General features: G+C 38.3%; 54 protein-coding genes and 4 riboswitches (1 of these 58 running past the window's edge). Of the genes, 50 read left to right on the top strand and 4 right to left on the bottom strand.

The window, feature by feature from the left end; genetic code table 11:
- The 4 genes from AC4D4B_RS15495 to AC4D4B_RS15480 all read left to right on the top strand — a co-directional run.
- Nucleotides 1-18 carry the end of an AraC family transcriptional regulator gene (locus tag AC4D4B_RS15495; RefSeq protein WP_490996829.1) on the top strand. Its footprint begins 933 nt before the window's first position, so the window shows 18 of its 951 coding nt (coding positions 934-951); the start codon falls outside the window, past its left edge; its stop codon occupies nt 16-18.
- Between the two features lie 187 nt (nt 19-205).
- Nucleotides 206-1,615, top strand: coding sequence for an MFS transporter (locus AC4D4B_RS15490; RefSeq protein ID WP_490996828.1), 1,410 nt, complete (start codon nt 206-208; stop codon nt 1,613-1,615).
- Between the two features lie 84 nt (nt 1,616-1,699).
- The gene (locus AC4D4B_RS15485; RefSeq protein ID WP_491000464.1) at nt 1,700-3,496 is read left to right on the top strand and encodes a glycoside hydrolase family 3 protein; all 1,797 of its coding nucleotides are present in this window, start codon (nt 1,700-1,702) and stop codon (nt 3,494-3,496) included.
- Nucleotides 3,497-3,671: 175 nt separating this feature from the next.
- On the top strand, nt 3,672-4,355 hold the full coding sequence (locus AC4D4B_RS15480; RefSeq protein ID WP_491000463.1) for a GntR family transcriptional regulator: 684 nt from the start codon (nt 3,672-3,674) through the stop codon (nt 4,353-4,355).
- Between the two features lie 234 nt (nt 4,356-4,589).
- Here AC4D4B_RS15480 and AC4D4B_RS15475 read toward each other — a convergent pair whose 3' ends face one another.
- Nucleotides 4,590-5,606, bottom strand: coding sequence for a zinc-dependent alcohol dehydrogenase (locus tag AC4D4B_RS15475; RefSeq protein WP_491000462.1), 1,017 nt, complete (start codon nt 5,604-5,606; stop codon nt 4,590-4,592).
- 353 nt (nt 5,607-5,959) lie between these two features.
- Between AC4D4B_RS15475 and AC4D4B_RS15470 the strand changes: the two genes are divergently transcribed.
- From AC4D4B_RS15470 to AC4D4B_RS15455, 4 genes are all read left to right on the top strand, one after another.
- Nucleotides 5,960-6,514 (top strand): sigma-70 family RNA polymerase sigma factor, encoded by a 555-nt coding sequence (locus AC4D4B_RS15470; RefSeq protein ID WP_066109933.1) that lies wholly within the window; start codon nt 5,960-5,962, stop codon nt 6,512-6,514.
- A complete protein-coding gene (locus tag AC4D4B_RS15465) occupies nt 6,499-6,906 on the top strand; it encodes a PadR family transcriptional regulator (RefSeq protein ID WP_066109930.1) in 408 nt (135 codons plus the stop codon). The genes AC4D4B_RS15470 and AC4D4B_RS15465 overlap by 16 nt, the downstream gene beginning before the upstream one ends.
- Nucleotides 6,907-6,911: 5 nt before the next feature.
- A complete protein-coding gene (locus AC4D4B_RS15460) occupies nt 6,912-8,213 on the top strand; it encodes an FtsW/RodA/SpoVE family cell cycle protein (RefSeq protein ID WP_491000461.1) in 1,302 nt (433 codons plus the stop codon).
- 263 nt (nt 8,214-8,476) lie between these two features.
- Nucleotides 8,477-8,854, top strand: a complete 378-nt coding sequence (locus tag AC4D4B_RS15455; RefSeq protein ID WP_491000460.1) for an SLAP domain-containing protein — start codon at nt 8,477-8,479, stop codon at nt 8,852-8,854.
- Nucleotides 8,855-9,011: 157 nt separating this feature from the next.
- On the opposite strand, the gene AC4D4B_RS15450 is transcribed toward AC4D4B_RS15455, so the two are convergent.
- Nucleotides 9,012-9,452, bottom strand: coding sequence for a general stress protein (locus AC4D4B_RS15450; protein WP_491000459.1), 441 nt, complete (start codon nt 9,450-9,452; stop codon nt 9,012-9,014).
- A gap of 367 nt (nt 9,453-9,819) precedes the next feature.
- Nucleotides 9,820-9,961, top strand: a riboswitch (cyclic di-AMP (ydaO/yuaA leader).
- 85 nt (nt 9,962-10,046) lie between these two features.
- A riboswitch (cyclic di-AMP (ydaO/yuaA leader) is annotated at nt 10,047-10,186 on the top strand.
- A gap of 94 nt (nt 10,187-10,280) precedes the next feature.
- Between AC4D4B_RS15450 and AC4D4B_RS15445 the strand changes: the two genes are divergently transcribed.
- The 12 genes from AC4D4B_RS15445 (at nt 10,281) to AC4D4B_RS15390 (ending at nt 22,587) form a co-directional block, all read left to right on the top strand.
- Nucleotides 10,281-10,430: a hypothetical protein gene (locus AC4D4B_RS15445; protein WP_490996820.1), complete on the top strand. Its 150-nt coding sequence runs from the start codon at nt 10,281-10,283 to the stop codon at nt 10,428-10,430.
- 187 nt (nt 10,431-10,617) lie between these two features.
- Nucleotides 10,618-10,842: a hypothetical protein gene (locus AC4D4B_RS15440; RefSeq protein ID WP_491000458.1), complete on the top strand. Its 225-nt coding sequence runs from the start codon at nt 10,618-10,620 to the stop codon at nt 10,840-10,842.
- Nucleotides 10,843-10,991: 149 nt separating this feature from the next.
- Entirely contained in the window at nt 10,992-11,069 is a 78-nt protein-coding gene (locus AC4D4B_RS15435; protein WP_077248205.1) for a potassium-transporting ATPase subunit F, read from the top strand.
- 29 nt (nt 11,070-11,098) lie between these two features.
- Nucleotides 11,099-12,772 (top strand): potassium-transporting ATPase subunit KdpA, encoded by a 1,674-nt coding sequence (kdpA, locus tag AC4D4B_RS15430; protein ID WP_490996818.1) that lies wholly within the window; start codon nt 11,099-11,101, stop codon nt 12,770-12,772.
- Between the two features lie 31 nt (nt 12,773-12,803).
- Entirely contained in the window at nt 12,804-14,843 is a 2,040-nt protein-coding gene (gene kdpB / locus AC4D4B_RS15425; protein WP_491000457.1) for a potassium-transporting ATPase subunit KdpB, read from the top strand.
- Between the two features lie 31 nt (nt 14,844-14,874).
- A complete protein-coding gene (gene kdpC, locus AC4D4B_RS15420) occupies nt 14,875-15,432 on the top strand; it encodes a potassium-transporting ATPase subunit KdpC (protein WP_491000456.1) in 558 nt (185 codons plus the stop codon).
- Between the two features lie 74 nt (nt 15,433-15,506).
- Nucleotides 15,507-17,843 carry a universal stress protein gene (locus AC4D4B_RS15415; RefSeq protein ID WP_491000455.1) on the top strand — a complete coding sequence of 779 codons (2,337 nt, stop codon included), beginning with the start codon at nt 15,507-15,509 and terminating at the stop codon, nt 17,841-17,843.
- 92 nt (nt 17,844-17,935) lie between these two features.
- Nucleotides 17,936-18,349, top strand: coding sequence for a CBS domain-containing protein (locus AC4D4B_RS15410; protein ID WP_491000454.1), 414 nt, complete (start codon nt 17,936-17,938; stop codon nt 18,347-18,349).
- Between the two features lie 435 nt (nt 18,350-18,784).
- Nucleotides 18,785-19,630 (top strand): ABC transporter ATP-binding protein, encoded by an 846-nt coding sequence (locus AC4D4B_RS15405; protein ID WP_490996813.1) that lies wholly within the window; start codon nt 18,785-18,787, stop codon nt 19,628-19,630.
- Nucleotides 19,581-20,504, top strand: a complete 924-nt coding sequence (locus AC4D4B_RS15400) for an iron-hydroxamate ABC transporter substrate-binding protein (RefSeq protein ID WP_490996812.1) — start codon at nt 19,581-19,583, stop codon at nt 20,502-20,504. Before AC4D4B_RS15405 ends, AC4D4B_RS15400 begins: the two co-directional genes overlap by 50 nt.
- A gap of 68 nt (nt 20,505-20,572) precedes the next feature.
- A complete protein-coding gene (locus AC4D4B_RS15395) occupies nt 20,573-21,583 on the top strand; it encodes a FecCD family ABC transporter permease (RefSeq protein ID WP_490996811.1) in 1,011 nt (336 codons plus the stop codon).
- Nucleotides 21,580-22,587: a FecCD family ABC transporter permease gene (locus tag AC4D4B_RS15390; RefSeq protein WP_490996810.1), complete on the top strand. Its 1,008-nt coding sequence runs from the start codon at nt 21,580-21,582 to the stop codon at nt 22,585-22,587. Before AC4D4B_RS15395 ends, AC4D4B_RS15390 begins: the two co-directional genes overlap by 4 nt.
- A gap of 514 nt (nt 22,588-23,101) precedes the next feature.
- Here the strand turns inward: AC4D4B_RS15390 and AC4D4B_RS15385 are convergent.
- Complete coding sequence (locus AC4D4B_RS15385; RefSeq protein WP_491000453.1) at nt 23,102-24,139, bottom strand: NAD(P)/FAD-dependent oxidoreductase; 1,038 nt, start codon at nt 24,137-24,139, stop codon at nt 23,102-23,104.
- A 396-nt stretch (nt 24,140-24,535) separates the two neighbouring features.
- On the opposite strand from AC4D4B_RS15385, the gene AC4D4B_RS15380 reads away from it, so the two are divergent.
- The 28 genes from AC4D4B_RS15380 (at nt 24,536) to AC4D4B_RS15245 (ending at nt 51,939) form a co-directional block, all read left to right on the top strand.
- The gene (locus AC4D4B_RS15380) at nt 24,536-25,369 is read left to right on the top strand and encodes an MBL fold metallo-hydrolase (protein WP_491000452.1); all 834 of its coding nucleotides are present in this window, start codon (nt 24,536-24,538) and stop codon (nt 25,367-25,369) included.
- A 218-nt stretch (nt 25,370-25,587) separates the two neighbouring features.
- The gene (locus tag AC4D4B_RS15375; RefSeq protein ID WP_491000451.1) at nt 25,588-26,079 is read left to right on the top strand and encodes a pyridoxamine 5'-phosphate oxidase family protein; all 492 of its coding nucleotides are present in this window, start codon (nt 25,588-25,590) and stop codon (nt 26,077-26,079) included.
- A 332-nt stretch (nt 26,080-26,411) separates the two neighbouring features.
- Nucleotides 26,412-26,723 carry a PTS sugar transporter subunit IIB gene (locus AC4D4B_RS15370; protein ID WP_490996807.1) on the top strand — a complete coding sequence of 104 codons (312 nt, stop codon included), beginning with the start codon at nt 26,412-26,414 and terminating at the stop codon, nt 26,721-26,723.
- A complete protein-coding gene (locus AC4D4B_RS15365; RefSeq protein WP_490996806.1) occupies nt 26,723-27,052 on the top strand; it encodes a PTS sugar transporter subunit IIA in 330 nt (109 codons plus the stop codon). Before AC4D4B_RS15370 ends, AC4D4B_RS15365 begins: the two co-directional genes overlap by 1 nt.
- 47 nt (nt 27,053-27,099) lie before the next feature.
- A complete protein-coding gene (celB, locus tag AC4D4B_RS15360) occupies nt 27,100-28,410 on the top strand; it encodes a PTS cellobiose transporter subunit IIC (RefSeq protein WP_491000450.1) in 1,311 nt (436 codons plus the stop codon).
- Nucleotides 28,411-28,544: 134 nt separating this feature from the next.
- Complete coding sequence (locus tag AC4D4B_RS15355) at nt 28,545-29,930, top strand: glycoside hydrolase family 1 protein (protein ID WP_491000477.1); 1,386 nt, start codon at nt 28,545-28,547, stop codon at nt 29,928-29,930.
- A 100-nt stretch (nt 29,931-30,030) separates the two neighbouring features.
- Nucleotides 30,031-30,741 carry a GntR family transcriptional regulator gene (locus AC4D4B_RS15350; protein WP_490996804.1) on the top strand — a complete coding sequence of 237 codons (711 nt, stop codon included), beginning with the start codon at nt 30,031-30,033 and terminating at the stop codon, nt 30,739-30,741.
- 17 nt (nt 30,742-30,758) lie between these two features.
- Entirely contained in the window at nt 30,759-31,637 is an 879-nt protein-coding gene (locus AC4D4B_RS15345; protein WP_491000449.1) for an ROK family protein, read from the top strand.
- Nucleotides 31,638-31,805: 168 nt separating this feature from the next.
- On the top strand, nt 31,806-31,961 hold the full coding sequence (locus AC4D4B_RS15340) for a hypothetical protein (RefSeq protein WP_490996802.1): 156 nt from the start codon (nt 31,806-31,808) through the stop codon (nt 31,959-31,961).
- A gap of 284 nt (nt 31,962-32,245) precedes the next feature.
- Entirely contained in the window at nt 32,246-33,178 is a 933-nt protein-coding gene (locus tag AC4D4B_RS15335; protein ID WP_490996857.1) for an AAA family ATPase, read from the top strand.
- Nucleotides 33,179-33,180: 2 nt separating this feature from the next.
- Nucleotides 33,181-34,419 (top strand): DUF58 domain-containing protein, encoded by a 1,239-nt coding sequence (locus AC4D4B_RS15330; RefSeq protein WP_491000448.1) that lies wholly within the window; start codon nt 33,181-33,183, stop codon nt 34,417-34,419.
- A gap of 2 nt (nt 34,420-34,421) precedes the next feature.
- Nucleotides 34,422-36,647, top strand: a complete 2,226-nt coding sequence (locus tag AC4D4B_RS15325) for a DUF4129 domain-containing transglutaminase family protein (RefSeq protein ID WP_491000447.1) — start codon at nt 34,422-34,424, stop codon at nt 36,645-36,647.
- Nucleotides 36,648-36,682: 35 nt separating this feature from the next.
- Nucleotides 36,683-36,785, top strand: a riboswitch (purine riboswitch).
- A 209-nt stretch (nt 36,786-36,994) separates the two neighbouring features.
- Nucleotides 36,995-38,548 (top strand): glutamine-hydrolyzing GMP synthase, encoded by a 1,554-nt coding sequence (guaA, locus tag AC4D4B_RS15320; protein WP_148631306.1) that lies wholly within the window; start codon nt 36,995-36,997, stop codon nt 38,546-38,548.
- Between the two features lie 257 nt (nt 38,549-38,805).
- On the top strand, nt 38,806-39,021 hold the full coding sequence (locus AC4D4B_RS15315; protein ID WP_491000446.1) for a hypothetical protein: 216 nt from the start codon (nt 38,806-38,808) through the stop codon (nt 39,019-39,021).
- Nucleotides 39,008-40,081: a site-specific integrase gene (locus AC4D4B_RS15310; RefSeq protein ID WP_491000445.1), complete on the top strand. Its 1,074-nt coding sequence runs from the start codon at nt 39,008-39,010 to the stop codon at nt 40,079-40,081. Before AC4D4B_RS15315 ends, AC4D4B_RS15310 begins: the two co-directional genes overlap by 14 nt.
- The gene (locus tag AC4D4B_RS15305; protein ID WP_491000444.1) at nt 40,082-40,402 is read left to right on the top strand and encodes a plasmid mobilization protein; all 321 of its coding nucleotides are present in this window, start codon (nt 40,082-40,084) and stop codon (nt 40,400-40,402) included.
- Between the two features lie 169 nt (nt 40,403-40,571).
- Nucleotides 40,572-42,956: a phage NrS-1 polymerase family protein gene (locus tag AC4D4B_RS15300; RefSeq protein ID WP_491000443.1), complete on the top strand. Its 2,385-nt coding sequence runs from the start codon at nt 40,572-40,574 to the stop codon at nt 42,954-42,956.
- 211 nt (nt 42,957-43,167) lie between these two features.
- The gene (locus tag AC4D4B_RS15295; protein ID WP_491000442.1) at nt 43,168-44,478 is read left to right on the top strand and encodes a plasmid recombination protein; all 1,311 of its coding nucleotides are present in this window, start codon (nt 43,168-43,170) and stop codon (nt 44,476-44,478) included.
- A 354-nt stretch (nt 44,479-44,832) separates the two neighbouring features.
- Complete coding sequence (locus tag AC4D4B_RS15290) at nt 44,833-44,970, top strand: hypothetical protein (protein ID WP_491000441.1); 138 nt, start codon at nt 44,833-44,835, stop codon at nt 44,968-44,970.
- Nucleotides 44,943-45,209 carry a TnpV protein gene (locus AC4D4B_RS15285; protein WP_491000440.1) on the top strand — a complete coding sequence of 89 codons (267 nt, stop codon included), beginning with the start codon at nt 44,943-44,945 and terminating at the stop codon, nt 45,207-45,209. Before AC4D4B_RS15290 ends, AC4D4B_RS15285 begins: the two co-directional genes overlap by 28 nt.
- 692 nt (nt 45,210-45,901) lie before the next feature.
- Nucleotides 45,902-46,087, top strand: coding sequence for a hypothetical protein (locus AC4D4B_RS15280; RefSeq protein WP_491000439.1), 186 nt, complete (start codon nt 45,902-45,904; stop codon nt 46,085-46,087).
- A gap of 21 nt (nt 46,088-46,108) precedes the next feature.
- The gene (locus AC4D4B_RS15275; RefSeq protein ID WP_491000438.1) at nt 46,109-47,470 is read left to right on the top strand and encodes a hypothetical protein; all 1,362 of its coding nucleotides are present in this window, start codon (nt 46,109-46,111) and stop codon (nt 47,468-47,470) included.
- Nucleotides 47,471-47,509: 39 nt separating this feature from the next.
- Nucleotides 47,510-48,202: a zinc ribbon domain-containing protein gene (locus tag AC4D4B_RS15270; RefSeq protein WP_491000437.1), complete on the top strand. Its 693-nt coding sequence runs from the start codon at nt 47,510-47,512 to the stop codon at nt 48,200-48,202.
- A 686-nt stretch (nt 48,203-48,888) separates the two neighbouring features.
- Entirely contained in the window at nt 48,889-49,020 is a 132-nt protein-coding gene (locus AC4D4B_RS15265) for a hypothetical protein (RefSeq protein WP_491000436.1), read from the top strand.
- 177 nt (nt 49,021-49,197) lie between these two features.
- On the top strand, nt 49,198-49,869 hold the full coding sequence (locus AC4D4B_RS15260) for a methyltransferase family protein (RefSeq protein WP_490996799.1): 672 nt from the start codon (nt 49,198-49,200) through the stop codon (nt 49,867-49,869).
- Nucleotides 49,870-49,933: 64 nt separating this feature from the next.
- The gene (pepI, locus tag AC4D4B_RS15255) at nt 49,934-50,818 is read left to right on the top strand and encodes a proline iminopeptidase (protein WP_491000435.1); all 885 of its coding nucleotides are present in this window, start codon (nt 49,934-49,936) and stop codon (nt 50,816-50,818) included.
- A 235-nt stretch (nt 50,819-51,053) separates the two neighbouring features.
- The gene (locus AC4D4B_RS15250; RefSeq protein WP_491000434.1) at nt 51,054-51,368 is read left to right on the top strand and encodes a PadR family transcriptional regulator; all 315 of its coding nucleotides are present in this window, start codon (nt 51,054-51,056) and stop codon (nt 51,366-51,368) included.
- Between the two features lies 1 nt (nt 51,369).
- Nucleotides 51,370-51,939 (top strand): DUF2812 domain-containing protein, encoded by a 570-nt coding sequence (locus AC4D4B_RS15245; protein WP_491000433.1) that lies wholly within the window; start codon nt 51,370-51,372, stop codon nt 51,937-51,939.
- A 119-nt stretch (nt 51,940-52,058) separates the two neighbouring features.
- Here the strand turns inward: AC4D4B_RS15245 and AC4D4B_RS15240 are convergent, their stop codons facing one another.
- Nucleotides 52,059-52,349 (bottom strand): hypothetical protein, encoded by a 291-nt coding sequence (locus AC4D4B_RS15240; RefSeq protein ID WP_490996797.1) that lies wholly within the window; start codon nt 52,347-52,349, stop codon nt 52,059-52,061.
- Between the two features lie 480 nt (nt 52,350-52,829).
- A riboswitch (purine riboswitch) is annotated at nt 52,830-52,931 on the top strand.
- A 111-nt stretch (nt 52,932-53,042) separates the two neighbouring features.
- On the opposite strand from AC4D4B_RS15240, the gene AC4D4B_RS15235 reads away from it, so the two are divergent.
- Nucleotides 53,043-54,380 carry an NCS2 family permease gene (locus AC4D4B_RS15235; protein WP_490996796.1) on the top strand — a complete coding sequence of 446 codons (1,338 nt, stop codon included), beginning with the start codon at nt 53,043-53,045 and terminating at the stop codon, nt 54,378-54,380.
- Between the two features lie 222 nt (nt 54,381-54,602).
- On the top strand, nt 54,603-56,669 hold the full coding sequence (gene ptsG / locus AC4D4B_RS15230; RefSeq protein ID WP_491000432.1) for a glucose-specific PTS transporter subunit IIBC: 2,067 nt from the start codon (nt 54,603-54,605) through the stop codon (nt 56,667-56,669).
- Nucleotides 56,670-57,671: the final 1,002 nt, after the last annotated feature.

The raw sequence follows: 57,671 nt of genomic DNA, 5'->3' as shown, positions 1-57,671 counted from the left end.
TCTGTGAGCAAAGTTTAATTGTTAGATTAGAAGCAAAATGTAATTTAGTATGCTCACAATTGAGCAATATCTGTTAGATTTTAGAAGATTATAATAAGGATGGGAACATAGCATTCTTATAAGAGAAATAATGTGTAAATAAGGAATTTTTTCACTAAATATGCTCAAAGATGAGCAAACTTTAATGGATTAAGGAGGAAAACAAATGAGTATGAGAGAACCAGCACTCCAACAGGAGGAACAAGTTGAATCTAATTCAGTAAGACCATTCGGATTACGAGATAAAGTCGGTTATTTGCTAGGTGATTTTGGAAACGACTTCTTTTTCTTGCTTGCCAGCACATTCTTAATGGTATTTTATACAGATATTTTCCATATTAATGCTGCAACAGTCGGGGTATTATTTATGGTTGCCCGACTTTGGGATGCATTTGCTGATGTGGCTTGGGGCCGATTCATTGATACAAGACCAGCGACGAAACATGGAAAGTATAAACCATGGGTTCTGCGCATGTCTTTCCCACTAGTATTCACAGGTGTTTTAATGTTCACGACAATACCTGGTATGTCTGATGGTTTCTACCTGGCATGGGCATTTGTGACTTACATTGTATGGGGTACATTGTATGCGACTGTTAGTATTCCATATGGATCAATGGCATCCGTTATGACAGCTGATTCTGTAGAACGTACTTCATTATCAACATGGCGTACAGTAGGTGCCAGCTTAGCTGGTTTAATTATCAATGTTTTGGGACCAGTGATTGTGTTTGTAGACAATAAAATTGATGCAAACCGTATGTTCATGGCTGCGGCTGTGTTTGGCGTTTTGGCAATTGCATGTTATTTCGGTTGTTATAAACTATCTACAGAACGTATCGTGGCACCGACAAAAGAAGTGGAAAAAGGTGCTTTCCTTCGCTCAATGAAAAGCTTAATGACTAATAAACCATTTGTTTGGGTCTTGTCAGCTTCGCTTATAGCTATGTTAGTACAATACCTACTAACTACTGTTAATATTTATTTGTTTAAAGATTATTTCGGAGATGCATCTGCTTTAAGTTTGATTGGGGCAATACAAATGGCAGCTATGTTTTTATGTCTTCCATTAGTAAAGCCGTTAGTTGCTAAATTCGGTAAAAAAGAAACAGCTTTAATCGGTATGTCAATTACGACTATTGTTTATACACTATTATTTTTCTTGAAAGGTCTGTCAGCAATGCAATTTGTGGCCTTTGTGGCAGTGGGTACATTTAGTATGTATCTCTATAACTTTGTGACTTGGGCCTTCATTACTGACGTTACGGATTACCATGAATATAAAACTTCAATGAGAGAAGATGCGACCGTTTACTCTGTTATTGCAATGGCAAGAAAAGTAGGTCTTGCTTTAGCTGGCGGTATCGGCGGTGCTGCAATTGCTGCTGTTGGTTATGATGCAACACGTGCAACACAAGCACCTGAAGTACTAGATGGCATCTATACTTTAGGTACATTAGTACCAGCTATTCTTTATGGCCTGGTTGTTCTAGTCTTGTTTATGTATCCATTAAACAAGAAGAAAACAGCTCAACTTGCTGAAGATTTAGCAGCAAAAAGAAGTGCAAACAATTAATCAGTTGAATCATCTAGGATAAAAGATTGGACCGAATATTTTTATTCGGTTCAATCTTAAATATTTTTTACGGAGGATCCAATCATGATAGGTTTAAAGGAAAGAACAACAACGGTAGATTTAAAAGCAAAACCGTTTAATTTATCAGATGAAGCTATTAAATGGGTTGAAGAAACCATTTCCAATATGACAATTGAGGAAAAAATCGGTCAGTTATTCGTCAACATGGGAGCCAGCCGTGATGAAGAGTACTTAAAAGGAGTACTAGATAGCTACCATATCGGTGCGGTTCGTTACAACCCAGCTACAGCTGAGCAAGTATACGATCAAAATAAAATCTTACAAGAAAATAGTAAAATACCTCTATTAATCGCTGCGAATACTGAAAATGGTGGAAATGGTGCTTGTATAGATGGTACATATGTAGCAAATCAAGTGAAAATTGGTGCTACAAATGACCCTAAGTATGCTTATGAATTGGGTAGAGTATCTGGAGAAGAAGCAGCTGCAATCGGATGTAACTGGAGTTTTGCACCAGTTGTTGATATCGATATGAACTGGAGAAACCCGGTAATCTCTACTCGTTGCTATTCAAATAAAGCAGAGCAAGTTTTAGAATACTCTTTAGAATACATGAGAGGAATAATGGAAAGTGGTGTAGCTCCAGCTGCTAAGCACTTCCCAGGAGACGGCGTGGATGAAAGGGACCATCACTTATCTTTTGCCCCAAATACATTAACAGTAGAAGAGTGGGATAACACATTTGGAAAAGTGTATGGAGGATTAATAGAAGCTGGATTACCTTCTATCATGACAGGACATATGGCTTTACCGGAATACGTACGTCACTTTAAACCAGATGCGACGATTGAAGAATTAGCAACACCGGCAAGTTTAAGTAATATCGTCTTACAAAACCTATTAAGAGATAAATTAAACTTCAATGGTGTAATCGTCTCTGATGCTTCTCATATGGTAGCTATGACATCTGCTATGAAGCGTAAAGACATGTTACCTACAGCTATCGCTGCCGGTTGTGACTTATTCTTGTTCTTCAATGATCCGGAAGAAGACTTCAAGTGGATGATGGATGGATATAAAAAGGGAATCATCACGGAACAAAGACTTGAAGAGGCATTAACTCGTATTTTAGGATTGAAAGCTTCTTTAGGATTGCATGCAATAGCTAAGACTGAAATTTTACAACCAAAAGAAGTAGCAATGGCTAAAATGAGAACAGAAAAAAATATGGCTATTGCAGCGGAAATTTCAGATAAAGCGATCACGTTGGTGAAGAATAAACAGGAATTATTACCAATAAGCCCAGAAAAACATAAGAAAGTTCTACTTGTTGAAGTAAAAGGACCGGAATCTGCTTATGGTAAGTTGATGGCTGCTATGACTGCTGGTAAGAAAAAGCCAATCGAATTAATGAAAGAATTGCTTGAGAAAGCAGGATGCGAGGTTGAAATCTACGAATCACCAATCGATAAGTTGATGAAACTTCCTCCACAAGAAATGATGGGTGCAATCATGAACGTATACGCTCAAAAACGCCCAATTGCTGAACTGACGAATAATTATGACTTAATCATCAACATAGCAGATGTAGCACCGACTACAGACCAACGTATACAATGGGCTCCTTTGAAAGGAACTCCAGATATACCGTTCTATGTAAATGAAGTACCGACTATCTTTATTTCTTTACAATGTCCGTTCCACTTAGCGGATGTACCGCAAGTTAAGACATACATCAATGCATATGATAGTCATGATCATACGGTGACTGCTATCGTTGATAAATTATTAGGACGTTCAGAATTCAAAGGTGTCAGCCCTGTTGATGCATTCTGTGGATTTATTGATACTCAAATTTAATTAGAGTTTTTAGATGAAAGATTCGTTGATTATGGGATACGAATCATAATCTAAAATGATAGTAAATAAGAAGGTAGTTAGAGTGAGGTTAACTGAACTGAACTTAACTATCTTCTTTACTTATATAAAGGTTTGAATGGAGAGTTGTTCTCTTCAATAGGAGTGAGAATTAGCCATGGTGAAAATGGTATCTAGGTTACCGGGTGAGAATAATAATAGCTATGCATATAGAGCAATTAAAGAAGGAATTAAATCGTTGGAATTACTGCCTGGACAATTACTGAGTTTAGGAGAACTAACAGAGGTGCTTAACGTTTCAAGCACACCAATAAAAATTGCACTGTGGAAGCTGCAGCAAGAACATCTTGTAGATGTAATCCCTCAAGTGGGATCCTATGTTTCAAGAATTAATCTGGAAATAGTCGAAGAAGCATCCTATATGTGGTTCGACTTAGAAAAAGAATACTTAAAATCTGCATGTCGTTCTTTTTCTGAAGATCATGTGAACCAATTGAAGAAAAACCTTATTCTTCAGGAGACGCTGTTAGCTCAAAAAGACATAATGAATCAAAAAGAGCTGGCGAGAAAATTTAATGAATTGGATGATCACTTTCATTCTATTATCTTTCAGGGTCACCAAAGAAATAATACATGGAAAGCAATTTCACATATGACCTTGGATTATCACCGAATGATTAGCTTTAGCAACCATCCTTTTGAACATCTAGTCGCCGAACATAGGGAAATCATTTCTATAATTGAAAATAAAGAGATAGAACGGGTGGAAAGTTTTCTTAAGAAACATATATTCCAACCAATAGATGATTGGAGAAATGTATATAAAGAGGAAGTATGTTAGAAAGGTGAAAGTAATTATTCGCACAGACAGTGCAAAAACCTGGTGAGGTTGAATATTTAATAATGAATATCACACAAAAGAAGTCTCTAAAAAGGTCCTGGAACTTTAGAGGCTTCTTCTTTTTTAGGTTATTAACTAAACATTCATGAATAAAGTTTTATCTTTAGGGTGTAATGCTTTTGTATTCACAAGTTTGTTGGCTTTTACTTCAATTATCAAAGAAAATTAAAAAAATTATTCTGTTAAATCTACAATAACTTTAATCGTTTCATTGGCAGCGATGGCTGTTTCGAAGGCTTTTGGAAGTTCGTCTAACTTATAGACTTGCGTTACCATTGTTGCGATTGGTGTTTTCTTCTTCTCAATATGGTCAACAACACGTGCAATATCTTCATGTGTATATCCGCTTGCACCAATAATTTTTAGTTCTTTCCCCATCATATCTCCAAAACTTATTGGTACTTCTTGCTTGTACACAGCCACAATGGCAAAACGAGCATCAGGTTTAGCCATTTTGAATACTTGTTCAAATAAAGCAGGGGCACCGGCAGCATCTATAAAAGCATCCACATTTGGAAGTGGATAACCATAGTATTCAGCTGTGCCGAAATATTCCACAAGTCCTGCAGCTAAGTCTTGTTTACTTGTATTGATTGTTTTTGCACCTAATTCTTGCGCTTTAGCTAAACGCCAATCATTGATATCTACTACAACAACATCTTTAATACCTTCTCCAATCAAGCCAGCAGCTGCTGATAATCCAATTGGGCCGCCACCAAGTACTACTATATGTTCACCTGGTTTAGGGTTAGTTGAGAAAGCACCATGAAACCCAACACTCATTGGCTCCATTAATGCCGCTTCTTCAGGTGTTACTTCATCTGAGAAAGTGTATAAGTTATAGTTTAATGCCGCATCTTCGATGACAACAAATTGAGAAAAGCCGCCTGCTTCACAGGAAAGTGCTTTTCCAACTCGTTTAGCTGTAATTGGATTCACCCCGACGCGCATTCCTACTTGAATGTCCTTTACCTCTGAGCCTACCTCTGCTACTTCACCGAAAAATTCATGACCAAATTCTTTTTCAAACCGAATGCCCATATTTCCGGCACCAGCTTTAACTATATTAATATCTGTACCGCAAATACCACAACGCAATGTACGCAATAGTACATCCTTAGGTCCGATTGTTGGCATTGGTAATTCTTCAACTCGTACATCATTTAAGCCATGATAAACTCCTGCTTTCATCTCATTCACCCCATCTTTTATAAGTCTACTTAATTTTATGACAATTAATATACCAGAGCAATTTGGAAATATTTAAATGAGAAATAAAAATGTTACTAATCTACTAAAGACAGTTATTGTTGGTGGTAATATATGTATATATTGTTTTGAATCTATATATCGGTAATTTTAATTTCTATTTTAAACAAGTAATCAATATTTCTATGCGTATTGTTTGTACACGGGATTATCTCCATGAGACCGACTGATTATCCGAATGTGATCAAGCCTGAATAAACAAATGAACTTTATTTTAAAAAAACTAAAACCGGAAACGGAATAGCCTCGTCAATATTTAGGAAGGGGGAGAAATAGTGGATGAAATAACAATGGAACGCCTCGTTATTGAGGAAAAGGAGATCATCATCGACGAACTGATGGACCAATATGGGCAAGAAATTTTACAACTCTCCTATTCTTATGTGAAGAATCGTGAACTTGCTGAGGACCTTACCCAAGATATCTTTGTAAAATGCTATCAATCCCTTCATACATATAAGGGGAAATCAAAAATTAGGACATGGTTGTGGAGAATAGCTATTAATCATTGCAAGGATTATTTGAAAAGCTGGTACAAAAACCATGTCTTCCTCTCAAGTGATGAATACATTTATTCTGGTGAAAGTGGGCATAGCACTGAACAAGCGGTTATTCGGCAAGATGAAGAAGAACGTCTGGCGCATTCTGTTATGCATCTGCCGATTAAATATCGGGAAGTCATCTATCTTCATTATTTTGAGGAGATGCCCATTCGTGAAATGGCGCAGGTACTATATATTAATAACAATACAGTGAAAACGAGACTCCGCAGGGCGAAGGCACTTTTAAAGGATAGTTGGGAGGGATATAGCGAATGGAAGAACGGTTGAAGGGTCTTAAAAAGGCTATGAAGGAAACTTGCATGCGGGAGCTAGATTTCTCAGAAACTATGAAAAAGCGCATTCATAAGTCCATCGCAAAAGAATCATTCAGCGAGCAGGATATGTTCATTAACCTCCTCCAGCTTCTTTTAAAGGAAAGGACAGGCTTTGAATTAACAAGGCTTCTTGCAGTAAGAGGCATAAGAAAGTATGAGGACGAGGAAGGTTCTATATATGCGTTTTTGCATGAACAGGAGCTAGCGGGAATCATTACGGCTTCATGGGGATCATCAGGAGAAAAAAAGTATCAGCTGACCGACAAGGGGAGACGTGCGCTTGAAAAGTCTGATGAACGAGTATGGCTAGCTAGTCTTACCTTGAGAGGACAGGCGGAGAGGTGATTAGAATGGTCAATGATAGAGAACGCTTTTTGGGAGAAGTTATCGGGCAAATTCGCTCAAAGGAAGCGAAGGTAAGTGTTGAAAAAGAATTGAATTATCATCTTAAGGAAGCAAAGGAATATTGGCTGGGGAAAGGGCTGTCGGCTACGGAGGCACAGGAGAAGGCGATTAAGCAAATGGGAGATCCGTATAAGCTTGGTGAGAAGATGAACAAGCTATACCGACCGAAAGTGGATTGGCTGCTTTTTTCCCTGTTAGCAGCAGTGATGATGCTTGGATTTCTCCCGATTTTATCAATGGATTCGTCACAAGTGGAAATACAGGATTCATTTATGCGGAATAGAGTGATTTTTGGTCTGCTAGGCATAGCGCTGGCAATTGGGATTATGTACTTTGACTATCGGAAGCTGCAAAGATGGGGTTGGGCCTTTTATCTGGTTGGTGTAGCTATACTCTATGGGTTACGGCTAATTCCGTCTTATACAATCAATGGGGAACCTTATTTTGGTATACCAATGCTTGGTTCATTCAATTGTTGGATTGCATTGCCGTTCTTTTTCCTGGCTTGGGCTCAATTTTTTCAGAATAAGAAATTGAAAGTTTGGCAGCTTTTTCTTTTGTTTATCTACTCCTTTTATCTTTTCTTAATGGTTCCAGACCTAGCAATCTCATTTATCTATGGAATGACAGTTTTGATTATGTTATGGTGGAGCCATTTAAGTAAGAAAACTGCATTATTTATAACCGCAAGTACGATTACAGCATTCATAATTGGGTTGGTAGCCGTTTTGCCTTCTTTAAAAGGTTATCAGAATGAGCGGATAGCAGCCTATATAAATCCCGAGAAGTATGCAGATGGTTCAGGGTATATGTATGTGCAACTAAGGGAGCTGATGACCGAAGCAAAATGGTATGGAAGCTCTGCTGGCCAAGGTAATGTTCTTCCAGGAACATATTCCGATTATGCATTGGCGGGTCTGACCTCTCATTTCGGGTATGTTGTCACCGTGGCAGTTCTGATTATTCTCCTATTATTTGTGATTCGAATGGGGTATATTGCGATAGGAGCACGCAATAGATATGGAAAATTACTTGTTATCGGAGCTCTGGCCCTGTTTTCTTTACAATTTTTCTATAATATTGCGATGATATTCGGGTTTGTCCCGATTATGACAATCTACTTACCGTTTATCAGCTATGGCTGGATGTCGACGATTTTGAATGCGTTTTTAATAGGAATTGTACTTAGTGTTTACAGGCGTAAGCATTATGGTGTAATGACAGAAAGAGAGTGCGAGGTCAATTAGGCCTAGCATCCTTTTTAAGCGAGGTTCGGACCAAACCAATTAACATCATCTTCCATAGGCAGAAAATAAGAGTGGGAAATCACGAAAAGGATTTCAGGCTATATTAACGGACAAATCATCGCGGTTAATGGCGGACGTAATATGCTTAGAGGATAATGATATAATCCCATCTGTTAAACACAGGTGGGATTTTTATGTTAAGGTTAACTTATCCCTCATTATAGTGGGATTTTGGAGCAATGAGCTAATAGGAGTGTTTAATCATGCAACATTTGCAGTTCGAAAAATCGTGGGATAAAGCGTTATCTGCCCAGGACCGAAGCTATATAGAAAAAGTATTTGTAGAGACAAAGCATCTAAACGGCACAGGTGTAATTTTCTCTCCTATCTGGGAAGCCATCAACCACAAAGAGGCACTGCTTGTGACTGTATTAGTCCATAATTTTACAGATCAGCCGCTTACATTTAATAACACAGGATTACGATACAAAATTCAGGGAGAGGTTATTGCGGAAAATGAATTTACCTTACCTAATCTTGTGATTCCAAATGAAGTGAGTATGCCATGGACATTTATATTTCCAAAAGAAAGCTACAAAACACAGATACCTATTAAGAATGGACGATTAGAGACAGTGTGATTTTCAACAGAGAAAAATTCCGAAATCAGTTAAATAAAATTATATCGAAAATAGTAAAAGGTTTTTTAATATAATTAAAGTTTCTGTAAAATCCAAACATGGATTGGTAATATAAAACGGCTTGATTCAAGTAGGAATCATCAAGCCGTTTTTATTATCAGGAAGATTTAGCATGAAGTATGACGAGGAATTTTCCATCCTGGACTTCATTAGAGTAACGTTGAGCGTCCTCTTCAGATAGTCCGATATTCATAAGAGAGTTTAATAATCCGCCTTCACTGGATCGAGCTCCAACTAGTGCACCGCCGAGCATAGTTAAAACAGGACCTGCAGCTAAAATTGCTCCCAAACCTGGGACCAATACAGCCGGTAATCCTGCGAGTGCGCCGGCAATGCCGAGTGCCCCTCCGGTAGCAGCTCCCGCAATAGCTCCATCCATAGTAGACGTTTTTACTTCCTGCGACATCTTGGATAAATCATTTGCTTGGTTAGCAATCACAGATATTTCATCAGTAGTATAGCCTTCCTTTTTAAACTCCTCAATAGCATCTGCCGCTTGTTGTTCGTTTTCATATACGTTAATCACATAATCTCCCATTCTATACCTCCCAATTTTCTTTAATATGGCTTTTTTACCCGTTTTAATATCTTTAGACACTTTTTCCTAGGTGTACTGGATAGATTGTGATTTTTTGTTAAATTAGAATATTCGATTTGATAAAGAAAACGGGTTCGGACTAGGCAATGAGTCATAAGGAAACCCCTTTTTATCTCATTAAAATCATAAAAAATAAAATTCAATTCTCAAGAAAACAGTGAATAACTGAGTAATTTAAAGATTTCATATCATTTGTTTATCAAAATGGTTATTTTTAACAACTTTTTTACATTTTTAGAAGAATATGAGGTTTCAACACTCTTTACAACTGGAAAATACCGGAGTAGTATTACTCTCATAATTAAATCATTCTTAATCGCTGAATCTTTAAAGAGCGGGGGAACCACTTTTGTGACTCTTGTCACTCGGGGTGAATCCTTAACAAGGTAGGGCTACTCTTTTGGCCCGAATCCGACAGCTAACCTCGTAAGCGTTAAGGGAGAGGATGGTGTAACTGGGGAGTCGAAAAAGTTATTTCGACCACAGGGTAGACCTCTGTGGTCTTTTTTGGAATTTAACAATTTAATACGTTAATATCTTAAATCGCTGAGTCTTTTAAAGAGCGGGGGAACCACTTTTGTGACATTGTCACTTGGGGTGAATCCTTAACAAGGTAGGGCTACTCTTTTGGCCCGAATCCGACAGCTAACCTCGTAAGCGTTAAGAGAGAAGGTATTACCTTTGGATTAAAGCCCACTGTGTAATACAGAGGGCTTTTTTGTGCTTTTTAAATGGTAAAATTTAACAAATTAAAGAGGAACCAACGAAATGTTACGTATGAGTTATCTGGATATTAAGCTGCTCGAGGAAAAAGCAAAAATTGAGGATGAGAATGCAAGAAGAGCTAGTTCAATCGTTTACCAGAATAACCAGATGAATAGTTCATTTTATCCGAATGGTTTCTCTAAAGTTAGATAAAAGGGCAATAAGGAGTGTCCTTTCTATTATTCGATAAACAAATATGGGATATAGAAAGGACAGCTTTATCCTTCAAGGTGATTTAAGGGGGATTTAAAGTGGGAAACGTGCTGATTATCGGCAAAGGCAATCTTTATCTTATTACAACACGGAAAATGGAAACAGGAGAATAGATAACCAAATTGAAATGGAAAAGGAACTTTTGGTATATAACAAGGTTTATATTATTTCAGATTCCATCAATGAAGGGTTTGAATTGACTGCGTTCTTTTCTAAATTGGGTACGAGAAAAATCATTGTTGCGACACAAAGCAGCAGGGATTATCAGTTTTACAAGAAGCTCGGCGCCAAACTTGTTTATATAAGTAAACCTGGAAGCTGCTCATATAGTTGGTTAACCAATCACCTTTAACCTTTTAGCTGTGGATTAAAAAATCAATTTTATGAAAGGAAGGTTCATGTGGATCTTATTTCAATTGGATTAGCAGTAGGATCTTTTCTAATATTTTGGGGATTTATCAAATTTTGTGACAATGTGATTGAGGAACGAGGGTTAGAAAAATGATTTTTATAGGAATCGTTGTAGGTGGACTTGCGATTTACTTAGTTGATGCCTTAATTCATCCAGAGAGATATTAATTTATTAAAACACTATGGGGGAAAGAATAATGGATTTTATACAAATAGCATTGGTATTAGCGGTTCTTTTATTGCTTACTATACCTATGGGGCGCTATATAGCCCGTGCTTTCTCTTTGGAAGAGACAAAGCTTGACCGAGCATTTGGCGGAATAGAGAACTTAATTTATAAGCTGTCAGGAATTTCGCAAGGGAATATGAAATGGAAGCAATACGCAAAGGCTCTATTGGTTAGTAACATAGCAATGTTTGCTATTTGTTATATAATCGTGCGTCTACAAGGTGTTTTACCGGGAAATCCAAGTGGGATTGCATCAATGGATCCGTTCTTGTCTTTTAATACAGTAGCGAGTTTTTTAACCAATACTAATTTACAACACTATAGCGGAGAATCAGGTTTATCTTATTTATCACAAATGATGGTTATTATCTTTCTAATGTTCACAACACCAGCGACAGGAATTGCTTTATGTATCGCTTTTATGAGAGGTCTGACAGGGCAAAAAAGCATTGGTAACTTTTATGTGGATTTAATTCGTGCCCATACACGTATTCTTATTCCGCTTTCCATCCTGGTTGGAATCGTGCTTGTAGGTCAGGGAGTTCCGCAAACATTAGAGCCGACGATCACAGCTACGACCCTGGAGGGTGCTGAACAGCAGATTGCGCGTGGTCCTGTTGCAGCTTTGGAGTCTATTAAGCATTTAGGGACTAATGGCGGGGGATTTTTCGGTGTGAACTCTGCACATCCATTTGAGAATCCGACACCACTTACAAACGTTATTGAAATCTTATCCATGTTTTTACTGCCAGCTTCACTGCCAATCGCTTTCGGACATATGGCTAGAAGCCGTAAGCAAGGTTGGATTTTATTCAGCGCGATGGGAATTATGTTTCTTGCGTTCTTATCATTAGCCTACTTTAGTGAAGCAAATGGAAATCCCGCGCTTCGAGAAATCGGCCTTTCCCAATCAGATGGAAGTATGGAAGGGAAGGAAGTGCGGTTTGGAATTGCCCAAAGTGCTCTATTTACAACAGTTACAACAGCTGCAACGACAGGCACAGTAAACAATATGCATGATACGTTAACTCCGCTTGGAGGGTTGGTTCCATTGGGAGAAATGATGTTGAATTGTGTATTTGGCGGGGACGGTGTTGGAACCGTAAATATTTTAATGTATGCCATTCTTGCTGTTTTCTTAGCAGGATTAATGGTTGGGCGAACACCGGAATTTTTAGGGCGTAAAATCGAAGCGAAAGAAATGAAATTAATAGCCATTACCATTTTAATACATCCATTAATCATTCTGGCTCCATCGGCCATTGCGCTGGCAACAGAAATGGGGTCATCAGCGATATCAAATTCAGGGTTCCATGGAATCACTCAAGTCGTCTATGAATTCACTTCATCTGCAGCGAACAATGGATCAGGATTTGAAGGCTTAGGAGATAATACACCATTTTGGAATATATCTACAGGGTTAGTGATGTTATTTGGCCGCTATTTCTCCATGATCGCCATGCTTGCAGTAGCTGGATCGTTATTAAATAAAAAGCCCGTTCCGGAGACGATTGGTACGTTTAAATCAGATAACACCACATTCATCGTTCTTCTGGTGACTACTGTTTTAATCGTGGGGGCATTAACATTCTTTCCAGTTATCGTACTCGGACCAATTGCGGAGTATTTATCGATACGCTAATAAAGAAAAAAGAAGGTAAAGGAGTATTCTAATGAACACAAAGCGTAAAGCGGCGATTAATAACGCTATAGTCAAGCGTGCTTTAATAGATGCTTTTAAAAAGCTGGACCCGCGTCTGATGGCTAAAAATCCAGTCATGTTTGTAGTAGAGGTTGGGTTTGTTATCACCCTAATCCTGACTATTTTCCCCACCCTGTTTGGAGGGGGAGCGAGTTCAATTTACAACGGGAGTGTAAGTGCAATCTTACTTCTAACCATCCTATTCGCTAACTTTGCGGAATCCTTAGCAGAGGGAAGAGGAAAGGCTCAAGCTGACAGTCTGAAAAAGACAAAACAAGATACAAGTGCCAGATTGCTTTTGAAAGATGGATCAACCAAAATGGTCCAATCAACAGAATTGAGAAAAGGGGATATAGTTGTTGTCAAAGCAACTGAATTGATTCCTGCCGATGGAGAAATTGTGGAAGGTGTAGCCTCTGTTGATGAGTCAGCAATAACGGGTGAATCTGCACCGGTTATAAAAGAATCTGGTGGAGATTTCAGCTCAGTCACCGGTGGTACACGAGTAATTAGTGACAGGCTAAAGATTCGAGTGACTACGGATCCGGGTGAATCCTTCCTAGATCGTATGATTCATCTGGTTGAAGGAGCGAAGCGTCAAAAAACACCGAATGAAATTGCATTAAATACATTGCTCGTCAGCTTAACGTTGATATTCTTAATTGTTTGTACCACGCTGGTTCCAATCGCCTCCTATGTTGGAGTGACTATACCAATCGCAACTTTGGTAGCCTTACTTGTTTGTTTGATTCCTACGACGATTGGGGGACTGCTTTCAGCGATCGGAGTCGCCGGGATGGACCGAGTTACTCAATTTAATGTAATTGCTATGTCAGGTAAAGCGGTGGAGGCAGCTGGGGATATTAATACGATCATTCTCGATAAAACAGGAACGATAACCCATGGAAACCGGATGGCTACAGCATTTGTATCCGTTGGAAAAGCAGATCAAATGAAACTGAATAAAGCCGCACTAGCTAGCTCTCTTCATGATGAGACTCCTGAGGGACGCTCGGTCATTGAGCTGGCAAAAAAATTAGGTGTTTTAGAAGCTGAGGGAGATGAAATTGATTCCGAAGGTGTTGAATTTAAAGCGGAAACACGAATGAGCGGAACGGACTTTGCAGATGGACGGAGAATTAGAAAAGGGGCCGTAGATGCTATTAAAGAGTATGTGACCGCCCAGGGAGGGACTGTGCCAAAGGATCTTGATAGTAAAACACAAACAATCGCTATGGAAGGTGGCACACCGCTTGCTGTAGCAGAAGGTAATAAAATTCTTGGCTTAATATATCTAAAAGATACTGTCAAACCGGGAATTAAAGAACGATTTGACGAATTACGAAAAATGGGGATAAAAACGGTCATGTGCACAGGGGATAACCCACTGACCGCCGCAACGATCGCTCGTGAGGCGGGGGTGGATGATTTTATCTCTGAGGCAAAACCTGAAGATAAGATTTCCGTTATTAAAAAGGAACAAGCCGAAGGAAAGCTGGTGGCGATGACAGGAGACGGAACGAATGATGCACCGGCACTCGCGCAGGCTGATGTTGGCCTTGCGATGAATAGCGGAACGATTGCGGCAAAAGAGGCGGCGAACATGGTTGACTTAGATTCTGACCCAACGAAGATCATTGAAGTAGTAGCCATCGGTAAGCAACTGTTAATGACAAGAGGTGCTTTGACTACGTTCAGTATTGCTAATGATGTTGCGAAATACTTTGCGATTATCCCAGCTATGTTTATGGTGGCGATTCCGCAAATAGGGGCACTAAATATTATGAATCTGAATACACCGCAAAGCGCGATTCTATCCGCACTCATCTTTAACGCAATTATCATCCCATTGCTTATACCATTGGCAATGAAAGGTGTTAAATATGTGCCGATGAGTTCTACAAAACTATTAAATCGTAACCTCATGATTTTTGGGTTCGGGGGGATCATTGCTCCGTTTATCGGTATTAAGGTAATCGATACTTTGCTTGTGGTCATGAATCTTGTTTAAAAATAACTAATAAAGTAAAGGTGACGTATACATGTTGAAAAATTTGAGGGTAAGTCTGATACTTCTTCTTATATGCGGGATCATTTATCCTTTGGCTATGACAGGGATTTCACAGCTGATTTTCCCAGCTAAAGCCGATGGCAGTGTGATCGAAGCTAAAGACGGGGATGTGGTAGGTTCTGACTTGATTGGGCAAAGTTTTAAAGATCCGAAATACTTCATGAGTCGCGTATCTTCTATTGAATATAATGCTTCTGGATCTGGATCGGGAAATTATGCACCTTCTAATGTGGAGATGATTGAGCGGACTAAAAACGATATAAAGGCATTTTTAGAAAATAACCCTGATGTGCAAAAAGATGATATTCCGGCAGATCTTTTAACAAATTCAGGTTCAGGTTTGGATCCGCATATTTCACCGATGGCAGCAAAGATTCAAGTACCGAGAATTGCTGATGTCAGGGACATAAGTGAAGAGCAATTAGAGTCCCTTATTATAAAAAATACGGAAGGAAGGCAATATGGGATTTTAGGAGAACCGCGGGTAAATGTATTACAGCTAAATATGGAGCTTGATAGATTGAAATAAGGAAGAAAGGAGAAAGGGAGAGTATCGTATACCAGCTCTCCTTTTCTTGTCTGTAGAAAGAGAGGGGTGAAAGCATGGTCGAATTTCGCAGAAAAACTCCCGAAGAATTTTTACAATCAATTTATGAAGTGAAACGAGGAAGGATGAAAATTATTCTCGGGGCGGTTTCTGGATCGGGAAAGACCTATCATATGTTATTGGATGGGAATGTATTGAAGAAGAAATCGATTGATGTTGTGATTGGAATGATCAGTCCATCCAATCGTCCTAAAACAATTGAACAAATCGGGGATTTGGAGACGATTCGACCAATTGAATGGGTGGAGAACGGAAAAGTAAAACAGGATTTAGATATTGAAGCCATTAAAGAAAGAAATCCAGAAGTTGTTCTTGTTGATATCTTGTCACATCGCAATCGCTCAGATGCGCCGCATAAGACAAGACTTGAAGATGTAATAGAGCTAATGAACCACAATATTAGCGTAATTACAACGATGAATATTTACGAATTAAGTGGAGTTCGAGAGATTGTTGAAAAACTGTTAGGCATTAAAGTACAGGTGGATCATTGTGTGCCGGATGACACCCTTGCGATGGCAGATGAGGTTAAGCTTTTGGATGTAACGCCTGACCAAATTCTTCATCGTTTACAGGGTGGCAACATAGACCGGGTATTAGAAGAGAAATTATTTAAACGAGCAAATTTGGCAGTATTACGCGAGCTTGCCTTACGCCATTTAGCAGGTGAAGTAAATGACGAACTGGATGAATATCGAGAACAGCAAGGATTGATAGGGCCATCCGGAGCATCGGAGAGAATTCTTGTTACCGTTCAATATCACTGGAATGGCTCAATTTTAGTACGTAGAGGACAACAAGTTGCCAAACGTATGGGTGGTGAGCTATTAGTCGTATGTTTCCTTTCACCGGATAGAAAGCTTTCAAAGGAAGAGCAAACCTTTAGAAGATCTATTAAAAAGTTAGTTCATAAAGTCGGAGGTGAATTTGAGGAATTTTCAATTGCTCGAACGGATGCAGCCGAGGAAATCGTCACCTATGCAACTGACAAGAAAATCACCAAAATTGTAATAGGTCATTCTAAAAGAAGCCGTCTGGAAGAAATCATAAACGGCTCGGTTATTAATAAAATTCTGCGAAGTACGCAAAACATAGATATCTTGGTTGTAGCTGACCGAACAGATAAAAGTGGGAAAAGAGTAATACCTGCTAAATTGGGAGACGAAAATAAAATCAATCCATACCGTCGCTTATCAAATCGAGAAGTGGAAGAACGGATTGGTAAAATGAAGCGTGGACAATTAAAGGTTTATATTGGGGCAGCTCCAGGTGTCGGGAAGACGTATACGATGCTGCGTGAGGCTAATGAGTTGAAGAAAAACGGGATAGATGTCGTAATTGGTTTGCTTGAAACACATGGTAGGAAAGAAACACTTGATCAAGTCGGAAGCTTGGAAATGATGCCACGAATGAAAATTAACTATAAAAATGTTGTGATTGAAGAAATGGATGTAGATGCCATTATAAAGAGAAATCCCGAGGTGGTACTAGTTGATGAATTGGCTCATACCAATGTACCAGGCAGCAATTATAAAAAACGTTATGAAGATGTGGAAGAGATTATAAAATCAGGGATTTCGGTCATCTCAACCATGAACATTCAACATTTAGAAAGTTTAAATGACAGTATTGAACAAATTACAGGAGTGCGGGTACGGGAAACAGTACCGGATCAAGTTCTCCGAATGGCAGATGAGATTGAGCTTATTGATATTTCTCCAAAGGAGCTCCAGCAACGTATGCTGGAGGGGAATATATACGCAAAGGAAAAAGTTGAACAGGCACTGAATCATTTTTTTAAAACGTATAATTTAATCGCATTAAGAGAACTCGCACTTCGTGAAGTGGCTGATGATGTTGATGAGAGACTAGAATTATTAGAACGTAATCGTACTTTAAGAGGACCGTGGCGAAAACAAGAGGTCATCTTTGTTTGTGTAAATTTACGCGGGAACAGTGAGCGTTTAATCCGACGTGGTTTTCGGACTGCTTATCGGTTAAAGGCTAACTGGTATGTGGGATATGTAAAGGAGCATTCTGTTCTAACAGACGAAGAGCAGTCCAAAATAAAGAACTTGCAGTTTTTAACCGAAAGACTGGGTGGGATTTTTGAAATGTATGAAACATCCCATCGAAGGAAAGTTGTTGAACAATTGGTAGAACGCTTAAATGACAAAGAGGCCACTCAAGTGTTTATCGGACAATCGACACGGACACGAATGGAGGAAGCCGTAAGAGGTTCGGTTGTCCAAAAGCTATTGCGTTTAGTCCGTCATTTAGATGTATTAATTATTGCGGATCAAAAACCTGATAAAAAGAAGGGACTAAGTTAACCGTCACATTTAGAAAAGCATATAAACAAGTCGGTCGGGCATTCTAAAGAGAGCAGGAAGTATATAATGAATCATTGATGAGGGGGTAAATGGTGAATATAGCCTTTTTTCTAATCCCGAAAAGAGAAGTAGCCTTCGTTAAATATGAGTCCACGATGAGACAAGCGTTGGAAAAAATGGAGTTTCACAAATACTCTGCAGTCCCCATTATCGATAACCAAGGGAGATATGTTGGTACCTTAACAGAGGGGGACTTACTCTGGAAAATGAAAAACACCCCTGACTTATCATTTGAAAACACCCATAAAACGAAACTGAAGGACATAAGACCAAAGCGTTATAATGAACCGATTCATATTGATGCTGATATGGAAAGTATTCTTTTAAGGGTAATGGAGCAGAATTTTGTCCCTGTTATTGATGACGCAGGCATTTTTATTGGAATTATTAGAAGAAGAGAAATCATAGAATACTGTGCTAAGGGGATTTTTGAGAAAAAAACATAAAATTAATAGTAATAGCATACTGTTTAACTTTTATTACCTCTCGCAATGAATTATTTAGATTACCATACAATCAGAGAGTCCAAGATTAATGTTCAGTATAATCAGCAGTCACATAAGCTTTCTAACACGAATGCCTGGATTATAAGGTAATCTTTTAGAATTGACGGTTTAACAGCCCTATATACTATAAAAAGTTCATACATACATAAAAAGGTGAATTTTAAAGATTGTTTCCTATGGCTAAAAAAAGGGAGCAGTCTTTTTTTATCTATTTTTATCTATAAGATGAAGTCGGTGTTTCTTGAGGTAAATAATAATTCGGTAATTTCTGAAAAAATAGATTGACAAAAGTAGGAAAAGAAATTATATTTAACTACGAAATTGATAATCATTATCAATTAAATAGGACTATATATCCTTTTAAGGAGGTTTACTATGAATCGCCTCTATACAGATCGTTTGAACATTGGGTACGGGGAAGAATTAATTGTAAAGGATCTCAGTGTAGAAATACCTGATCGGAAAATAACGACAATCATTGGTTCTAATGGGTGTGGGAAATCAACTTTATTGAAAGCCATTACACGCATTATATCTCATCAATCAGGAGACGTCGTTTTGGATGGGAAAAGTATCTCAAGTAATAATACAAAGATTCTTGCACAAAAAATGGCCATCCTTCCTCAGTCACCAGAAAGTGCAAGCGGACTTACAGTCGGTGAACTTGTTTCCTATGGAAGATTTCCTTATCAAAAGGGATTTGGTCGTTTAACTAAAAAAGATTATGAGGTAATTGATTGGGCACTTGAGGTTACTGGAACGATAGATTACAAGTTTCGTCCGGTAGATGCCTTATCAGGCGGTCAGCGCCAACGTGTTTGGATTGCCATGGCACTAGCCCAGGAGACAGAAATTATCTTTCTCGACGAGCCAACCACCTACTTAGATATGGCTCATCAATTAGAGGTGTTAGAGCTTTTACAAAAACTGAATCAAGAACAAGACCGTACCATTGTGATGGTACTGCATGACTTAAACCAGGCAGCACGTTTTGCTGATTATATGATTGCCTTAAAAGATGGCCGAGTTGTAAAAGCAGGGTCCTGCGAGGAAGTGATTACTCCCGCAGTGCTCAGAAAAGTCTTCCATATAGATGCTCAAATTGGGAGAGATCCACGAACAAATAAACCAATGTGCCTTACTTATAACTTATTAAAAGGAGAACCTAAACATGAAAAAATGGATATTCCCGTTTATGCTGCTCTCAGTGTTAATTATTAGTGCATGCAGCAATAGTTCATCTACAGAGAAGGAAAATGATACAAAAAAAGAAGAAGCGCCAAAAACATTTACATATGAATCAGAAACAGGGCCAGTCGAAGTACCAACAGATCCGAAGCGTGTCGTCATGCTTTCAGGATTTACTGGGAACGTGATTGAACTGGATGTGAATTTAGTTGGTGTTGACGTTTGGTCTAAAACAAACCCTACCTTTGAAAAGGAATTAAAGGATGTTGCCGAAGTTTCAGAAGATAATCTAGAAAAAATCATTGAATTAAATCCTGATCTCATTATTGCGTTATCTACTGTTAAAAACGTTGATAAATTAAAGGAGATTGCTCCTACTGTAACCTATACTTGGGGCAAATTGGATTTCTTAGCTCAACATGTGGAAATCGGAAAACTATTAGGTAAAGAGAAAGAAGCAGAGGACTGGGTTGAAGACTTCCAAACACGTGCTACGGAAGCTGGAGAAGAGATTCGCGCCAAAATCGGTGAGGATGCAACAGTATCTGTAATAGAAGCTTTTGATAAAAATTTATATGTTTACGGTGATAATTGGGCACGCGGAACAGAAATCCTTTACCAAGCTATGAAATTGAAAATGCCTGATAAAGTAAAAGAGATGACATCTAAGGATGGATACTATACTCTTTCTACGGAAGTACTCTCTGAATACGCAGGAGATTATGTGATTTTAAGTAAATACGCAGCTGCTGATGTATCATTCCAGGAAACCGAAACCTATAAAAATATACCTGCCGTTAAAAATGGACAGGTATATGAAATGGAAGGAGACGGTGCTTCCTTTAGTGACCCAGTTACATTAGAGAAGCATTTGGCTTTTTTCAAGAAATCATTTCTAGGTGAATAATTTTAATGGAGGGATTCTAATTGGAATCCCTTTTCCCCTATTCTGACGAAAGAGAAGATGAGTGACTGATGACAAAAGAAATGAAACGTTCTGTCCCCTTTGTCTATAAAATGATTGCCGGTTTGCTTGTTCTTGCTGGGATGTTTGTGGCGGCCATGGTTTTTGGTGCTGCAGATACAACGGTCAAAGATGTATGGCTCGCTCTTACCTCTGATGTAAAAACGGATGCAACTCTGGTTCTGCGAGAGATTCGTTTTCCAAGAGAAGTGGCAGCCATATTTGTAGGAGCAGCATTAGCTGTTGCCGGTGCTATTATGCAAGGATTGACGAGAAATCCTCTTGCTGATCCAGGTTTGCTTGGATTGACGGCAGGCGCAAATGCAGCGCTGGCAATTACGTTGGTTGTATTCCCGTCTATTAATTATTTTGGGTTAATGATTGGCTGTTTTATTGGAGCAGCTGTTGGTACAATCATGGTATTTAGTATGGGGTTTATGAAAAAAGGAGGATTTTCTCCGCTTCGAATCGTATTAGCAGGTGCTGCTGTATCTGCTTTCCTTTATGCGGTTGCGGATGGGGTAAGTATTTACTTTAAGGTGTCTAAAAATGTTTCAGCATGGACTTCAGGAGGGTTAGTTGGAACGAGTTGGGACCAGCTTCAGATCATTGTTCCTTTTATTGTAGTTGGTATTCTAGTGGCGCTCATTTTAGCAAGACAGCTGACGATTCTTAGTTTAAATGAAGAAGTTGCTGTTGGCTTGGGGCAAAACACAGCGCAAGTAAAGTTCATCCTTTATATTGTCATTATCCTTCTGGCTGGTGCATCTGTTGCCCTTGTCGGGAATATGACCTTTATTGGCTTAATGATCCCGCATATTGTACGGGCTATCGTCGGAACGGATTACCGATTTATTATCCCAATGTCTGCCATTGCAGGAGCTGTTTTTATGCTTTTTGCGGATACGCTTGGACGCACCATAAATGCACCTTTTGAAACCCCGGTAGCAGCTATTGTGGCTACAATCGGGTTGCCATTTTTCTTGATGATTGTTCGTAAAGGAGGGAAAGCATTCTCATGATTCATCCTTCTTTATTAAAAAAACAACGATTATATCTTGCCGTTTTATTGACTCTCATTATTGTTACTGCGGTTGTCAGCATGGGGATAGGAGCGGCTGCTTTATCCTATGATCGGCTTATTCCAACACTACTTGGAGAGGGCTCGTTTAAAGAAGAGTTTGTTTTATTTTCGATTCGTTTACCAAGAATACTGATTACAGTGTTGGCTGGAATGGCGCTTGCGTTATCGGGTGCTATTTTACAAGGTATTACACGGAATGATTTAGCCGATCCTGGCATTATTGGAATTAATTCTGGAGCAGGCGTGGCTGTAGCTATCTTCTTTCTATTTTTCCCGATTGAACCAGGTTCATTTGTCTATATGCTGCCGTTGGTCGCATTTTTTGGCGCGATCCTCACCGTTTGTTTAATCTATTTATTTTCGTATACGAAAAGCTCAGGGCTGGAGCCGGTAAGGCTCGTGTTAGTAGGTATTGGTTTCTCGATGGCCCTCTCCGGTGTCATGATTGTCCTTATTTCATCGGCAGAAAGAGAAAAAGTAGATTTTATTGCTCAATGGTTAGCAGGGAATATATGGGGAACAGATTGGCCTTTTATTTGGGCGTTGCTCCCATGGTTAGTCATCCTAATTCCTTTTACTTTATTCAAAGCCAATCGTTTAAACCTTCTCGGGATTAGTGAATCTGCAGCTATTGGTGTAGGTGTGTCGATTGAGAAGGAAAGAATCATTTTACTGATTACGGCTGTTGCCTTGGCCGCTTCCGCTGTTTCCGTTACAGGAGGGATTTCCTTCATCGGTTTAATGGCACCGCATCTAGCCAAAACTCTAGTAGGACCACGAAACCAATTATTTATTCCGCTAGCCATTTTAATTGGCGGATGGTTGTTATTATTCGCTGATACAATAGGCCGAAATCTAATTGAGCCCAACGGACTCCCAGCTGGTATTATGGTTGCCCTTATTGGTGCCCCTTATTTTATGTATTTATTATTGAAAAAATAAGCGAAAATCTGTTGGAAATCTGCTTATTATCAAGGGATTCTACTGTTTTGTTATCGGGTGGAAATGATAGCTTTCATTAATTGTGTGTAAATATTACTTCAGAAAATAAAGCTACTGTTCCCTGCAGCAAAAAAGAATCAAGAACGCTAATTAACAGCATTCTTGATTCTTTTTATTTGGTTATTCGAAATGTCATTTTCCTCTCTAACTGGATGTTCAGAAGAACTGGTAGGGTGTATAACTTTTCCTCTCATCACTTGTTTTGATAACGGAAGTTGATTCAGAAACGATCAGTATGATGTCTAAAAATAGATGTATTGTTGTGCCTTTAGTGAAGATATGTAAAATTGATACAATGAGATAGTTTCAAAAGGGGTGGCTATTGTCATCCTAATTTTTACAAAGTGGGGATATTGAAAAAAATCTAAATAAAGCCGATAAAAGTACGTATTTACCGAGCTTTATGTATAGTTAGATGTCAAATTCTATGTCAAATTCCAGAATAAATTCTGTATTAAATTCTAAGCTCTTCTTTTAATAATAATTCGTTTCGTTCTTTGAATACTTCATTATGCGATGAGACCATTGCAGTATCGTATGCTGAAGGTTCAATAAAAACTTTGGCGCTGTTGACGGCATTGAGAGCATCCTGGAAGGCACCGACCAATAAGTTTACTTTTCCTTCGTAAGATATAATATCCCCGGCTGCAAAGATTCCTTCTGTGGAAAGAACTCCTTTGGGTGTACCGATATAATAGTAATTATCCTTCATCTCCGGCTGTAAGCCTTCTTCAAATTCTAGAGAAGCTTCGCGATTATAGCCATGATTAATTAAAACTTCATCAACAGCAATCGCTCTATTATCACCATTAATCTCTACAATCACTTGATTAATCGTATGGTTTTCCTTATTTGCAACTAAAGAAGTAATGGTAGCATTGAGGATAATTTCTACATGGTTCTCCTGCAAATTTTTGATTTGTGCCTCGTGTGCAGTCAGTTCATCTTTACGGTAAATAACCGTCACACTCTCTGCGACATGCAGTAATTCAGCAGCCCAATCAATAGCAGCATTTCCTCCACCGGATATTAAGACATGCTTATCCTTAAAACGCTCTATTCGCTGAACGGTGTAGTGTAAATTAGTAAGCTCGTACTTTGTTGCACCTTCTATATCCAGCTTTTGTGGAGAGATAATTCCTCCACCATTTGCCATAATAACGGTTTTTGATATATGCTTCTCACCATTATCTGTTATAAGAGTAAATAATCCATTTTCTTTAGTAATATATTCAACTTTAGTATTCAAACATACGGTAGGTTCAAAGGTTAATCCTTGCGAAATCAAATCCTTAACAAATTCCTCCCCACGCATCGGACGCAATCCCCCGACATCCCAAATCATCTTTTCAGGATAGATATTAACTTTTCCTCCCAGAATTGTCTGAGATTCAATAATCTTAGTTTTCATGGTTCGTAAACCGCTGTAAAACGCACTGTACAACCCCGCTGGTCCTCCGCCAACAATCGTTACATCATAAATTTCCGACATGTTTAAACCTCCTTTATTACAAAAGTTGGAACTAGTAGTTAAGTACATTATATTGATAATAATTCTCATTATCAATGAGAATTTATAATTTATAATTTGATCAAGCTATAGATGTGTGAAAGGGGAATTAGAGGAGTAGGAAAACAGCTATCCTCCCGCTATTGAATGTCTATCTTGCACCTATACCCAGTCAAAGGTGTAGTAAAGGTGTTGAAAAGCTGATGGGAAGCAGCTATCCAATGCCTATCATACACCTATGCCAGAAGATAGGAGCAAAAAGCATATGCTGAGCTGATAAAATTAATAAACATTTTTTACTCTCATGTAATTCGTATAATGAATAATGATTCATTATGTGGTAATATTTAACAAACAATCGCGGTAAGGAGGAGTGGGATGATAGCTAAAAAGAGCTTTACAACAGAAATGGTGAATGGAGTGCAGACGGGAAATGGAATCATTTCGTTACTTAATGTACATATGAATGTGTATGTTTTTTGTGTGGATGGAGTTTTAATTGATACTGGAGCCCAATCGATTGAAAAAGAATTTTGGCCATTTTTTAATGATCTGGAGATAGATCAGGTTGTTGTAACACATTATCATGAAGACCATACAGGTTGTGCAGCCTTTTTACAGCAGAAGTATCAAGTACCCATTCTTATGAATAAGATGATGATTGATTATTGCCGTAAAAAAGCAGATTATCCATTGTATCGTAAACTTTTTTGGGGTAAACGAAAACAATTTGAGGGTACGGAAATCGGTAAAACATTTACCTCTCGTCATGCCATATGGGACGTGATCGAAACTCCAGGCCATTCAAAGGATCACCTTTCTTTTTTAAATCGCCAGACCGGACAGTTGTTTACAGGGGATTTATATTGTCAGCCTCGGACAAAGGTTGTTTTACGGGAGGAAAGTATACCGGCTATCATTCATTCATTAAAGCAGGTCTTAACCTATGACTTTGAAGATGTGTATTGCTGTCACGCAGGCTTTTTAAAGAAAGGAAGTGTCGCATTACAAAGAAAATTGGATTATTTACTGGAGATTCAGGAAAAAGTGATTACACAGTATAAAGAGGGAAAAACACCGTATCAAATCAAAGAAGTCCTATTCCCAAGAAACTATCCTATTACGAAATTTTCACAAGGAGAATGGGATTCCATTCATATTATAAATTCGGTTCTTTTAGAGTATGATGAAGAAACTATCGCTTTAAAATAAATTAATTTAACATAAATACATCTCGGATCTGATGAGCATAGCTTCACAGATTCATATTTTTAATGCACATCCTCTATAGGATAAGATGTATTGCCCTGTATCATCTATTTGAAAACCAAGGTCATGAATAAGTGGTAAATTAAAGGTTAAATACCAGTATCACGATTAAAAGGTTAGTGGAGGGGTAAAATACCTATAAAATCCAAAGAGGTGATTTCATGTCAAACGTTCAAAACGAGAACAAGCAAGAGTTGGAGAAATTAAGAGAGTTAATTAAAGATGTGGATACTGCCATGCTTACCACACAGACTAGTGAAGGATTGATTTCTCGTCCAATGAAAACTCAGGAAGTCGAATTTGACGGAGATCTATGGTTTTTCACAAAGAAAGAAACAGATAAATATAAAGAGGTGCTGGAACGTCCGGAAGTTAATGTAGCATATGCCGGTAGATCCTATGTTTCTATTCGAGGAAAAGCTGAAATCGTAAATGACATAAACAAGAAAAAAGAACTCTGGAATGCAGCCTATGAAAAGCTGTTGGATACAAGTGTTGATGACCCAAATATCATTTTAATCAGGGTAGAAGCAGAAGCAGCAGAATATTGGGAAACCGGAAATCTCACTAAAAACATTGTTAATTTATATAAGAAACTAACAAAAAATGAATCAGATACCGAGAATATAAATGAAACAATTGAATTAAAATAGAAAAATAATAAAAATGCATAGAATGAGGGCATGCCTAAATTAGGTATGCCCTTTTTCTATTCTTTTTTCATGGATGATTGTAAAGGAATCTTCAAGGTGATGTTCATTATTTTATTAGAATGCTGTTCAACAATATGTACTAAAATTCAGGAACTCTTACCCATTAAGGGCTCATCTTATATCATTTAGAATGAACATTCTGTGAATTTTGTAGTATTGAAATTTCATAAAATTTATGCATTTTTTATCAAATGACTAGACATTTGAATCTAACTGTCTATAATAGTAAATGTAAGCGGTTTTACCATATTACTATAAAGGGAGTTTTAAATATGAGAAAAATACTATTAGCTTGCAGTTCAGGTATGTCAACTAGTTTACTGGTTACTAAAATGGAGCAGCATGCCAAATCAATTGGTGAGAATGCAAAAATTTGGGCAGTAGGACAGGATAAGGCAAAAGCTGAAATGGCAGATGCAGATGTCGTATTAATTGGCCCTCAAATGAGTTTCCTTAAAGGTGACCTGCAAAAAGAAGCAGACAAACATGGCATTAGAGTGGATGTAATCGATATGATGGCGTATGGAATGGCAGATGGTAAAAAAGCATATGAACAAGCACTTTCCTTAATAGGTGATAAATAATGGAAAAACTGCAAATTGAACAACTCACAGAAGAACAGATCAGCTTCCAGCTTATCCTACACAGCGGTAATGCAAGAAGTAAGATTATTCAGTCGTTAAAGGTGTACCGGGAAGGTAATGTTGAAGAAGCGGATGACTTATTAAAGCAGGCTGAAGCAGATCTTAGTATCTCCCATGATATTCATTTCCAAATGGTCCAAAAGGAAGCATCCGGAGAAAAAACGAATTTCTCTATGCTCTTAATGCATGCGGAAGATCATTTGATGTCTACTTTAACAATGAAAGAGTTAGTAAAAGAAATACTGGAAATTTTTAAGGCAAAAGGCTAAATAGTTTTAGGTTATAACTACTATTCCTAAATTGAGGGGGAAGACCCGTGTTTGATAAAATTAGTCAATTTCTTATGCCAATCGCAGGTAAACTGAATAACAACCGCTACTTGGGTGTCCTACGTGACGCTTTTATGTTAGCGTTTCCACTGACTGTATTCGGTTCTATTGTAGTCGTTCTATTAAACTTACCATTCCTGGATTCATTTTTAAGTGACGGCACGATTACAACGCTACGTGATACCTTCGGTGTGGCAAGCAGTGCAACCATGAATATTATGTCTGTGTTTGTTGTATTCGGTATCGGATATTATCTTTCAAAAAGCTATGATGTTGAGGCAGTATTTGGAGGAGTAGTCGCTCTTGCATCCTTTTTATTCCTGACTCCGTTTGTGGTTGAAACACAGGGGGGAGAAACAATTACAGGTGTTCTTTCACTAGATCGTCTTGGAGCAAAAGGAATGTTCCTTGGTATGATTTCTGCCTTTGTAGCAGGTGAAATTTACCGAAAAGCTGTTCAAAAAGATATTACGATTAAAATGCCAGCAGGTGTACCACCGGCAGTAGCCAAATCTTTTGCGGCATTGATTCCAGCACTTATTACATTAACTTTCTTCCTAGCGATACAAGGAATCGTAACTTTAGCATTTAATACAAATCTTCATGATGTTATTTATAAGATTATTCAAGAACCACTTACTGGCTTAGGCAGTGGCATTATTCCAACCCTGATTGTTGTATTCTTTATTCAAATTCTTTGGTTCTTTGGACTCCACGGTCAAATTATCATGAACTCCGTCATGGATCCTATCTGGAATACATTAGCTTTAGAGAATGTAGCTGCATTTAATGCGGGTAAAGAATTACCACATATTATTTCGAAGCCATTTATGGATACGTTTACAGTAGGGATGGGCGGAACAGGTATGACCTTGGCAGTAGTGCTGGCCATTCTCGTCTTTGTTAAATCCAAACAAATGAAACAGGTAGCTAAATTAGGTGGTTTACCTGGTATATTCAATGTCAATGAACCAATTATCTTCGGTCTTCCGATTGTTATGAATCCATTGATTTTAATACCGTGGGTTGTTGCGCCAATGATAGTTACTGCTGTTACTTATTTTGCAATGAGTACTGGTCTTGTGCCACCGCCAACTGGTGTGACGGTACCATGGACTGTACCAATTGGATTCAGCGGATATTTAGCAACTAACTCGATTGCGGGTTCTATTTTACAGCTAGTAAACTTCGCTATTGTATTTGCGATATGGCTTCCATTCCTGAAAGTCATTGACCGCGTTAACGTGAAAAAAGAACAAGAGGCAGAAGCTGAAGCGGCAGCATCTGCACAAAAATAAAAAATATCATTGAATAGAAGACTAGTAGTAAAGGGAAATATCTTTTACTGCTAGTCTCCTTACTCATTAGGCTACACAGACGAATCAACTTTGAGACGAGAGGATGGATTTTTTTGAAAACTACTAACGATAAAATAGACTATCAATTCCCTGAAGGATTCTGGTGGGGGTCAGCTGCTTCTGCTACTCAAACTGAAGGTGCGGCTGATGTAGATGGAAAAGGAAAAAATATTTGGGATCATTGGTATGGGGTTGAGCCAAATCGCTTCTTTAATGGAGTTGGACCTGAAAAGACATCCCAATTTTATTATAAATATAAAGAAGATATCGCATTAATGAAAGAAATTGGGCACAACTCCTTCCGGATGTCTATTTCCTGGTCACGAATGTTTCCGAATGGGACAGGCCAAGTAAATGAAAAAGCAGTAGAATTTTATAACAATGTTATTAATGAACTGATTGCAAATGATATTGAGCCGTTTGTCGGGCTATTCCATTTTGATATGCCAATGGCTATGCAGGAAATTGGCGGATGGACAAATCGGAAAGTAGTTGATGCTTATGAACAATATGCAATTACTTGTTTCAAAACATTTGGTGATCGCGTTAAGAAATGGTTTACGCATAACGAGCCCATCGTACCAGTAGAAGGCGGATACCTGTATGATTTCCACTATCCTAATGAAGTAAATTTCCGAAATGCTGTACAAGTCGCATATCATACCATTCTTTCAAATGCCAAAGCAATTGCAGCCTATAAGGAGCTTGGTCTGGATGGAAAAGTTGGGATCGTTTTAAATCTGACGCCATCCTATCCGAGAAGTCAGCATCCTGCAGATGTAAAAGCTTCTGTTATTTGTGACGCATTCTTTAACCGGTCGTTCCTTGATCCAACAGTTAAAGGCGAATTCCCTGCAGAGTTGGTTGAAATTCTGAAGGAAAAAGATTTCATGCCAGTCATTGAAGACGGGGATTTGGATTTAATTAAGAATAATACAGTATCCTTGCTTGGAGTCAACTACTATCAGCCGCGCCGTGTGAAGGCAAAAGAACATATGCCGAATCCTGATGGTCCATTTATGCCGGATCATTATTTTGATAACTATGTTATGCCCGGACGTAAAATGAATCCTCACCGTGGGTGGGAAATCTATGAAAAAGGAATATATGATATTTTAATTAACTTGAAAGATAACTACGGTAATATCGAATGCTTCATTTCTGAAAATGGAATGGGTGTAGAGGGAGAAGAAAAATTCCGTAATGCTGATGGAATGATTGAGGATGATTACCGAATTGATTTTATCAAAGGCCATCTTCAATGGGTTCATGCTGCAATCCAGGAAGGTTCCAATGTAAAAGGATATCATTTATGGACGTTCATGGATAACTGGTCCTGGTCAAATGCCTATAAAAATCGTTATGGCTTTGTTTCTGTAAACTTGGATAAAGATGGTGAAAGAACTATTAAGAAAAGTGGCTATTGGTATAAAGAGGTAGCTAAAAATAATGGTTTTTAAGTAAGATAGTTGAAGATAGTCTTGTTTGGCTATCTTCTTCTTTTTATAATGAAAGAGGGAATGTTATAAAAAGACAAGTTTAGAAAAAGAAGGGTGTAGCATGTCCAAGTATATTACTATATCAGATGAAATTAGAGAGCGAATTAAAAGTGGATATTATCCGGTAGATAAAATGATGCCGGATGAGCATAGTTTATGCCGTGAATTTAATTGCAGCAGAATGACAATGAAAAGAGCATTAGATATCCTGGCACAGGGAGGGATGATTTATCGGAAACGCGGCCACGGTACATTTATCATCCAATCTTCTATGCAGAATCACAATGTAAATGTCCTCAGCGATGAGACTGTTGGGTTATCCAATTTAATGAAGGATCGAAAAATAGTCAGCAAAGTAATTGAGTTTAATATCCAATTCCCCTCTGAAGAAATCGCCAAAAACCTTTCAGTCAGCATGAATACACCTGTTTATCATATTATCCGTTTACGAATAGTGGAGGACGAGCCGTATGTGCTCGAAGAAACGTATATGCCCTCCAACTTGATTCCTGATATCAATGAAGAAGTATTAAATAATTCTATTTATCATCACATTGAAAATAAGTTGAATTTAAAGATAGGTGGAGCTCACAGGAAGATCAGAGCCTCTAAATCTAATGAGTTGGATCAAAAATATCTCCATTGTGGTGAACATGATCCAATCCTTGAAGTAGAACAAATTGGTCATCTAGATATTGGAATTCCATTCGAGTATTCGTTTTCCAGGCATCGCTATGACCGTTTTACATTCATATCAGTAGCAGTAAGATAATTATGGGAGGTGCTCACATGTTATTAGGTGGGATAGAAGCGGGTGGAACCAAATTTGTTTGTGCTGTAGGAGACTCGGCAGGAACTATTCTGGAACGTATAACGATTCCTACCACAACACCTGAGGAAACAATGCCTCAGGTATTCGCATTTTTTGAAAAGTATGAGCTAAATGCGATTGGTGTAGGTTCTTTTGGTCCAATTGATGTAAATATTGATAGTCCTACATATGGCTCCATTACCGCAACACCGAAACTTGCCTGGAGAGATTACCCGATTGTTGATAAATTAAAGCAGCGGTTATCTATTCCGATCGGGTTTAATACGGATGTAAACGCTGCTGCACTGGCGGAGGCCACTTTAGGTGCTGCCAAAGGACTGGACAGCTGCTTGTATATTACGGTTGGTACTGGAATTGGTGCAGGTGCTGTTGTGCACGGCAAGCTACTACAGGGATTATCACATCCGGAAATGGGACATATTCTTGTGCGCCGTCATGAAAAGGACACCTATGAAGGGAAATGCCCATACCACCAAGACTGCCTTGAAGGATTGGCTGCTGGAACTGCGATTGAAGCGCGCTGGGGTCAAAAAGCAGTTAACCTGGAAGGTCGGGAAGATGTTTGGGAGATGGAAGGCTTTTATATCGCTCAAGCCCTTATGCAATATATTTTAATCCTTTCTCCAAAGAAGATTATTTTAGGCGGCGGGGTTATGAAGCAAAAGCATGTATTCCCGATTATCTATGACCATTTAAAAAAATTACTTAATCAATATGTTGTATTACCTGAACTGGATGCATCCATCGATTCTTATATCGTTTCTCCAGGATTGGGTGACAATGCGGGCGTAATTGGCTCGCTCCTTCTTGCTGATCAAGCTATACAAGGTAAATAAAGAGTGACGTGTCCAAGCTGGACACGTCTTTTTTGATTCTTCTATAGTCCTGGCTGAAAATAGTCGGTTTAAGAAGAAGTTCCCTTTTGGGTTTGGCTCCTAAGTTGTTGGCATGAAGTGATTTATGTAAACAAATAGAGTGGTTATAGTGAAAAAATAAAGATTCATATGATAGGAAAATCAACATTCGGAAACTGTTGGGATTCAATTAAAGCTGATTTGAGTGACAACCATAACAAGGAACTCTATCAAGGGCTATTAAACGATTATTATGAACGTGATCGAGAGTTAGTTGTACAAGCTAAATCGATGTTACGGAATTAATTTTCTAGTACAAGCAGATACAATAAGATTTTTTTAGCTGATCTCTTTAAAGGGTTCAAGAATTGGACTTAAAGGAAATGAATGAATTGAATATCAAGCGATTAAGGGCGGATTGGATAGAGTTCGCTCTTTTATTATAGTAGTCCCTCATTTTAGCTCCTATAGATTTAAAATCTATTTACGTAAAATATTTACAATAAAGTTATTGACTGTTAATACAGAATATTATAACAATAGGGTTATAAGTAGAGGGGGAATATGGTGTGAATGAAAAGCTAAATCCTATGATAGATAAGATTATCCAAAATATAGAGAAAGTGATTATCGGTAAAAGAGAGGTAGCTAAGTTAAGCATTACAGCCCTTTTGGCAAAAGGACATGTATTGCTTGAGGATGTACCTGGTGTGGGGAAGACGATGTTAGTTAAGTCTATTGCCCAATCGATTCAGGCTGATTATAAGCGTATTCAGTTTACACCGGATTTATTGCCATCCGATGTAACTGGTATTTCTATCTATAATCCGAAAGAGCATGAGTTTATTTTTCGTCCCGGACCTATTATGGGGAATATAATATTGGCTGATGAAATCAATCGAACTTCTCCCAAAACACAGTCTTCCTTGCTGGAAGCAATGGAGGAACATAGAGTAACCGTTGATGGTGTGACGCACAAATTGGCCAATCCATTCTTTGTTATGGCTACCCAAAACCCAATTGAATATGAAGGCACCTATTCTTTACCAGAAGCGCAATTGGACCGATTTTTACTTAAAATGAAAATGGGTTATCCGGAGATGGCTGATGAATTGGCGATTTTGACAAATGCAAAAATGCTTGCTTCTGTTGAAGATTTAAATCCTGTGATTACGGTTGATGAAATGGTGAAGCTGCAGGAAGAAATCCAATCAGTATATGTGGATGATATGATTGCGCGGTATATTGTAGAACTGGCTGTAAAAACGAGGAACGATAATCGAGTTTACTTAGGCGTAAGCCCACGTGGAACGGTTGCTCTTATGAAGGCTTCGCAGGCCTGGGCTTTTATGCATAATCGCAACTACTGTATACCAGATGATGTGCAATTTTTACTTCCGTATGTATTTAACCACCGTATGATCGTGAAGGCTGAATCGGTTTATGATGGATTCAATGCTCAAGTTATTCTTGATGAAATTTTAGCAAGGACGCCTGTACCGGTACAAAGGCAAGTGAATTAAATATGAAATTTATAAGAATGACGTTAAAGAAATGGGAAAAGTGGTGGAAATTTATCATTCTCCTGCTTTTACTCATTATGACGTTCACATATGCCATGTTCCAGGGAGGGTTTGTCAGCTGGTTCCTTTTTTATAGTTTTCTTCCATTCGCCTTGTATGCCTTAATGATTTTTGTCTATCCATTAAGTGATTTTACAGTAGAGCGGGTCTTAGGTGATCAGGAATTGACCGCCGGTGACCCAGTAGTTATGAAAATTATTATTAAAAGGAATAGGCCTGTTCCGATTGCTTACCTGCTCATTCATGAATTATTGCCGGAAAGGCTGGAAATCCTACTCGGAAGGGAAAAAATCAGTTCAATCGTTTTTCCGGGATTCAAAAAAAGAATAGAATTGTCCTATAACATTAAGAGTATGCCAAGAGGAGAGCATACCTTTAACAAGCTTGAAATAAGAACAGGAGATATACTCGGGTTAATTGATAAGAGTAGAATGATAGATTCCGATAAAAAAATCCTTGTACTTCCTGCGACGGTTCCTTTGCCATTAAGACAGGTTCTTGGTGATTATGAACAAGGCAAGCGTACAAATTCCTATAAAATCAGAAATGAAACAGCGATGGTTTCTGGTATTCGAGATTATGCTCCGGGTGATCGTATGACCGTCATTGACTGGAAATCAAGTGCAAGGGGCGTCGGGCTCAAAACTAAAAACTTTGAAGAAAAACACAGCAGTGACTTCTTCCTTTTAATAAATTGTGAGAGTGACCACTCTATTTTTGAAGAAATGGTGACCTTTAGTGCATCAATCGCTGAAATTGGTTTGACTAAGGGAATGAAATTGGGTCTCTGGGCTGGTGGAGGTGGACTGGATAACCTGTTAGAAGTAAAGGAAGGTAAAGGATATGTTCATAAAGCCTTGAATTTTATGGCTAAAATAAAAGCTACTCCAGAAATGGATGTAAGTTCCCCAAGATTTTATACACCTCAGACAAGATTTATACCGCCTAATGCATCTCTTATTGTTGTTACTTCTGTTTTACATTTACCATTCGTAAAATCCTATACCAACCTTGCTGGAGGAATCCATTCCTTGTATATTCTATTTTTCTGTGAATCTTCCCATGAACTTAATAAAGCTGAACAAGAGGCCTATACCTTTGGAATAAATCATGGGGCGAAAATGTCTATTATTCGAAATCGAGAGGATTGGGGAGTTTTTGAAGAAAGGGGTGGCAGATGAAAATGAAAACGAATAACCTGCATCCCGGTATACGCCTTCTGTTATTCCTGTTTGCTTTTATCATGCTCATAGAGTGGATGAGACCAGTTGGAGAAGTGACAAACACAAGCCAAATTAAGTATTTTATTATTTTTGCAGCCGTTTCATTAGTGATGTATGCATTTAAAGTGTCCTGGAAAATCATGACTCCTGTTTTATCCATTTATATAGCTATTAGTCTTTATCTGATTTTTTATCGCCCCGAACTCTATTTGTCCGAAAATAGTTGGATACACGCTTTCTTTATCGATATAAAAGAGGGGATATTATCTGTATTTTCAACGGATTGGCAAGGGTTAAGTCCTGAATTTAGAACGTTGCTTTTCTTCATTCTAATATGGATGTTCACCTATTTAATTCATTATTGGGTTCAAGTGAAACAGCGATTGTTCCTGTTTTTGTTTATGACATTTATCTATGTAACAGTTCTAGATACCTTTACAACCTATGATAGTAATCAAGCGATTGTACGAGTAGTCGTTATTGGATTTGCTATCCTTGGCATGCTCGCATTAGTACGTTTGCTAATCGGGGAGAACATCCACTATACGAATCGAACTGCTATCCGTTGGATTATTCCTTTATCTAGCATGATTGCATTTGCGGTTGTCATTGGTTTTTTTGCTCCAAAGCCACAGGCGATATGGCCTGATCCTGTTTCCTTCATTAAATCAACCTCAGAAAAATTTGGATCTACTCAAAAAAGGATAGGGTATGACAAGGATGACAGCAAATTAGGCGGCGATTTTGTTGGCGATGATGGGGTAGTGTTTCGGGCTTCCTCATCTGTCCGTACCTATTGGAAAATTGAAAATAAAAATGTTTATACGGGCAAAGGATGGGAAACTGGTGCAGATTATGGCATGGGTCAAACGATATTAGAATCAGAACCAGCTATGCTATACGATTACAGGGGTGAAAATACGAATACAGTGTCAACGGCAGAACTGGAATTTGAGATAGACCATGGCCATATTCCTTATCCAAGCCCCATGGCTATCGAGCAAATTTATAACCTGAATCCTGAGGATGAGTCAGTTTTTTCTAGTGTATTGTATTCAGGTGACTCTTCTGAGATTACTCCGATATATGAGGAGGATACGAATAAAAACGAATTAAAAAAGGTGGGCATGCAATTTAGAAGCCCAACCTATTATCTGGATGTACTCCAACAGGATGAAATAAATGATTTGTATGAAACGGAAATGGATTTACTAATAAGCCAATCGCTAGGTATACCTGATTATGTTCCGGAGCGTGTCTCAAGCTTAGCAATAGAGCTTGCAGACAAGACGGGATCCAACAGTATGTACGACCAAGTCAAAGCGATTGAGGATTATTTAAAAGGTGAACAATTTACTTATAGTAAAGAAGATGTTCCTTATCCTGAGGAAAGCCAGGATTATGTAGATCAATTTTTATTTGAAACACAAATAGGATACTGTGATAACTTTTCAAGTGCCATGGTTGTATTGGTTCGCTCACTAGGAATCCCGGCGCGTTGGGTAAAGGGATATACGGCAGGTGATTTAGTTTATGATCAGCAGTTGGGCGAGTCTCGCTACGTGATTACGAATAATAATGCACACTCCTGGCCGGAAGTTTATTTTCCCAGTGTAGGTTGGGTTCCTTTTGAACCAACGAAGGGATTTAGTTCTGAAGTACGGTTTACAGCTTCTCAGGAAGTTAGCAATGATCAGGAGGAAACGCAGGTTACCCCAGAAACGAATCAACCAGAAAACAAGGAGCCAGAAAAGCCGGTCGAAACAAAGGATACAGCTTCCCAGTTTACGTTTGGAACAATCAAAGATAAAGTAGCGGAACATTGGAAGAAAGCTCTAGTGGTGATTTTGGTATTAGGTGGAGCTGCTGTTTTCTTATATAGAATCAGAGGAAAATGGATGCCGCACATTTGGGTATTTTATTATAAGAGGCTTATGAAAAAGCCGAATTATTCAAATGCCTATATGCAATTGCTTCGTGAATTAAATCGGTATGGTATAAAAAGAAAGCCTGGGCAGACCCTGAGGGAGTATGCGTTTTACGTGGATCGTTTCTTTGGATCATCAGATATGAATAGGCTGACGCATGCTTATGAAAAACATATTTATTCTGGAGCAAAAAACGAAATAGATTGGAGAGGTTTTCAAGAACAATGGGAGAAGATGATTTTAAGAACTATTGCTTGACCACTCTTTTCTCTCAAGTTACAATTATGGCGGTTAATAAAAAGCAATCTACCCTTCATATAATTTCGAAAATAAGGTTCGAAAGTTCCTACCAAATCACCGGAAAATGATTTGACTATGGAGGAATTATATAAATGTTAACTAGAACTCTGAATTGTAATAGGGATTCTAGTTTTTCTTTATTCGAATGAATAATCCTAAATTGTGGAATAGCTAGTACATAAAGGATAAGGATTCTAATAGGTTGATACCTGGTATTTCTTTATAAGCATATGGGGAAGAGAGATATAATATCTCTTTGGATGAAGTTGCTCAATTAACCGAAAATATCAGACGAGGTGAAAGTGATGATAGAAACAACTGATCTCCCGATTCAAGAAATGATTGTCGTTCTTGATTTTGGAAGTCAATATAATCAATTGATCACAAGGAGAATTCGTGAATTTGGAGTTTATAGTGAACTTCATCCCCATACAATTACGGTGGAAGAAATTCAGAAGCTGAATCCAAAGGGAATTATTTTCTCCGGCGGACCAAACAGCGTATATGATGCTACAGCTTTTACATGTGATGAGCGTATTTTTGATATGGGCATTCCGGTTATGGGAATTTGCTATGGTATGCAGCTAATGACTCAGCATTTTGGCGGAAAAGTGGAACGAGCAAGCAAACGTGAATATGGAAAAGCTGAAATTAAGCTGAACCATGAAAGCTTATTATTTAATGGGCTTCCTACTGAACAAACGGTATGGATGAGTCATGGTGATCATGTTGTGACGGCTCCTGAGGGCTTCCAAGTTGATGCGACGAATCCATCATGCCCAATCGCAGCAATGAGCGATCATAGCCGACAATTATATGCTGTTCAATTCCATCCAGAAGTTCGACATTCAGTATATGGAAACGACCTATTGAAAAACTTCGTATTTGGAGCATGTAAGTGTAAAGGCGATTGGTCCATGGCTAATTTCATTGAAATGGAAATGGATAAAATCCGCAAAACCGTTGGAGACAAACAAGTATTATGTGCACTGAGCGGCGGAGTAGACTCTTCTGTTGTAGCAGTATTGATTCATAAAGCCATCGGTGATCAATTGACATGTATCTTCGTGGATCATGGTTTACTTAGAAAAGGTGAAGCGGAAGGTGTCATGAAAACATTCAGTGAAGGCTTCAATATGAATGTAATTAAAGTTGATGCCAAAGAGCGATTCATGAAGAAATTAGCTGGAGTAAGCGACCCAGAGCAAAAACGTAAAATCATTGGAAATGAATTTATTTACGTATTTGATGATGAAGCAACCAAGCTTGAAGGAATTGATTACCTTGCTCAAGGTACGCTTTATACTGATATTATTGAAAGTGGAACGGCTACTGCGCAAACCATTAAATCTCACCATAATGTAGGTGGATTACCGGAAGATATGCAATTCCAACTTATCGAGCCTTTAAATACACTCTTCAAGGATGAAGTGCGTGCACTTGGTTCAGAGCTGGGTATTCCGGATGAGATCGTTTGGAGACAGCCTTTCCCAGGACCGGGCTTGGGAATCCGTGTACTGGGAGAAATAACGGAAGACAAACTAGAAATCGTAAGAGAATCAGATGCGATTCTTCGTGAAGAAATTAAAAATGCCGGTTTAGATCGTGATATTTGGCAATACTTCACCGTCCTTCCTGATATCCGCAGTGTAGGTGTGATGGGAGATGCCCGCACATATGATTACACAATTGGAATCCGTGCGGTAACATCTATTGATGGTATGACATCTGACTGGGCAAGAATCCCGTGGGATGTACTTGAAAAAATATCTGTGCGAATTGTCAACGAAGTGAATCATATCAACCGTGTTGTGTATGACATCACGTCCAAGCCACCTGCGACGATTGAGTGGGAATAGTATACGAAACGGCGCAAACCGTTGAAAATACTGGGTTTCTTGATTGAAAAAAGCTGAAATGATAGCAAAATGATAGCAACCTAAAAATTATGAGAATAAAGGCCTATTTGGATTTTAGTTATTCAAATAGGTCTTTTTTTAGTTTCTTTTAAAAAATTTTTTATAGAGTTTTGGAATTGATCCGAAAAATCCGGTATTTATACTATAGAGATTAATCAAACCGGGCCAAACGGCCTAATCAAAAGGAGGTTAGCATTATGGCAAAAATTTTCATGTCAGTAGAAGAAGTTGCGGAGGAACTTGATATTTCTGTTCCATTCGCATACAAGATCATCCGTGAGATGAACGCAGAGTTGAAAGCAGCTGGTTATTTCACAATTGCAGGCAAGATTGACAGAAGGTTCTTCCATGAGAAGTTTTATGGAACACAGGAGAGCGTAGAAGAAAGAAGGGATAAGAGTGGGCGCATTTAAGAACAAAGAAAACGGAACATGGTACGTTCAGTTCAGGTATACGGACTGGACTGGAGCAACGAGACAAAAGTTTAAAAGGGGTTTTGCAACCAAGCGTGAAGCTCAGGCGTGGGAAAGAGAGTTCCGTCTGCAGAAATCCGCAGATCTGGACATGCTGTTTGAAACATTCCTTGGGTTATATGAAAGGGATGTGAAACCAAAGCTTAAGCGTAACACTTGGATTACGAAAGAGAACATTATTAATACCAAGATACTGCCATATTTCAAGGGACGCAAAATGTCTGAAATAACGCCAGGGGATGTAATCTCCTGGCAGAATCAGATAATAACGTCTGAGACTTCTCTGGGCACACCGCCTTCAAAGACGTACCTTAAAACTATTCACAATCAGCTGAGCGCAATATTCAACCATGCATATCGTTATTACAATCTTCAGGTGAATCCGGCAAGAAGAGCAGGAAACATGGGAAAAGAAGAAAGAAAAGAGATGCTCTTCTGGACAAAAGAGGAGTACCTCAAATTCTCGGAAGCTATGATGGACAAGGAATTATCATTCTATGCATTTGAAATGCTGTACTGGACTGGAGTGCGTATGGGCGAGCTACTCGCCCTTACTCCTTCTGACTTTGACTTTGAGAGGAAGACAGTTACTATAAGTAAATCATTTCAACGTTTGGAAGGAGAAGACGTTATTACTGATCCTAAAACAGAGAAAAGTAAACGTGTGATAGTAATGCCTGACTTCCTTGCAACTGAAATGCAGGAGTACATGAAATACTTTTATAGTCTGCAGCCTGATACTCGTCTGTTCCCTGTATCGAAAAGTTATCTTCATCATGAAATGGACAGGGGCTGCAAGGAAACCGGTGTGAAGAGAATTCGTATCCATGATCTCAGGCATTCTCATGTGTCACTCCTTATTCACATGGGTTATTCAGCACTCGCTATAGGTGAGCGTGTAGGCCATGAAGCTGAGAACATTACTTACAAGTATGCACATCTCTTCCCGACAGTACAGACAGAGATGGCAGAAAAATTAAACTTAGAGAGGGCAAATTAAATGTCACAAAAGAACCTGGATCACAAAGGTAGATGGCGGTCAAAATACGTTGGATTTCGAATGAGTCCGGAAGAGGATGAACATTTAGAGAGTATAATAGCGCTCTGTGGCATGTCTAAACAAGACTATATCATCGACAGACTGCTTCATAGAGAAATAGTTGTGAGAGGCACTCCGAGAGTGTTTAAAGCTCTTAGAAATCAGCTTGAAGAAGTACTAGCAGAGCTCCAAAGGATTGAAGCAGGGGATTCGGTCGATGATGAGCTACTTGATACTATCAATATGATTGCAAAGATAATGGATGGACTTAAAGAAGAATAAAAAAATAAAGACCGCATTGTGACTGTGACGAGTCGTAAGCGATCTTTGGGATTCAGGAATTACTTGCATTAATTCCTTTTCAACCTGGCGGTTGAAGTATATTCGTTTAAAATATTCTATCACTGATACCGCCAACTTTCAATTAAAATACAAAATTTGGAGGATAAAAGTGAAGAATATATATGAGAACCTTCCCCAGTATGTGAGAGAGCAAGGGCTTTTTTGCTGCTGGCGATATGAAGGCAGAGACGATAAAAAAACGAAGGTGCCGTATCATCCTCTTACAGGTAGCAGAGCCAGAAGTAATGATCCTGATAGTTTTACAGACTTCGAGAAGGCTTGCAGCATTGCTTCAGATGAAACTTATGACGGAATTGGACTAGGAATCTTCGGAGATATATGTGCAATCGATATAGACCATTGCATCTCTGAGTCAGGGGAATTATCGGAACTAGCGAATTATGTTGTTGCTATAATGCAAAGCTACACAGAACTTAGTCCTAGTGGCACTGGTGTACGCATTCTTTTTCAGGTAAAGGGCTTTACATATGACAAGGGCCTTTATTACATCATGAATCAGAAGATGGGATTAGAGGTTTATGTTGCCGGAGCAACTAATAAGTATGTGACCGTAACCGGCAACCGCATGGACAAATATCCTTTTTCCTTCGGGGAACGTAGTGAGAATCTCCAGAGAGTTCTAAACAAATACATGAAAAAGGACAATTTGAAAAAACTTGCCGCAAATGGCGTAAATGCCGAGAATGGAGTAAATTGCGGAAATAATTTGGATTTGGACGACTTACTTGAAAAGGCATTTAACAGTAAAAACGGTGAGAAGATTCGAAGATTGTATGAAGGAGACTTCTCATCATACGGTTCTCACTCTGAAGCTGACATGGCGCTTTGCAGTCATCTGGCATTCTGGACAGGTAAAGATGCAGAGAAAATGGATACTTTGTTCAGACAGTCGGGATTGATGCGTGACAAGTGGGATCGTGAGCAGAGTGGCAGTAAGTATGGTGCAATCACGATAAAGAAGGCTATTAATAACTGTTCAGATGTGTTTACTGTTAATGATATAGGTGTTGATGAAGAGTTTCCACCCTTGCTTGACTTGGACCAGCAGGATGTAAGTCTACCGCAGTTTCCGGTAGACTCATTCCCAAAGATTATTGCGGATCAGATAAGGGCTGTATCAAGACATACGCAGACGGCAGAAGACATGGCTGCAAGTATAGCGTTAGGTGTGCTCTCAGTGTGTTCGCAAGGGAAATTTAGAGTAGAAGGTTCGCCAGGATATTATGAACCACTTAGCCTTTACATCATGATTATTGCGGCTCCAGGAGAGCGTAAATCGAGCGTTATGACCGAGATGACACATTGCCTGTATGAATATGAGCAAATGTACAATGAAGGCCGTAAACGCGAAATACGAGCCAATAAAAACAGGCGCAAATCATTGGAACAGCAGATTGCTTTCCTGCAGGAGAAACTTGCTGAGAGTAAGGACAAGGATACAGAGGTTAAACTAAGAACACTGGAAGATGAGCTTGACGAACTCCCTGTCTTGAAGAAAGAACGTTTTACTGCAGATGATTGCTCAAGCGAAGCTCTGATAAGTCTTCTAGCGAGCAACAACGGCAGAATGTCGGTGATTTCTACTGAGGGTGGTATCTTTGAAACTATGTCAGGTCGCTATTCAGGGAAAGCAAATCTTGATGTCTGGCTCAAAGGCCATTGTGGTGACACAATCATGGTTGACCGTAAGGGCAGAGAATCTGAAGCGATTAACAATCCACACTTGTCTGCAATCCTTTCGATTCAGCCCAGCGTGCTCGAAGAAATTATGGCTGATAAAAAGATGGTGGGAAGAGGATTGATTGCGAGATTCATGTTTTCATCACCGCCGTCACTTATAGGGAAGAGAGTCTTTGGGGGAACAGGGATTCCGGAAGAAACGGCACTTGCATATAAGGAATTAATATATAGATTAATGGCAGTTCCGGTGCCAGAGAAAGAAAAGAACATTGAGCTTTCAGAGAACGCAACGAAGCGTATGGAAGTATATTTTGCAGAGCACGAGAAGTATCTGGCAGGAGAAGGACAAGCTATTGCAGAATGGGCCAGTAAATACATTGGAGCAGTTCTTCGCATAGCAGGACTACTCCATGTGGCATCTGAATTTGAATCAAATGTTATTACCGAAGATACGATTGAAAAGGCAATATCTATCGGCAAGTACTTCTTAGCACACTCCAATTATGCTTATGCCCTTATGGGTAACGATACGACTACGAAGCTCGCGAAGTTTGTTCTTGAAAAGATTAAGAAAGAAAGACGAGAAAGCTACAAGGAATGGGAGCTTGGGAAGCTTTGTCGATGTAAGGATGTTAAGACTTATGAGGATATGATTCCTTCAATCGAAATGCTTGAAGCTTGTGGTGTTCTCAGAAGGGAGAAACCTGAGGAGCGATCTGGTAGTGGCCGCAAGCCAGCTGCCAGAATCGTAATCAATCCGAAGGTGCTGGAAGATGCCGTAAGTGGAGAGTGATTACTCCATTCTCGGCATTTACGGCATTTACTCCATTTACGGCAACGTTTGCGAAAACCGAAGGCTTTTGTAAACATTGCCGAAATGTTTTAGCCTTCCGCAGGAATCCCTCGGAAGAGCCCACGTCACTTTGCAGCCGGAGGCTGAAAGTGTCATAGTGGGTTATTATACTTTCTTCTTAAAGTAATTTGCGTATTAAGGAGGTTCGTATATGGCAAGAAATGATGGTGTTGATCGCTTGTCAGCGAGAAATGAGAATCATATAAAAACAGAATTCGGGCAAATTCAAAGTCACAATGAACGTGAGAAAGACTCTTATTCTAATCCTGACATTGTACCTGAAAGAACTTGTTTGAATGTTCATTATAAAAAGGCAGATGATGATTACGAAAAATTATTTAAGCATTTGGAAGAAGAAAAAGTCATATCTATAAGAGGTTTGAAAGAAGATGCTAAGATCTTTGGAGAGCTAGTCTTTGATGTGAATTCGGCTTACTTTTATAACAATGGGGGCTATGAGTACGCTAAGAAATTTTATGAAGAATCCTATAAAGCAGCCATAGAGATAGTAGGAGGGGAGCAGTACATACTATCAGCAGTCATGCATGCAGACGAAAGGAATAGAGCAATGTCAAACGCACTGGGAGAGGATGTTTATCACTACCATATGCATGTGGTGTACGTCCCGGTAGTAAAGAAAGATATTCTCTGGAGTAAAAGGTGTAAGGACAAGTCTCTTATCGGGACTGTAAAAGAAAGCATAATGCAGGTCAGCTGCAGTAAGAAGTGGAACTCGGAGCCAGCACTTGATGAAGCAGGGAAGCCTATCATAAGGAGCGATGGAAAACCAGTCTTAAGAAAATCATATAGTGTGCTTCAGGATGACTACTTTGCTCACATGAGAGCTGCAGGCTATGACAATGTTGAACGTGGCGAAAAGGGCAGTTCAGAAGAACACCTTACCGTTACACAGTTCAAGGTGATGAAGGAAGAAGAGCGATTAAAGGCCATTATCGAGAAGGAGAATGAGGTTAAGAAGTCCGTTAAGAATGCTGAAGCCACACTGTACGAAACAGAGGTTGCTTTGGATCAGGCAGAAAAGAAACTGTCTGAGAAGACACACACGATAGAAGATGTTGAGGCTTTTGCGAGACAATATTATGCTCCACCTGAAGAAATACTACCTGAACCAAGTACATTCGAGACGGCCAAGAATTATAGAGACAAGAAGGTTATTCCTCTATTAACGAAGATTCTTGAAGATATATATTCTTTCAAACGAGCATATGTTGAGCTTTTAAGAGAAACTATTAAGTTTAAGGAAAAGTACGAGCGTTTACTTGAAAGAAACAATTTCCTGATCCGAGAAAACGAGAAATTAAAAGAAAAAGCAAATACTTTCGACTACGTACTAAAAGGCATCGGAGTAGAGAAGGTCAGAGACATCGTAGAACGAGTCAAAGCAACAGAGAAAGAAAAAGAACGTGAGAGAGCATGGAAGAGGAATCATATGAGCAGGTAGATATGAATGCCCATTTAACATCTTAAAGGAGCAAGGAATATTACAACCTTGCTCCTTTAAGATGTTATGTGCTATTCAGTTTGATAAATCTCAATTTGAAAACCACAATTTTATAAGTGGTTATTAACCCTCACAGGGTTTTAATAAAATCCTCCAAAAGCCTTGAAAATAAAGGATTTATCGCAAAATGCTCACCTTAACTTTTTATACGATTTCACACTGTTTTTTTCTTCCTTTGGAAGCTGATAAGGGCAAACACAAGGGCAAGAAAATCTGATAACAAGATATAACAGAATGTGGCAATCGGAGAACTGTGATGTATGTGCGAATATATTATACTGGAGGATTTATTATATGGACAAGTACATTTTTGATGAAAGCAACGGTTTATGGTACGAATTGCAGGGAGATTATTATATCCCTTGTCTGATACTTTCCGAAGAAGAAATACAGCCTATCGGCTTATGGGGCAGCGCCACAAGCAGTATTTGAAGGAGCATAAACAATTCCTTTATACCACAATGCTGATTGAGGGAACACTAAACTCTTACCTTGCCGACATTGACAGGCAGGCACAAGAGTATTTACTCTTGCTGATAAAGCAGATTGCAGAGCAGGAAAACGTGACCGAACAACTGAAAGCCGACAATGCTATGTTGTGGGTGCAAAAAATGAATGAAATACAGTCCAGAGTCAGGGAAATCATTTACAGCGAGCTTATTTACACATAGTAAGGATTGGGCAGTAAGCCAGTGTTTGGTTTACCGCCCTTGTCTATTCATAAGCAAAATAGAGCAATACTGTCAATGGCAGTGCTCGCACTGTTCATCAAGACCATTGACGGTATTACGTATTTTGCTATAGATAAAATATATTCATCATATGAAATCATCGGGGCGAAGATACTCTATTGGCATATCTTCGCCCTTAGTCTATTGTATAATAGCAATGTACATTTTAGGGGGTGTTTTCCCAGTGTTTGCAAGGTATTTAACGCTCATTTTACAGTAATAACTGTTTATCTATCCTACATTATCTGTCAACAAATGTACGTTACAGAACCATAAATTGCTCTGTTAACACAAATCATTTCCAAAGTCAAACATTTTTTGCAGAAAAATCACACAGATACTTTTATTTTTGATGATAGGTGGTATAATATCTGTGCCAAACAAATTGAATAATCAGAAAAAGGTGTAGTTTATCTATAGGGATATTATACCCTTTTTTCGGCATCCTAATTTACGAATTTGGTAAAAGCGCAAATTCCACAAATTAGGGTGCGAAGCTATTTCCATTCTGGTTACGATTTGTTTGGCGACAATCGTGGGTTTGTGTTTTTCGGAGCGTCGACTACGGTTGGCGCTCTTTTTAGTTTTTGAAGAGATAAGTAGAACAAAAAACAAATAAAGGGAGCAATTCTATGGTATCAGCAATTATTGAAGTAAAATCAAACACAGGAAATGAAAAAGTGAAAATGAAAGTATTTAGCGATAAACCACTTTCTGAAACCCAGATTGCATATCTACAGTCGTTAAAACGTGACGAAGCAATGAATATTGGACCACTGCACGGTTGGAAAATTATAGATATAAGTTCGTGGGAATAAATGAAAGGTAGGTAAATTGATATGGCACTAATAAAATGTACTGAATGCGGAAAAGAAATAACAGATAAAGCAGTAGCTTGTCCTCACTGTGGTTGTCCTGTTTCTAAGCAAAACGAAAATAAAACAATCAGAAACGAAATTGCTGACGAGACTATATTTACTAACGGCGAAGATATTTCATCAGATCATGGTGTTACACCTGAACACAATACCACAGGAGAAATGGAGCATATAAATTCAGTAGTTTCTTTGCAACCAAATGCCAAAAAGAAAAAACTTAAAGGTTGGCACAAGGTTTTGATTGGCGTTGCTTCTATTGTTTGCATTGTAGTTATTTTGTTCATGGTTTTTATTCTAATCCCTGCAATTAAAGCTGTAAATGCCTATAATGAAATTTCGCCATACTTATATTATGTAGGTAATTCTCATCCTGATGCAGATGAAGCAATCACTTTAACCGAACAAGAATATAATAATATCGACAATGTTGAGTTGTTGGGAATGAAAGGCGAAGTTACTTTTCAGTTGCGAGACGGTTACATCTCATCGTGTACGTGGACTTCCTTTGACTTCTGTTCTGAAGAAAAGTATAGAGCATTTGCTGATGACTTGTATGTTCTATTTGACTCAGAACCAAAAGTTGAAGATTATAGTTATGGTAACGGAAATACATATCGTTATTATTGGACTGATTCCTATTATGATTTGGATGTCACTATGGCACACGGTTTTTTTGCTTATGACCCAGACGGAAAAATCGAGATTAAGTGGGAAGTTCCTGAAAATTTTATAGAAGAAACCAAAGAAACTGACGAAGAATATACAGAAGCAGATGATTACATTGAAACAAATGATGCTGATGCGGAAATTGGAGTAATAGAAAATATCTATAGTGCTGCTGATATTCCGAACGAACTAATGAATGATGAGTTTAAAAATGTTATTGATTTGTTCTCAAAAGGTTTTTTGCAATCGGGATTAGATATTACTAATGCGACAACATATGATGATGGTGAAACCTATATTTTCTATTTAGATAACCTTGAATTTCTTGGGGATGAATGTGAAGAAGGTAGCAATTTTAGTCCTCGAATTATTTATGACCAAGATGCAATCAACAACGACGGAACTCCTTACAAAATGTTTTTTGCATTTGCAAACCCATTAAAAAGTAATGGCTACGATGAAACTGTTGAAATGGTTGAAGATATAGCAGAAGCACTTGATATATCCGATGTTGGTCTTATAGATAATGATTATTCAAGTTCAAGCAGCTGGGCAACTGGTGAATACGCTACTTTTACTTTCACGAATTTGAACCTAACGCTTAGGGTAAGTAACACAGATGGTTCAGTGGAAATAGAGATAGCTCCTATTGATTAGTTGTGAAAATCTCTATGTTTCACTACGAGGAGGGAAAATATGGCATTGATTAAATGTCCTGAATGTGGAAAAGAAATAAGTGATAAAGCAAAGAATTGTATTCAATGCGGATATCCGCTCAATATGCCGAAAAAATCGATTCCTTGCGAAGAAAGTTATGAATTGCACAATGAAGAGCAAAATGAGCAATCGCAAAAAGCTACGATATTACAATCAATTCACTTTCCGAAAAACAAAAAACTGATAGTAGTTCTTGTTGCTTTATTTGTATTGGTCATCGGCATTATTACAATTACATCAAATAGTTTTTCGTCAGAAGAAGAATATGGATTAAAACTGGTAGATAAGTATCAAGATATGCTTAAAAACCCTGATTCGCTTGTGTTAAGAAGTGATGTTGCTGTTATTTCCTATTCTCGTGACGGGAAAACATATAAATATGTTTTCTTTGACGCAAGTGGCGAAAACAGTTATGGCGCATCAGTTACATCAACGGCTTGTTTTGTTAATGGGCAATATTTATGCGACAGTGATGAAATTCCATCTGCATCTGAGTATATGAGTATGAGCGATGACGAAGCAAAAGAATATTTAGGTCTCGAACTTGCTCTTGCACACTGGAAACTATATGGAGAAAATGCTGCTGAAAAAGAAGAGGATGTAGTAGTTTCATACTCCATTGATGCTGTAAAAATCGCTAAAAAACTGAAAATCAAAGCTGATACTGATTAAAATGAGAGACGGGGGTGCGGACAAAAATCTGGACTTCCATAGGGCTCCGCATGTTTTTGAGCATTTTCTAACAACTTTTTGATAGGAGAAACGAAATAAAATACATCATGGTTATACAAACACCGGTCACTCCCAGCTGGACTTCTGCAAAGGGATTATTCTCTCTTGATTTACTGGTTTGTAGGTGTTAGAATGTGGTTGCAAAAGAAACATATAGCAATATCATATTTACAGGATAATCTGTGTAATATGAGTGATAGCATTTTGATAGCAAAATTTCAAATAGGCTATATTTTATAGCTAAAATCATAGTTTGAAACGCATCAAAAACCTGTCAAATCAGCAAAAATCCAACCTGAATTTTCGAAATTCACCGAGTGGGAATAGAATCGGAAATCGGTAGAACCTTTGAAAACACTGAGTTTTTGAAGAAATTGATAGCAGATATATAAATGAGACGAAAAGGTCTATCTGAATGAATCATTTCAGGTAGACCTTTTTTTCGTGTTTTTTAAAAAATATTCAAAAACAATGAAAATAGGTTGCTCGAAAGAAACAGATTCGTACTATCCAGTATAAATCAAATCAAACAAGGCATTTTTGCCTGGAAAAAAGAAAGGGGCCGTTTATTATATCAAACAGAATTTTTATGACAGTAGAAGAAATAGCTGAGGAATTTGGAGTATATGTATCTTACGCATATGGCAGAGAATGAACAGAGAGTTGAAGGCACGGATATCACACAATTCAGGGGAGAATTGACCGTAAGTTCTACAAGCCAGCATGTGAAGAGGGGATGTCAGGATGCTAGCGTTTAAGAATGCAAGCAACGGAACCTGGTATGTGCAGTTGCTATGAGCGAGTTTGAGAGGAGGCAGGAAAGCGATAAGAGTTGGTAGATTGTGGTGATTATATTAAAATAACTTTGAGAAGTTGTTACAATGTATGTAATAATTTCCGCCGAAGAGGTAAATTAGAATTGTGGGAGAGTTATTATGACAACAAAATTATTCATTCAAGCACTAACTAAATTTTCGTTGGGGGTTGTTTTAGTTGGTTTATTGATATTCTTACCTGCGGGTACTTTATTATTTACAAATGGTTGGTTATTTATGGGGATTTTATTTGTGCCAATGTTCCTTGCAGGAATTGTGATGATGTTCAAAAACCCAGAACTGTTAAAAAAGCGACTCAATGCAAAAGAAAAGCAAGAAGAACAAAGTCTTGTGGTAAAACTTAGCGGCCTTATGTTTTTGACAGGTTTTATAGTTGCGGGATTAGGTTTTCGTTTTGATTGGTACACCTTACCAAAGAGTGTTGTAATTTGTGCTGCGGTGGTATTTCTTGTAGCATATATTCTTTATGCAGAGGTACTCAGGGAGAATACATACCTTAGTCGTACTATTGAGGTACAGGAAAATCAGAAAGTTATCGATACGGGGCTATACGGTATTGTCAGACATCCAATGTATAGTGTGACATTACTTTTGTTTTTGTCGATGCCGATTGTGTTAGGTTCAATATATTCGTTTTTTATTTTTCTTGTATATCCCTTTATAATTGCCAAAAGGATTAAAAATGAAGAAAAACTTCTTGAAAAAGAACTCGATGGTTATCGTGAGTATAAGCAAAAAGTCAAATATCGCTTGATACCGTTTATTTGGTAATAGTAAAGCAAATTCCAATTTGTGAAGGATCAATTACTGGATATATAACACTAGGAGGATATCTATGAAAATTACTGAAGGTTATATGCCTTATTTAGAATTTAAAACGTATTACCGCATCGTTGGAGAAAATACGGGAAACAAAAAACCGCTCATTTTACTTCATGGCGGACCAGGCTCGACTCACAACTATTTTGAAGTACTCGATCGATTTGCTGAGGAAGATGGACGCCAATTAATTATGTACGATCAAATCGGTTGTGGCGAATCTTATGTAGAGAACCGCCCTGACCTCTGGAACGCAGAAGTTTGGACAGAAGAACTCATTGCACTTCGCAAGCACCTTGGATTAGAAGAATGCCATCTTCTGGGTCAATCATGGGGAGGCATGCTTCTTTTGAATTATGTTTGCAATTATAAACCAAACGGAATCAAAAGTATTATCCTTTCTAGTACTCTTCCAGCTTCTTGGATGTGGGGAGAAGAACAGCAACGTATGATTAAATTCATGCCAAAAGATATGCAAGAAGCCATTGCCATTGCAACAAGCACTGGTAACTACGATGCCCCGGCCTATTTGGCGGCAGAAGAAGAATACATGATTCGCCACGCCGGAGGACCTGTCGCAGAAGATTCACCTGAATGTATGAAGCGTCCTAGAAAAATAGGAAAAGAAGCATATATAGTCGGTTGGGGACCAAATGAATTTACTCCACTCGGCACATTAAAAAATTATGATGTAACAGCGCAACTAAAAGACATTGAAGAGCCGGCACTTGTAATTAACGGAGGTAGCGATCTTTGCACTCCTTACATCGCAAAATATATGTATGACCATATTCCGAACTCTCGTTGGGAACTCTTCCGCGACTGCAGACATTCATGTTTCGTAGAAGACACAGAAAAATACATCACCCTCTTAAAGGATTGGCTCAATGCAAACGAATAAAGGTTATAAGTGAGATAGATTCCAATTTTCATATGTTAAAAGTGTGACTTTCTTTTTTACCTGAAATTTGGGTGGGAAAGGGGTCTTTTTTTTGTGTCTAAAGTAATTCTAAAGGAAGAAGTAAAATGAACCAACTTTGGTAAAAAGTGGTTGATAACTATATTGTGGTGCGATACACTATATGTATCGAACCACGATATAGTAGAAGTGAAATAGAGTTGTGATTGGAGGAAGCATGGAAGAGCGGATTAAAAGAATTTATGTACCTATGACAGAAACAGGGTTCTATATCCTATTTTGCGTGAAGGAAGAAATGCATGGTTACAACATTGCTAAAAAGGTGAAGGAAATGACTGGCGGCGAAATAACAATCAGTCCGGGAACTATGTATGGGAGCTTGTCAAAAATGGAGAAAGACGGGTTAATTAGGTTCGTTCGTGAAGAAAATAAAAGGAAGTTCTATATCATCACTGAACTAGGAAAGCAAATACTTGAAATGGAAATAAAGCGTATTGAGAGACTATATCAAAATAGTAGAGGAGGGTTATAGAATGGAAAATGGTTTGAAAAGGGAATTTCACTGGTTTATGTTAACAGATTATGAGAAAGAAGAGACATTTTTGCGAGAGAAACATAATAAAGGGTATAAATTGGTGAAAGTTACACTGCCAGGATTTTATTATTTTGAAAAATGTGAGCCGGAAGATGTAGTCTACAAATTGGATTTCAATCCGCAGACATCAGAAGACAAGCAAAGTTATTTGCAGATGTATGCAGATTATGGCTGGGAATATATGCAGGATATAAATGAATACAGCTATTTTAGAAAATCAGCAGATACTACAGATGAAGGCGATACAAATATATTCAGTGATGATCAATCAAAACTGGAAATGCTAAAGCGGATTTTTATGAAAAAATTAGTACCTCTTCTGGCTGTTTTTCTGTTATTTGTTGTTTGTTCGGCGGTGAGTATTACTTTAGGTGGGATTGACAGTTCATGGAATAGGGGATTAATTGTATTTTGGTCTATTTTGTTTTTCGTATATATACCAATCTTTGTATATTGCGGAAGTGGATTTTATAAACTGAGAAAGAATTACTCACATAGGGTAGAGTAGTCTTGTGTAAAGGTGGAAGACACTTTATCTTTCCTATTTTGTATAAGCCCTTGCTTTGATTGATGAACGTTTGGGTGAAAAATCCTAAATAAGAGGATAGCCGATTGGTTAGCCTCTTATTATTTGTACGGTTTGATATTTTGTTCTCTGAAATCTTCTATTTTTCTTGGTACATTTGTGACACCGCTGGAGTTTTTGTAAAAATCCTCCCAATCTTTACCCTCTAAACGATAATATCGTTCCATTGTATCTATATACAGAAATAAAGCTTGTTCAATGATAATATCAGGGATTTCATATTCTACAGGCAGTTTGGTATCTAATCTTTTACATAATAAATTCTGTAAATTCTTTGCGTACTCTAATTGTTCTTTATCTATTTTCACATGTATAAAATTTGGGGTATCCATACTTATTTCCTCAGTTCATCAAAAATCTTTGTTGAATATGTAAGTGTAATCAAATTGCGTCCGCTTCTTAATTCATATTAAGTAAAGTATAAAACGGGTATTTCTGCACAAACATCATAGAGTTGTTAGGCAATGGCTGGCGAACGAACTAATCTGAATTTTCAAATACTATTATGATTATACTTTAATATTTGCTGAATTCAATATCAGTAATTCGGATTCCTGGTTGTAATATATACCAACCGTGAAGCTATGAGTTCGTAATATCTATTTTTAACATAATTTATAAAAGGTGTTATTTGTATTTGACTGTGAATGGAAGTGAGTATAAATCCTCTAAGGTATCGGACTATTTTTGGGCCTCTCTATACAATCAAGCATCAGGAGTATATGCGAACAAATCCTTCTTAAACTCTAGATAATGTTCGCTTTTTTATTTGACCAAGTACCAATCTCTTGATAAAATACAAAAGACCTAATATTTTAATAAATATATAAATTCGTATAATCATGGGGATATGGCCCATAAGTTTCTACCGAGCTACCGTTAATAGCTTGACTACGGATATGAATGATACTGCCTATTTATAGGTTATTCTTTGTATTTGAGTCAGCCTCGAACGGATTTGTTCGAGGCTTTTTGGTTATCCGGAACTTATACGAAAGCGTATGAACAGAAGGAGAGGAAGTAGGTTGAAAAAGTATTTTCAGTTTGACGAACTTGGCACCAATTACAAACGAGAGATTATTGGTGGGATTACAACATTTCTGGCAATGGCGTATATTTTAGTCGTTAATCCATTGCAATTATCTTTGGCGGATGTACCAGATCTTCCGGAATCGCTGAGAATGGATCATGGTGCGGTATTCGTTGCTACGGCACTTGCTGCTGCAGTTGGTTCAATTTTCATGGGGCTAATTGCGAAGTATCCGATAGCGCTTGCTCCGGGTATGGGACTGAATGCTTTCTTCGCTTATACAGTTATTCTAACGTTTGGTATTCCTTGGCAAACGGCTTTAGCAGGCGTTTTAGCTTCCGGTTTTATTTTTGCTATATTAACGTTGACTGGATTAAGAGAGACCATTATTAATGCGATTCCTGCAGAATTAAAATATGCTGTTGGCGCAGGTATTGGGTTGTTTATTACCTTTGTTGGTATGAAAAATGCAGGAATTATCGTCAATAATGATGCAACTCTTATTGGAATTGGTGATTTCACGGATGGAAATACATTATTGGCAATCGTGGGCTTATTAATCACAGTTATCTTTTTAGTTAAAGGCGTTAAAGGCGGCATTTTCTATGGAATGATCATTACTGCTATCATTGGGATGCTAGCAAACCTTATTGAGATTCCTGACAGTATATTCGGTGCGATTCCAAGTGTGGCTCCTACTTTTGGTGTTGCGATTGAACCGTATTTCAATCCAATTCAATCAGATTTATTTACTATTCAATTTCTAGTTGTTGTACTGACATTCTTATTTATCGATTTTTTCGATACAGCCGGTACACTAATGGCGGTTGCCAACCAGGCAGGATTAACCAAAGATAATAAATTACCAAGAGCAGGCAAGGCTTTATTTGCAGACTCCTTGGCAACGATGACAGGTGCATTGTTCGGAACATCTACAACGACATCATACATTGAATCAACAGCAGGTGTGGCAGCAGGGGCTAGAACTGGATTCGCAGCAGTTGTAACTGGACTGTTGTTCCTATTATCACTATTCTTATATCCGCTTTTATCTGTTATTACTTCACCGGTTACAGCACCGGCCTTGATTATTGTCGGGGTGTTAATGTGCTCCTCGCTCGGTGATATCAATTGGTCAAAATTAGAAATTGCAGTGCCTGCATTTCTTACAATCATCATGATGCCATTATCCGGCAGCATTGCGGCTGGGATTGCTTGTGGATTTATCTTCTATCCAATTACGATGATTGTGGCTGGACGTATTAAAGAGATCCACCCAATCATGTATGGAATGTTTGTTATATTTGTTTGTTACTTTATTTTCCTTTCATAAATATGTTCTCCAAAGGCTGCCGGCAAAGTTCGGCAGCTATTTTTTACGGATAGGAAACATGTTTGCAACCCCATATTTGGATAAGGCCTCCATAATATTCATGTTTTCTTGGTATTTGAGTACCTTTTGGGCATATTAACAAGTAATTATTCAGATTGGTTATGGATAGCAGAAAATAATCAGTCGCTTTTATTTTGTTAATAAGTCTAAGGAGGACGTACTATGTTTAAGAAAGTATTCGGTGTCCTGCAGAAGATCGGGAAAGCTCTAATGCTTCCCGTTGCTATATTACCTGCTGCTGGTATTCTTTTAGCTCTTGGAAATGCCATTCATAATCCGAATCTGTTGGACCTAATGCCATTTTTAGATGCTGGGTGGATTCAAAAGGTTGCAACTGTGATGGAGGATTCGGGGCAAATTGTCTTTAGCAATCTTTCATTATTATTTGCGGTAGGTGTGGCAGTCGGACTTGCTGGAGGGGAAGGGGTCGCCGGCCTGGCTGCTATCATTGGTTATCTAATTATGAATGTGACCATGGGGGTTGTTTTGAATGTGACGGCTGACATGGCTGCCAATGATCCATCCTATGCTAATGTTTTAGGCATTAACACTTTGCAAACCGGAGTATTTGGAGGGATTATTGTCGGACTGTTGGCCGCCTATATGTATAACCGATTCTTCCGGATTGAGTTACCCTCCTATTTAGGCTTTTTCGCGGGTAAGCGATTTGTTCCTATTATTACAGCTGCTTCCGCATTGATTCTAGGTTTATTAATGACACTGATATGGCCGCCGATTCAACACGGATTAAATACATTATCTCAAAATATGATAGATACAAACTTAACATTAGCGGCATTTATTTTTGGGGTGATTGAACGATCGCTTATTCCATTTGGTCTTCATCACATATTCTATTCACCATTTTGGTATGAATTTGGACAGTACACAAATAAAGCTGGAGAAATTGTCCGTGGTGATCAGGCAATCTTTTTTGCGCAGATTAAAGATGGAGTTAAATTGACAGCAGGTACTTTTATGACAGGGAAATATCCGTTTATGATGTTTGGATTACCTGCAGCTGCTTTGGCTATTTATCATGAAGCGAAGCCTGAGAAAAAAACATTGGTAGCCGGGATCATGGGATCAGCAGCCCTAACTTCCTTCTTAACAGGTATAACAGAACCAATGGAATTTTCGTTTTTGTTCGTTGCGCCTGTTCTTTTTGGAATCCATGCTATTTTTGCAGGTCTCTCCTTTATGACTATGCAACTGTTAAACGTCAAAATAGGGATGACCTTTTCCGGTGGAGTTATAGATTTTATATTATTTGGGATTGTACCAAATCGAACAGCCTGGTGGCTTGTTATTCCAGTCGGCTTGGTAATCGCAGTCATTTATTATTTCGGTTTCAGATTTGCAATCCGTACTTGGAATCTTCGAACGCCAGGAAGGGAAGATGAAGATGATGAAAGTGTTCAGGGTAAGGGTGGTTCAGTCGATGAGCTTCCGTATGATATTCTTGAGGCAATGGGGAAAAAGGAAAATATAGCACATTTAGATGCTTGTATTACTCGCTTGCGCGTTGAGGTTAACGATATTGCGAAAGTCGATAAAGATAAACTGAAAGCACTCGGAGCTGCTGGTGTGCTAGAGGTGGGAAACAATATTCAGGCAATCTTTGGACCGCGTTCCGAAACGATTAAATCTCAGATGAAGGATATAATGGCAGGGAATAAGCCGCGTCCTACCAAAGCAGCATCGGATAATGTTGAAGCTGAGATACAACAACAAATAGAAGAGGTAAATCCAGATGCGTTAAAGACTGATTTCTCAAAGGGAGAATTCGCTGCACCACTTGAGGGTCAGCTAGTTCCGATTTCGGAGGTTCCTGACCAAGTGTTCGCTGAGAAAATGATGGGTGATGGATTTGCTATTATCCCAAGCGAAGGGATCGTTGCTTCTCCGGTTGATGGAGAGATCATAAGTATTTTCCCGACAAAACATGCTCTCGCTATAAAATCTGACAGTGGTCATGAACTATTAATTCATGTAGGCATAGATACGGTAAAGTTGAATGGTAAAGGATTTGAAAAAAAGGTTAAAGAAGGCGACAAGATTACGAAGGGCCAGATATTAATGGAATTTGATTTAAATTTCATTAAGTCAAATGCGACATCCATTATTACACCGATTGTTTTTACAAATCTGCAGGCAGGAGAGGAAATCAAGTTGGTTAAACGGGGCAAAGTAAAATTAGGGGAAGAACACATAGTTGATTTAATGTAAATATAAGCTCGCAACTCTATCTATATTGGAAAGGGTTGTGAGCTTTTTATTATTATATATGAAAGAAAAGAATGTTTAATATGAGATGATCTTTTGAGAACTCATTACATTATCTCGCGGTATCTTGGAGTTGGTAATGAAATTTAGCAAGCTCTAATGCACGTTAGGAGACCGTTCAGTTTCAAATGAATATATTGTGTTCGGTTATTGATGAAAAAATCAGCTGCAAATTGGAGAATTAGTTCATAGGAATTAAGAAATAGTATCACTAAACGACGATATGGGTGACTTGTTTCATTATTGCGTACCAGATCAAGCTTTCTCTGAGAAGAATAACGGGAGACTATTTTTGTAATAGCTTCTATAGAAGAAGTAATTACTTCGCTGTTGAATGGCAAATAATTAATGTATTCCCGATTGTAATCTGTTAGACATCTCACTTTACTGAGGGAAAAATTAGGTTGAAGCATAGCGGTCAAGGTTTAGAAGTTATTATATAGAAGGAAAAGCGTACATGAAGGAATCCTTTTTAAATATAATTGAGAACTGATGGTATTCGACAATAGTATTGATAATCGCTGAAAATGCATGACAAAAATCGTCTTGTTATTAATCCAGCACAATGAAATTGATTGTCTGAGTATTTTTATTTTAATTTAATGGTTGACGTATGCTTTAAAAGCGTGCTACTATAAGTAAGCACCAGACAGGAACGAAACAATATTAAAAAAATGTTGACTTTCGAAAATGTCGGTGTTATGATAAGAAAGTTGCTTTTGCAACACGAATTAAATGAAAGATTGTTAGTTAAATACATTAAAAGAAATGCTTGACAATAACAAGTTATCTCGATATAATGTAAGAGTCGCTAACACGACAGATTGTTCTTTGAAAACTAAACAAAACGAAACGCCAAGCAAGTCTAAAAAAGAGATTTTTAAAATCTCGTCAATTTGCTTTAAAATTTAGCTAGATCAAACATCTTTCGGAGAGTTTGATCCT

The organism is Pradoshia sp. Z6_59 (assembly GCF_058267515.1).
Note: the sequence above shows the minus strand (reverse complement) of the source record. Positions and strands in the feature narration are given on the sequence as shown.

Excerpts from the sequence above, each read along its gene's own strand:
- AC4D4B_RS15325 (WP_491000447.1), top strand. The coding sequence starts at position 34,422 with ATGAAAACGAATAACCTGCATCCCGGTATACGCCTTCTGTTATTCCTG.
- AC4D4B_RS15435 (WP_077248205.1), top strand. The coding sequence starts at position 10,992 with ATGATTTTTATAGGAATCGTTGTAGGTGGACTTGCGATTTACTTAGTT.
- AC4D4B_RS15350 (WP_490996804.1), top strand. The coding sequence starts at position 30,031 with ATGTCCAAGTATATTACTATATCAGATGAAATTAGAGAGCGAATTAAA.
- AC4D4B_RS15245 (WP_491000433.1), top strand. The coding sequence starts at position 51,370 with ATGGAAAATGGTTTGAAAAGGGAATTTCACTGGTTTATGTTAACAGAT.
- AC4D4B_RS15335 (WP_490996857.1), top strand. The coding sequence starts at position 32,246 with ATGATAGATAAGATTATCCAAAATATAGAGAAAGTGATTATCGGTAAA.
- AC4D4B_RS15275 (WP_491000438.1), top strand. The coding sequence starts at position 46,109 with ATGGCACTAATAAAATGTACTGAATGCGGAAAAGAAATAACAGATAAA.
- ptsG (WP_491000432.1), top strand. The coding sequence starts at position 54,603 with ATGTTTAAGAAAGTATTCGGTGTCCTGCAGAAGATCGGGAAAGCTCTA.
- AC4D4B_RS15395 (WP_490996811.1), top strand. The coding sequence starts at position 20,573 with ATGACAAAAGAAATGAAACGTTCTGTCCCCTTTGTCTATAAAATGATT.
- AC4D4B_RS15450 (WP_491000459.1), bottom strand. The coding sequence starts at position 9,452 with ATGGGAGATTATGTGATTAACGTATATGAAAACGAACAACAAGCGGCA.
- AC4D4B_RS15475 (WP_491000462.1), bottom strand. The coding sequence starts at position 5,606 with ATGAAAGCAGGAGTTTATCATGGCTTAAATGATGTACGAGTTGAAGAA.
- AC4D4B_RS15330 (WP_491000448.1), top strand. The coding sequence starts at position 33,181 with ATGAAATTTATAAGAATGACGTTAAAGAAATGGGAAAAGTGGTGGAAA.
- AC4D4B_RS15280 (WP_491000439.1), top strand. The coding sequence starts at position 45,902 with ATGGTATCAGCAATTATTGAAGTAAAATCAAACACAGGAAATGAAAAA.
- AC4D4B_RS15340 (WP_490996802.1), top strand. The coding sequence starts at position 31,806 with ATGATAGGAAAATCAACATTCGGAAACTGTTGGGATTCAATTAAAGCT.
- AC4D4B_RS15260 (WP_490996799.1), top strand. The coding sequence starts at position 49,198 with ATGACAACAAAATTATTCATTCAAGCACTAACTAAATTTTCGTTGGGG.
- AC4D4B_RS15490 (WP_490996828.1), top strand. The coding sequence starts at position 206 with ATGAGTATGAGAGAACCAGCACTCCAACAGGAGGAACAAGTTGAATCT.
- kdpB (WP_491000457.1), top strand. The coding sequence starts at position 12,804 with ATGAACACAAAGCGTAAAGCGGCGATTAATAACGCTATAGTCAAGCGT.
- AC4D4B_RS15295 (WP_491000442.1), top strand. The coding sequence starts at position 43,168 with ATGGCAAGAAATGATGGTGTTGATCGCTTGTCAGCGAGAAATGAGAAT.
- AC4D4B_RS15390 (WP_490996810.1), top strand. The coding sequence starts at position 21,580 with ATGATTCATCCTTCTTTATTAAAAAAACAACGATTATATCTTGCCGTT.
- pepI (WP_491000435.1), top strand. The coding sequence starts at position 49,934 with ATGAAAATTACTGAAGGTTATATGCCTTATTTAGAATTTAAAACGTAT.
- AC4D4B_RS15415 (WP_491000455.1), top strand. The coding sequence starts at position 15,507 with ATGGTCGAATTTCGCAGAAAAACTCCCGAAGAATTTTTACAATCAATT.
- kdpC (WP_491000456.1), top strand. The coding sequence starts at position 14,875 with ATGTTGAAAAATTTGAGGGTAAGTCTGATACTTCTTCTTATATGCGGG.
- AC4D4B_RS15440 (WP_491000458.1), top strand. The coding sequence starts at position 10,618 with ATGGAAAAGGAACTTTTGGTATATAACAAGGTTTATATTATTTCAGAT.
- AC4D4B_RS15250 (WP_491000434.1), top strand. The coding sequence starts at position 51,054 with ATGGAAGAGCGGATTAAAAGAATTTATGTACCTATGACAGAAACAGGG.
- AC4D4B_RS15370 (WP_490996807.1), top strand. The coding sequence starts at position 26,412 with ATGAGAAAAATACTATTAGCTTGCAGTTCAGGTATGTCAACTAGTTTA.
- AC4D4B_RS15400 (WP_490996812.1), top strand. The coding sequence starts at position 19,581 with ATGAAAAAATGGATATTCCCGTTTATGCTGCTCTCAGTGTTAATTATT.
- AC4D4B_RS15460 (WP_491000461.1), top strand. The coding sequence starts at position 6,912 with ATGGTCAATGATAGAGAACGCTTTTTGGGAGAAGTTATCGGGCAAATT.
- AC4D4B_RS15480 (WP_491000463.1), top strand. The coding sequence starts at position 3,672 with ATGGTGAAAATGGTATCTAGGTTACCGGGTGAGAATAATAATAGCTAT.
- AC4D4B_RS15240 (WP_490996797.1), bottom strand. The coding sequence starts at position 52,349 with ATGGATACCCCAAATTTTATACATGTGAAAATAGATAAAGAACAATTA.
- AC4D4B_RS15375 (WP_491000451.1), top strand. The coding sequence starts at position 25,588 with ATGTCAAACGTTCAAAACGAGAACAAGCAAGAGTTGGAGAAATTAAGA.
- AC4D4B_RS15365 (WP_490996806.1), top strand. The coding sequence starts at position 26,723 with ATGGAAAAACTGCAAATTGAACAACTCACAGAAGAACAGATCAGCTTC.
- AC4D4B_RS15405 (WP_490996813.1), top strand. The coding sequence starts at position 18,785 with ATGAATCGCCTCTATACAGATCGTTTGAACATTGGGTACGGGGAAGAA.
- AC4D4B_RS15285 (WP_491000440.1), top strand. The coding sequence starts at position 44,943 with ATGGGGCAGCGCCACAAGCAGTATTTGAAGGAGCATAAACAATTCCTT.
- AC4D4B_RS15485 (WP_491000464.1), top strand. The coding sequence starts at position 1,700 with ATGATAGGTTTAAAGGAAAGAACAACAACGGTAGATTTAAAAGCAAAA.
- AC4D4B_RS15270 (WP_491000437.1), top strand. The coding sequence starts at position 47,510 with ATGGCATTGATTAAATGTCCTGAATGTGGAAAAGAAATAAGTGATAAA.
- AC4D4B_RS15315 (WP_491000446.1), top strand. The coding sequence starts at position 38,806 with ATGGCAAAAATTTTCATGTCAGTAGAAGAAGTTGCGGAGGAACTTGAT.
- AC4D4B_RS15305 (WP_491000444.1), top strand. The coding sequence starts at position 40,082 with ATGTCACAAAAGAACCTGGATCACAAAGGTAGATGGCGGTCAAAATAC.
- AC4D4B_RS15265 (WP_491000436.1), top strand. The coding sequence starts at position 48,889 with ATGTATCTTACGCATATGGCAGAGAATGAACAGAGAGTTGAAGGCACG.
- AC4D4B_RS15380 (WP_491000452.1), top strand. The coding sequence starts at position 24,536 with ATGATAGCTAAAAAGAGCTTTACAACAGAAATGGTGAATGGAGTGCAG.
- AC4D4B_RS15455 (WP_491000460.1), top strand. The coding sequence starts at position 8,477 with ATGCAACATTTGCAGTTCGAAAAATCGTGGGATAAAGCGTTATCTGCC.
- AC4D4B_RS15385 (WP_491000453.1), bottom strand. The coding sequence starts at position 24,139 with ATGTCGGAAATTTATGATGTAACGATTGTTGGCGGAGGACCAGCGGGG.
- AC4D4B_RS15290 (WP_491000441.1), top strand. The coding sequence starts at position 44,833 with ATGGACAAGTACATTTTTGATGAAAGCAACGGTTTATGGTACGAATTG.
- guaA (WP_148631306.1), top strand. The coding sequence starts at position 36,995 with ATGATAGAAACAACTGATCTCCCGATTCAAGAAATGATTGTCGTTCTT.
- AC4D4B_RS15345 (WP_491000449.1), top strand. The coding sequence starts at position 30,759 with ATGTTATTAGGTGGGATAGAAGCGGGTGGAACCAAATTTGTTTGTGCT.
- kdpA (WP_490996818.1), top strand. The coding sequence starts at position 11,099 with ATGGATTTTATACAAATAGCATTGGTATTAGCGGTTCTTTTATTGCTT.
- AC4D4B_RS15465 (WP_066109930.1), top strand. The coding sequence starts at position 6,499 with ATGGAAGAACGGTTGAAGGGTCTTAAAAAGGCTATGAAGGAAACTTGC.
- AC4D4B_RS15445 (WP_490996820.1), top strand. The coding sequence starts at position 10,281 with ATGTTACGTATGAGTTATCTGGATATTAAGCTGCTCGAGGAAAAAGCA.